33 protein-coding genes and 4 pseudogenes are annotated in these 56,462 nt (G+C 64.7%); 7 read left to right on the top strand and 30 right to left on the bottom strand.

Annotation, left to right across the window (positions count from 1 at the left end):
- Positions 1-149: 149 nt before the first annotated feature.
- From RJ1_RS49375 to ccrA, 4 genes and pseudogenes are all read right to left on the bottom strand, one after another.
- A pseudogene (locus RJ1_RS49375) lies at positions 150-417 on the bottom strand (MFS transporter); the annotation flags it as partial.
- A gap of 364 nt (positions 418-781) precedes the next feature.
- Positions 782-1,324, bottom strand: a complete 543-nt coding sequence (locus RJ1_RS46175; protein WP_073366430.1) for a MarR family winged helix-turn-helix transcriptional regulator — start codon at positions 1,322-1,324, stop codon at positions 782-784.
- 295 nt (positions 1,325-1,619) lie between these two features.
- Positions 1,620-2,609, bottom strand: a complete 990-nt coding sequence (locus RJ1_RS31525) for an NADPH:quinone oxidoreductase family protein (protein WP_073366429.1) — start codon at positions 2,607-2,609, stop codon at positions 1,620-1,622.
- Between the two features lie 41 nt (positions 2,610-2,650).
- Complete coding sequence (gene ccrA, locus RJ1_RS31520) at positions 2,651-3,874, bottom strand: crotonyl-CoA carboxylase/reductase (protein ID WP_240319626.1); 1,224 nt, start codon at positions 3,872-3,874, stop codon at positions 2,651-2,653.
- Between the two features lie 492 nt (positions 3,875-4,366).
- On the opposite strand from ccrA, the pseudogene RJ1_RS49370 reads away from it, so the two are divergent.
- A pseudogene (locus RJ1_RS49370) lies at positions 4,367-4,538 on the top strand (IS1634 family transposase); the annotation flags it as partial.
- Between the two features lie 925 nt (positions 4,539-5,463).
- Here RJ1_RS49370 and RJ1_RS31515 read toward each other — a convergent pair.
- The 7 genes from RJ1_RS31515 to RJ1_RS31485 form a co-directional block, all read right to left on the bottom strand.
- The gene (locus tag RJ1_RS31515) at positions 5,464-8,817 is read right to left on the bottom strand and encodes a protein kinase domain-containing protein (RefSeq protein WP_073366427.1); all 3,354 of its coding nucleotides are present in this window, start codon (positions 8,815-8,817) and stop codon (positions 5,464-5,466) included.
- A 482-nt stretch (positions 8,818-9,299) separates the two neighbouring features.
- Positions 9,300-10,199, bottom strand: a complete 900-nt coding sequence (locus tag RJ1_RS31510) for an ABC transporter ATP-binding protein (RefSeq protein WP_073366426.1) — start codon at positions 10,197-10,199, stop codon at positions 9,300-9,302.
- Positions 10,196-10,996: an ABC transporter ATP-binding protein gene (locus RJ1_RS31505; RefSeq protein ID WP_073366425.1), complete on the bottom strand. Its 801-nt coding sequence runs from the start codon at positions 10,994-10,996 to the stop codon at positions 10,196-10,198. Before RJ1_RS31505 ends, RJ1_RS31510 begins: the two co-directional genes overlap by 4 nt.
- Positions 10,997-10,999: 3 nt before the next feature.
- Complete coding sequence (locus RJ1_RS31500) at positions 11,000-11,857, bottom strand: ABC transporter permease (RefSeq protein WP_073366424.1); 858 nt, start codon at positions 11,855-11,857, stop codon at positions 11,000-11,002.
- Positions 11,854-12,804 carry an ABC transporter permease gene (locus RJ1_RS31495; protein WP_174695044.1) on the bottom strand — a complete coding sequence of 317 codons (951 nt, stop codon included), beginning with the start codon at positions 12,802-12,804 and terminating at the stop codon, positions 11,854-11,856. The genes RJ1_RS31500 and RJ1_RS31495 overlap by 4 nt, the downstream gene beginning before the upstream one ends.
- Positions 12,804-14,447, bottom strand: coding sequence for an ABC transporter substrate-binding protein (locus RJ1_RS31490; protein ID WP_073366423.1), 1,644 nt, complete (start codon positions 14,445-14,447; stop codon positions 12,804-12,806). The genes RJ1_RS31495 and RJ1_RS31490 overlap by 1 nt, the downstream gene beginning before the upstream one ends.
- Complete coding sequence (locus tag RJ1_RS31485) at positions 14,444-15,637, bottom strand: C45 family autoproteolytic acyltransferase/hydrolase (RefSeq protein WP_073366422.1); 1,194 nt, start codon at positions 15,635-15,637, stop codon at positions 14,444-14,446. The genes RJ1_RS31490 and RJ1_RS31485 overlap by 4 nt, the downstream gene beginning before the upstream one ends.
- A 159-nt stretch (positions 15,638-15,796) precedes the next feature.
- Here RJ1_RS31485 and RJ1_RS31480 point away from each other — a divergent pair, with 159 nt between their 5' ends.
- Positions 15,797-16,645 (top strand): MurR/RpiR family transcriptional regulator, encoded by an 849-nt coding sequence (locus RJ1_RS31480; protein WP_205415335.1) that lies wholly within the window; start codon positions 15,797-15,799, stop codon positions 16,643-16,645.
- A gap of 183 nt (positions 16,646-16,828) precedes the next feature.
- Here the strand turns inward: RJ1_RS31480 and RJ1_RS31475 are convergent, their stop codons facing one another.
- Together RJ1_RS31475 and RJ1_RS31470 are read right to left on the bottom strand one after the other, a co-directional pair.
- Positions 16,829-17,119 carry a DUF4193 domain-containing protein gene (locus RJ1_RS31475; RefSeq protein ID WP_073366420.1) on the bottom strand — a complete coding sequence of 97 codons (291 nt, stop codon included), beginning with the start codon at positions 17,117-17,119 and terminating at the stop codon, positions 16,829-16,831.
- 379 nt (positions 17,120-17,498) lie between these two features.
- Positions 17,499-17,762: a hypothetical protein gene (locus RJ1_RS31470; RefSeq protein WP_083400337.1), complete on the bottom strand. Its 264-nt coding sequence runs from the start codon at positions 17,760-17,762 to the stop codon at positions 17,499-17,501.
- 463 nt (positions 17,763-18,225) lie between these two features.
- On the opposite strand from RJ1_RS31470, the pseudogene RJ1_RS48020 reads away from it, so the two are divergent.
- A pseudogene (locus RJ1_RS48020) lies at positions 18,226-18,312 on the top strand (hypothetical protein); the annotation flags it as partial.
- A 232-nt stretch (positions 18,313-18,544) separates the two neighbouring features.
- Here the strand turns inward: RJ1_RS48020 and RJ1_RS31460 are convergent.
- The 9 genes from RJ1_RS31460 to RJ1_RS31420 all read right to left on the bottom strand — a co-directional run bounded on the left by RJ1_RS31460 (position 18,545) and on the right by RJ1_RS31420 (position 37,817).
- Positions 18,545-20,668, bottom strand: coding sequence for a DEAD/DEAH box helicase (locus tag RJ1_RS31460; RefSeq protein ID WP_073366418.1), 2,124 nt, complete (start codon positions 20,666-20,668; stop codon positions 18,545-18,547).
- Positions 20,665-21,957 (bottom strand): BREX system ATP-binding protein BrxD, encoded by a 1,293-nt coding sequence (gene brxD / locus RJ1_RS31455; RefSeq protein ID WP_073366417.1) that lies wholly within the window; start codon positions 21,955-21,957, stop codon positions 20,665-20,667. The genes RJ1_RS31460 and brxD overlap by 4 nt, the downstream gene beginning before the upstream one ends.
- On the bottom strand, positions 21,954-24,773 hold the full coding sequence (pglZ, locus tag RJ1_RS31450; protein ID WP_073366416.1) for a BREX-2 system phosphatase PglZ: 2,820 nt from the start codon (positions 24,771-24,773) through the stop codon (positions 21,954-21,956). Before pglZ ends, brxD begins: the two co-directional genes overlap by 4 nt.
- On the bottom strand, positions 24,770-28,606 hold the full coding sequence (locus RJ1_RS31445) for a DUF6079 family protein (RefSeq protein WP_073366415.1): 3,837 nt from the start codon (positions 28,604-28,606) through the stop codon (positions 24,770-24,772). Before RJ1_RS31445 ends, pglZ begins: the two co-directional genes overlap by 4 nt.
- Positions 28,606-32,202: a BREX-2 system adenine-specific DNA-methyltransferase PglX gene (gene pglX / locus RJ1_RS31440; protein WP_073366414.1), complete on the bottom strand. Its 3,597-nt coding sequence runs from the start codon at positions 32,200-32,202 to the stop codon at positions 28,606-28,608. The genes RJ1_RS31445 and pglX overlap by 1 nt, the downstream gene beginning before the upstream one ends.
- A complete protein-coding gene (locus RJ1_RS31435; RefSeq protein ID WP_073366413.1) occupies positions 32,202-36,317 on the bottom strand; it encodes a protein kinase domain-containing protein in 4,116 nt (1,371 codons plus the stop codon). The genes pglX and RJ1_RS31435 overlap by 1 nt, the downstream gene beginning before the upstream one ends.
- 71 nt (positions 36,318-36,388) lie before the next feature.
- Positions 36,389-36,826 carry a hypothetical protein gene (locus RJ1_RS31430; protein WP_073366412.1) on the bottom strand — a complete coding sequence of 146 codons (438 nt, stop codon included), beginning with the start codon at positions 36,824-36,826 and terminating at the stop codon, positions 36,389-36,391.
- A complete protein-coding gene (locus RJ1_RS31425) occupies positions 36,823-37,251 on the bottom strand; it encodes a helix-turn-helix domain-containing protein (protein ID WP_073366411.1) in 429 nt (142 codons plus the stop codon). The genes RJ1_RS31430 and RJ1_RS31425 overlap by 4 nt, the downstream gene beginning before the upstream one ends.
- Positions 37,252-37,499: 248 nt before the next feature.
- Positions 37,500-37,817 carry a hypothetical protein gene (locus tag RJ1_RS31420; RefSeq protein WP_073366410.1) on the bottom strand — a complete coding sequence of 106 codons (318 nt, stop codon included), beginning with the start codon at positions 37,815-37,817 and terminating at the stop codon, positions 37,500-37,502.
- Positions 37,818-38,628: 811 nt separating this feature from the next.
- Between RJ1_RS31420 and RJ1_RS31415 the strand changes: the two genes are divergently transcribed.
- Positions 38,629-39,576 (top strand): HamA C-terminal domain-containing protein, encoded by a 948-nt coding sequence (locus RJ1_RS31415; protein WP_073366409.1) that lies wholly within the window; start codon positions 38,629-38,631, stop codon positions 39,574-39,576.
- Positions 39,573-42,122 carry a DEAD/DEAH box helicase gene (locus RJ1_RS31410; RefSeq protein WP_073366408.1) on the top strand — a complete coding sequence of 850 codons (2,550 nt, stop codon included), beginning with the start codon at positions 39,573-39,575 and terminating at the stop codon, positions 42,120-42,122. Before RJ1_RS31415 ends, RJ1_RS31410 begins: the two co-directional genes overlap by 4 nt.
- A 346-nt stretch (positions 42,123-42,468) precedes the next feature.
- Here the strand turns inward: RJ1_RS31410 and RJ1_RS31405 are convergent, their stop codons facing one another.
- Positions 42,469-43,059: a uracil-DNA glycosylase family protein gene (locus RJ1_RS31405; RefSeq protein ID WP_338049548.1), complete on the bottom strand. Its 591-nt coding sequence runs from the start codon at positions 43,057-43,059 to the stop codon at positions 42,469-42,471.
- 566 nt (positions 43,060-43,625) lie between these two features.
- On the opposite strand from RJ1_RS31405, the gene RJ1_RS49490 reads away from it, so the two are divergent.
- Positions 43,626-43,799, top strand: coding sequence for a hypothetical protein (locus RJ1_RS49490; RefSeq protein WP_465270211.1), 174 nt, complete (start codon positions 43,626-43,628; stop codon positions 43,797-43,799).
- Positions 43,800-43,933: 134 nt separating this feature from the next.
- On the opposite strand, the gene RJ1_RS48015 is transcribed toward RJ1_RS49490, so the two are convergent.
- Positions 43,934-44,068: a hypothetical protein gene (locus RJ1_RS48015; protein WP_255284917.1), complete on the bottom strand. Its 135-nt coding sequence runs from the start codon at positions 44,066-44,068 to the stop codon at positions 43,934-43,936.
- Between the two features lie 311 nt (positions 44,069-44,379).
- Between RJ1_RS48015 and RJ1_RS31395 the strand changes: the two genes are divergently transcribed.
- A complete protein-coding gene (locus tag RJ1_RS31395) occupies positions 44,380-44,889 on the top strand; it encodes a DUF4352 domain-containing protein (protein ID WP_073366407.1) in 510 nt (169 codons plus the stop codon).
- Between the two features lie 1,066 nt (positions 44,890-45,955).
- On the opposite strand, the gene RJ1_RS48010 is transcribed toward RJ1_RS31395, so the two are convergent.
- The 6 genes and pseudogenes from RJ1_RS48010 to RJ1_RS31355 all read right to left on the bottom strand — a co-directional run.
- Positions 45,956-46,120 carry a helix-turn-helix domain-containing protein gene (locus RJ1_RS48010; protein ID WP_240319599.1) on the bottom strand — a complete coding sequence of 55 codons (165 nt, stop codon included), beginning with the start codon at positions 46,118-46,120 and terminating at the stop codon, positions 45,956-45,958.
- A 2,305-nt stretch (positions 46,121-48,425) separates the two neighbouring features.
- On the bottom strand, positions 48,426-50,837 hold the full coding sequence (locus RJ1_RS31375; RefSeq protein WP_073366405.1) for a hypothetical protein: 2,412 nt from the start codon (positions 50,835-50,837) through the stop codon (positions 48,426-48,428).
- Positions 50,838-51,931: 1,094 nt separating this feature from the next.
- A pseudogene (locus tag RJ1_RS31370) lies at positions 51,932-53,076 on the bottom strand (LLM class flavin-dependent oxidoreductase).
- Positions 53,073-53,294, bottom strand: a complete 222-nt coding sequence (locus RJ1_RS31365) for a hypothetical protein (RefSeq protein WP_073366404.1) — start codon at positions 53,292-53,294, stop codon at positions 53,073-53,075. The pseudogene RJ1_RS31370 and the gene RJ1_RS31365 overlap by 4 nt, the downstream one beginning before the upstream one ends.
- A 45-nt stretch (positions 53,295-53,339) precedes the next feature.
- Complete coding sequence (locus RJ1_RS31360) at positions 53,340-56,006, bottom strand: LuxR C-terminal-related transcriptional regulator (protein WP_073366403.1); 2,667 nt, start codon at positions 56,004-56,006, stop codon at positions 53,340-53,342.
- A 77-nt stretch (positions 56,007-56,083) separates the two neighbouring features.
- A partial coding sequence (locus tag RJ1_RS31355; RefSeq protein WP_143169574.1) for a response regulator transcription factor occupies positions 56,084-56,462 on the bottom strand: 379 nt, incomplete at its 5' end.

The raw sequence follows: 56,462 nt of genomic DNA, 5'->3' as shown, positions 1-56,462 counted from the left end.
CGAGAATCCACCCGAGCACCCCGATCCGGAACCCGCACCCAGATTCCGGACGCGCCCGGGATTCTCATTGATGTCGCGATCCCTGTGAACGACCCCTCGTACACCGAGACCGTAGTGGCCGAAGTCGATGGTGCTCGAGATTGCCTACGCACCATCGACACAGCAATACTCTCGAGCTGGACGAGCCAGAAGAACACCGGAGCCAACACGACCAGGATGATCGCGGGCCCGAGCAACGCGATCTTGCGGCCGACCGGGTCGGACCACGCCGCCGCCGATCATGCCGGTGAATTGACGGCCAGATGACGTCACCGCGATGGAAGCCGTGGTGGGTGGTCGCATAGGCGATCACGAAGATTGTGTAGACATAGAACGCGATGTTTTTTCGCCGAGGCGCTTGCCGAGACCGCAAAGGACCCACCACACGACGGCGTAACGCGTTCCCAGTGACGTTCTGCAGGATCATCGAACTTGGCCACCTGGAATCGTTGGACACAGGAAGCCGAGGAGATCGGTCACTCATCGAGATCGACGCATTGTCGGCAGGGCGGGGTGCGGCCCGCAGGGGTTTCAGGTAGTGGCGGAGGTCAAATCGCTGCCGTGTCGCGCATCGTTGTCCCGCGGGGGCTGGGCTGCACCGGTGCACCTGGTATTGAGGCGGTCGTGACGGTAGAGCTTGAACCTGTTCGAGCAGACTGGTCCGGGACCACACCTTGGTCCGCAGCTCGACCAGAAAAGTAAACCAACGTGGCCGCGATGGGCAAGGCTGCAATGCTGGGGGTTACGGCGAATTCTCCTCTTCGATGAGGTCACCGCCGCACTCGACTGTCTGACGAGTCGTCGCGCACGACATCCGTGCGGCCGGGTCATTGAAGAGACCGAGGCCCTGATCATGGTTCTCGGCCAGCGTCAAAGCTTGTACCAGTACTGGGTCCGGACCGAACTTGGGGTCCCCTGGTGACCGGTCTGCTGGGTATGGTGCGTCCACGCCTTCGGCGAGGGATCGCAATGCGCTAGTGGCTCGGGCATGCGCTGCGCGCCCGCCCTGGGTGACGTCGATCAGTACTTGGCGTCGGTTGGCAGGATTCGGTCGGCGTGCGGCCATGCCTTGATGTTCGAGTCTGTCCACGGTCGCGCTTGTTGTTGTCCAGTGGCGTCGAAGGTAATCGGAGAGGGGTACGAGGGTCACCGGCTCGTCAGAATCGACCAGAACGGCCAGTACCTCGTACTTGGCAAAGGTCAAACCATGCTTTCTGAGCGCGGTGTCGATCGACCGACTTAGTCTTCGATACGCGATTCTGAGTTGGGTGTTGAGTTCCAGCATCTGATTCAGCGGAAGACCGCGGTTACTAGATGGGAGACTCATCGGGGGTGTCCTTGGTATAAGAAAAAGTATGGATAGGGCTTGCCAATCGATCTATCGCGCACTGTGATGACCGCCTTCGAAGGATCGAGCTTGATGCACCTTGCCGCCGAGCCGGGTACGGTCCGACGCTCATGGTCGTTCCTGTGCTTGTCCTGTGTCAGTGGAGGTGTCCACGCACGAGCAGCTCGACATCACCGCGGCCGCTATGCGACAGCACGCTCGGCAATTTGTGTTTGAATCGCATCTGTTGTCTTCAATGTTGTGGTGTAACTACCATCTTCCCCTGGGTTCGACCGCGGGCGAGGTCTTCGAGTGCGTCGGGAAGGTCGTCGAGACCCACCTGTGCTGTGATCAGCGGCTCGATCTTGCCTTTAGAAGCCATCTCGAAGATCGCCGTTTGTGCATGTCGAACGAGTTCGGGTCGGTATCGCTGATACAGCGACCAGTGCAGCCCAGAGATGGTGTAGTTCTTGACGAAGGCGTGATTGAGGTGGGGTTGCGGTATCGACCCGCTGGCGAACCCGACCACGATGATGCGGCCTTCGAATGCGATGTACTTTGTGGCCAGTTCGTACGCTTGGCCACCGGCTGTGTCGAAGACAATGTCGGCTCCGTCCGGTGCTGCAGCACGAACACATTCGATCACGTCGGCGGTCGTGCGGTCGATGACTGTGTCGGCACCCATGCGGGCCGCTGCGTCGGCCTTGTCCGCTCCGGAGACGATTCCGATGACTCGTGCACCGGCGGCGCGGGCGATTTGAACAGCGGCTGAACCTACCCCTCCGGCGGCCGCTGTGACCACGACGGTGTCTCCCGCTCGCATTGCGGCTCTGCGGTGCAGTCCGAGGAAGGCCGTGAGGTAGGTCAAATGCAATGTGGCGGCCGTGCTGTCGTCGATGAGTCCAGGAACGCTGTACGTGTCGGCGGCGTTCATCAGAGCCGTCTCGGCGAAGCCCCCGTGGGGAAGTATCGGTTGTCCTACGATCCTGGTCCCGAGAAGGGTGGGGTCGACTCCTTCCCCGATGCCGTCAATGATCCCGCAGACCTCGAGGCCGGGGGTGAACGGGGGGACTGGCTTGTGCTGGTACTGACCTCGGCACAGCAGAACGTCGGCGAAGTTGCACGAGGTGGCGGCCACGCGCACGCGGACCTGTCCGTCTCCAGGGTTCAGGTCGGGGACGTTTCCGAGCGTGAGGACCGATCCGGGTTCTCCGTACTCGTGAACTTGCCATGCGCGTGTCATATTGTGCACCTTCGTCGTTGGTTCTGCTGTGCCGGGATGGGTCAGGACCGGCGGCCCTCTTCGGGTGTGGTGGCACCGATCAGGTGGACGGTGTTGCCGAAGACCTCTTCGCCGCGTCCCATCTGGGCGTGGGAGAGCGGAATATCGTCCATCGGAAGGACGCGCCCGACGCAGGGGTCGATCTTTCCGTCGACCACCAGTTGGTTGTAGGCGATGGCCTGCTCGTCATTGGTTCCGTGCGAGCCCTGCAGGCGCTTCTGGCGGGTCCAGTGGTAGCGCAGGTCGACCATGGCGTCGAAGCCTGTGGTGCCGGCGCAGATGGTGACCATGCCGCCGGGCTGACAGACGAAGATGCTGGTGGGGATGGTGGATGCACCGGGGTGCTCGAACACGATGGCCGGATCCTCCCGTTCACCGGCGATCTCCCAGATCTTCTTCCCGAATGCGCGTGCGCTCGCGGTCCACTTCTTCTGTCCCTCCGCGTCGTCGACCAGCGGCGGAATTCCCCAATGGTCGAAGTCGCGTCGGTTGATGTATCCGATGGCCCCGTACTTCATGGCGAATGCGCCACGCTCATCGTCGGAGACCACGGCGACTGCTCGTCCGCCGGCCTCTCGCACCAATTGGCAGGCCTGAGTGCCGAGGCCGCCAGAGCCGCCCCACACCAGCACCAGGTCGCCCTCGGTGACGGTGTTTCCCTTCCAGCCGTGCAGCATCCGGTACGCCGTGGTGCCCACCAGGGTGGGGGCGGCGGCTTCGGCCCAGCTCAGGTGAGGTGCCTTGGGGAGAACTTGGTGAGCCTGTACGCGGGCGAATTGCCCGAACGACCCGTAGTTGGTGTCGTAGCCCCAGATCTTCGCGCTCGGTGCGATCATCTGGTCCCGGCCTGCGGCAATCCAGGAGTCGTCCTCGTCCCACACTCCGGGGTGGATGACGACCTCGTCTCCGACCGCAATGTTGCTCACATTCGATCCGACGGCGTAGACGATGCCCGACGCGTCGGACCCGCCGATGTGGAAGCTCTCCTGCTCCCCGCGCCGCTGCCGGGTCGCGACCTGGTCGACTGGGTACCCGCGGGCGGCCCAGACATTGTTGTAGTTGACGCCGGCAGCCATCACTGCGATGAGCACTTCACCGGCACCGATTTCCGGCGTATCTACCACCTCATGAACGAAGGCGGTTGACGGATCTCCGTAGCGTTCCGGTCGAACGACCTGAGCGTGCATGCTCTTGGGCACAACACCCAGAGGCGGAAGGGCCCCCACATCAATAACTTCGACGGCCCGGTCAGCGACTGGCTGACGCTCCAACGATTCGATCACTTCCACTCCTTCATATTGATATTTAGAGGATTATCAAACTATTGAGCGCATTTGGCAACCGCTGACATCAAATTAACGCAGAGCTGCAGGTCGCCGACGATGCCAGGGTCTGGCCGCCCGAGAAGAGTTTCCGCGGCGATGCTCGATCCATTGCTGCGCCGGTCGGTGCTCAATCTCAACCCGATTCTTACCCGCTCTCCGATCACCCCGGCTCGGAAACACCAGCAAGGCCGCCTCGGAACCCGACAAACCGCCACGGTGAACACTGCTCGCCGGTGGGGAAGTTCGGGCCACCGAGGGCGGATGGCACGATGTCGACGCTCGGACTCTTGCAGTCAGCCGCCGCGCCCGCCTGCACCTTCGCGCCGCTCGCGGCCGACGACCTCAACGTGCTAGAGGCGGCTATGCATGCGATTGCGTTCATCCTCGGCGAAGGAATGTCTACGGGAGCTGATAGACGGCTCCGACAGCTGGGCACCGCAGCCGCATACGAACTGGTCGGCTCGCTCAAAGCCAAGCCCGGACTGCGCCGCTACTGCGACGCACCCACACCGGGCTGCTGCGCATCGAAGCCGCCGCGGTCAAGGCCGAGGCCGGTCTGGACGGCAATTGACGACTGCGCACCTCTAGGGCGACGATCATGCGGTTGCGGACAGGTTCCTGGAGCGACGGTCCATCCGCTCTGTCCGCCCCTGCCGGTCGGTGGGGATCGAGACTCAACGCACCTCGGTGTCCTCGCAGCGCAACCATACGACCGGGCAGCCGACGCCGAACCGCGCGGATGAGGCTTCAAGGCCGAGCGGCACCGCTCCACGATCTCAAGACTCGATGTCCTATTACCCATGAGGACTGCGCGTGAGTGAAAGTGTGCTGTTCAGAGGCGAGCGGGAGCTTGCCACTGCGGTTACCCGATCACTCTTCACCGCCGTCGCCGAACAGGCGCGTGTCATCGTTGACAGACATCGGTCCCGGCAAACCGAAGCCCGGACCTGACCGGGCTCGCAACCGAAGTCGCTTACCTGCGCACCGTCGTCAGCTAGCCGGCAGCCTCACCAGACATGAAGATAACTGTGACGGCTTCGACGCCCACTGACGATGAACCATAACTTTTCCTCCAACTCAATTGTGCCCGTCAAGCCACCTCCTGAAGGTCTGCGGTCGACACCGTGGAGTAATGATCATTCCCGCGGCCAGATTCCACGGAATTCTCGAAAGGGTTAAAACGTCAGATTTGCGGACGCGCAAACCTGGACCTGCTCCGCAAGCACGTCGTCAACACCGTATAGCTAAGCCACACAACAGAATCACGGAAGTGCGATTGTGATGAGACTCGTCTCCCGTAGTTGTCGGAGAAAGGGACGCAGTCGCACCTCGTTCACTTCATGCGGGTCTTCAACTCTCAAATTCGCCCGGCTGGTTCAAGTGCGGGGATGAGTGCCAAAATAATTGGTACGCTTTATATGCGGTACGACTGATGGTTGCGACCGCCGTTGCGTCCTCTCGAACTCGACTCGAGGACACGATCAGGCACGTCAAGACCTCTGATCCTGTTCCACGACCCAGGCGGCGATCTGCGCGCGCGAGGTGAAACCGAGTTTGGCGAGAATGTGCTCGACGTGTCCCTGTGCGGTGCGCACTGATATCACCAGGTTGGCGGCGATCGCCTTGTTCGTCATTCCTTGGGAGACTAGGTCTGCCACCTGCCGTTCGCGCTTGGTCAGGCTCGTCGTATCGGAGGCCGGCTTCGCGGCCCGGGATTCTTCACCGAGCGCGTACGCGATTGCATCGTCAAATCCCAAGCTCCGGCCGTGACTGCGGGCGGTGTCGAAGGCCCGCTCGCCAAGCGCGCGGCGAGTTTGCTGTGCGCACCTCTCGTGATCGGCGCGCAGGTTGAGGACGTTGACCATAGGGTTTCCTACGGTTAGCCGCAACGCTTCCGCGGCGCCGAGGAGCCTGCCGGCGCGTTCGGCATGCTTGTTGGCGGCTGCAATCCAGGCCAGTCCTTCTATGCACCAGGCGGTGCCGAGTGGGTCGTCTACTTGGCGGGTGAGGTGCAGGCCCCGTTCGAACAGGCTGGCCGCTCGACCGAGATCTCCCTGCCGCCACACTACGATTGCCATAGCCCACTGCGAGTAGGACCGATAAACCAACTCGCCGTGCATTTCTGTGATCGCGATCGCCTCCTCGTAGGCGGCGATCGCCCGCCGAGAGTCTCCGTGCAGGGCATGTGCCAGCGCGAGGACCTGTTGGGTTCCAACCTGGAGAAGTAGATTTCCCTCTGCGTGGAACTGTTCGAGCGCACTCGCCAAGTCCGCGAGCGCCTCGGTGGTATAGCCACCGAAGAGCGCCAGTAGCCCTCGGGCATAGGTGATGAGGGCATGCGTGTGGGTGTCACCCAACTGTTCGACTATCTCGTTGCCTTCGTCGATCAGTGCCGTGCCAGAATTGAGGTCGCCCTGTCTTCCTGCGAGCATGCTTGCGGTGCACAAGGCTTTGACTCGATCGGTCGTGGGCCTTTGATTCGCACCCTTCAGTGCACGATCGAGTGATCGTCTGCCTTCGCTGAGCAGGCCCTGGGAGAACCAGAACGGGTATAAAGCGGCGGCGATTCGCAGACCGGCCTCGGACTCTCCGGGCTCGGTCGCACAGAAATCGAGTGCCTCAGACAGGTTCAGATGCTCCCGCCTCAGGCGGGCGATCCATTCGAGTTGCCGGTTGCTGATCCATTCGGTCTCAGCTTGCAGCACCAATTGTTGGTACCAGTCGCGGTGCTTGCGGCGCATCGCTCCGTATTCACCAGATTCTCGCAGGTTCTCGCGGCCATAGTCGCGTAGAGTCTCGAGCAGTCGATACCGCACTGTGGTGCCCGGCTCTTCCCGGATCAGGATCGACTTGTCAACCAAAGAGGCAACGACATCGAGCAGGTCCTCTGCCTTCAATTCCCCGGCGTAGATGCCGACCGCTGCGTCCAGTTCGAAACCACCCGCGAACACAGATAACCGCGCCCAGGCCTGTTGTTCGCGCGGGGTGCACAGCCCGTGGCTCCAGTCCATGCACAATTGGAGAGTCTGCTGCCGCGGCGGTACACCCCTCGCGCCCAAGGACAGCAGCCGGTACCGGTCGGCCAAGTGCTCGAGGATCTGCGCGGCAGACATCGCCCGCAACCGTGCCGCGGCCAATTCTATCGCTAGCGGGATGCCGTCCAGTTGATGGCAGATCCGCGTGATTGTTACCCGGTTGTCCTCGGTAAGTGCAAACGTCGGCACGGCGGCGGTGGCCCGTTCCACAAATAACGTAACTGCATCGTACCGGGCCAAACCTTGTAGGGGCGGTGGGTGGTCCGGGCTAGGGGAGGTCAGCGGTGGAACCCGAAGTGCTGCTTCGCCGCCGATTGCAAGGGTCTCGCGGCTTGTCGCCAGTATCCGAAGTTCGGGACAGCTCCTTAGCAAGGCTTCGGTCAAAGCGGCGGTCGCATCCACTATCTGCTCACAGTTGTCCAGCAAGAGCAGCACGTGACGTGGCCCGAGATACTCGAGTACTAAGTCTTGGGCCGGACGAGCGGATTGATTTCGCAATCCCAGAGCGGCTGCCACCACGTCCGGCAGTAGCTGCCCGTCGCCCAGCTCACCCAGCTCGATGAGCCACACGCCGTCGGCGAAAGCACGGCGCATATCTGAGGCTGCCCGTAGCGCGAGACGTGTTTTGCCAACGCCTCCAGTTCCGGTCAAAGTCACCAGGCGTGAGACCGACAGCATCTTCTTTGTATCGGTCAGCTCTCCGCGGCGACCGACGAAACTGGTCAACTCGAGGGGCAGGTTCCCTATCCTGCCTTGAAGTGCGGGAGGAGCCACACGATCACTGTCGGGTGCAGGACTTTGCAAAGAATGTTCCGCGGCGAACGAGGATTGGAAACCCCCCGTCGGGGGCTCGACGCTTCCTGAACTATTTCTGGAGTAGTTCCAGCCTGTTGGTGATTCCTGAGGGTCGGTACGTATCGCCATCTCGTCGACGGGGTAACCCTTGCGGTGTTGGACTCGCCGCAGTTCCTCTCCGAACTCGGCCGCTGAGGCGTGGCGATCGTGGGGATCTGCGGACATAGACCGTTCGATAGCCGCGGACACGTCGTCGGAGATTCCCTGCTCCCGGAGGTCGGGAACAGAGTGCGTAGCGATTCGCAGGAACTGTGCGACGATTTGCTCACCACTGTGGCGTTCGAAAGCGGCGTGACCGGTGATGGCGCAGAACAAAGTGGCTCCGAGGCTGTAGATGTCCGAGGAGGGGCTCGGTGGCTCACCCCTAAGTACCTCAGGGGCGGTGAACGCCGGGGAACCGGTGAGCGAGCCGACGGCGGTCTCGAATCCGCCGACGATGTGGGCGATACCTAGGTCGGTCAATGCCGGATCGCCGTATTCGGTGATCAGAATGTTCCCGGGTTTCACATCTCGATGAAGGATCCCGAGGCGATGGGCGGTCTCCAGAGCGCCGGCAATCTTCACACCGAGCCGAAGCGCGTGTTCCAACCCGAGCGGACCCTGGCCGCGGATCCAGACATCCAACGAATCCTGAGGATAATAGGGCATCACGATATAGGGGCGACCACTGTTAGTTGCGCCGACCTGAAGAATTGTGACGATGTTCGGGTGCCCGGTCAACCGGCCCATCGCACGCTGCTCGCGGACGAAGCGTGCCTGGTTCTCCTCGTCGAGGTGGGCAGTGAGGACCTTTACTGCCACGATGCGGTCTAACGCGGTTTGGACACAGCGGTAGACGACACCGAACCCGCCATGACCGATCTCGTGTGCGTCCGCGAATCCGGCCGCGTTCAACTCTGCCGTGACTGCGGAAACGACGGCGCGGTGCGTCTCGAGCGGATCGTCTGCGGCCATCGGCTGTCAGTCCCCCGTTGGAGTACGAGGCTTGGCTCCGTGTCCGACGTAATTCATGGGCAATTCCCGCTCGCTGATATCCAGATCGGACCGAAAGGCCGGGGAGGGGTTATAGCCATGGCTCACCTCACAGTGCTTTGTCCTTAGGATATCGCTGCTGTGGGCTGGCATGCTTGACGCAACAGGCGAGGCCGGCGGCGCCCACAAGATCGCGAGGTCGAGTCGTTCGGCAACTGTTTGGTGCGGCGGGCTCATCGAGCGAATCATTCCTAATGAGTGGGTGTGACATGACAGCGGTGGGTAAGCATCGGGCGGTGAGTCGGATGTGTGCTCACCGCGAGGGGAAGATGGGAAGGCGAAGGGCGGGAGATGCCCTGCCCGGGCGCGTTCGTTGGAGGCACTTGGGCGTGCAGACGATGGACATGGGGTGTGGTGGGCGGGTGGTTGCTTCTCGTGTGGAGGGATCCACTGGGTGGAGGCGGTCAGGCGAGGGCGATTGTGCGCGCTGAGGATGCGCCCGAGCGGGTGGTGTTGTGTTGTTCGGCGTTGAAGTGGCGGCGTTGTTCGACGATGTCGGCAGGGTCCCAGCCCTCGCGGGGGGTCGAGGACACCAGCAGCCGGGTGTACGGATGCTGGGGTGCCTGCAGCACTCCGGCTGTGACCCCTTCCTCGACGATGACGCCCTTGTAGAGAACGAGGACGCGTTGGGTGACTTCGGAGACCACGGCGAGATCGTGGCTGACGAAGAGCAACCCGACTCCGGACTGCTCCCGGATCTCGTCGAGCAGGGCGAGGATCTGGGCCTGGACGGAGACGTCGAGGGCGGAGACGGCCTCGTCGAGGATGACCACGCTCGGCAGGACTGCCAGCGCCCGCGCAATCGCCACTCGTTGACGTTGCCCACCGCTGAGCTGGTGGGGCTTCGATGCGGCGTGTGTGTCGGCGAGCCGCACCTGGTCGAGTAGTTCCCGCACGCGGGACTGCTTTTCGGCGCCGGAGAGCCTGCCGCTGTGCAGTGTTATCGCGTGTTCGAGGCATTGCTGCACGGTCAGCCGACGGTCGAGGGAGCCGTAGGGGTCCTGGAAGACCATTTGTACTTCCCGCGCCCTGCGCAACCGGTGGGCCTTGCCGTGGGCTGTGGACAGGCGGTCGTGGCCGTCGACGAACAGGGTGCCCGAGTCCGGGCGTTCGAGGCCGGCGACGATGCGGGCGATGGTGGACTTGCCCGACCCGGACTCGCCGACCAACCCCAGGGATTCCCCGTGGCCGATCGTGAACGACACGTTGTCCACGGCGGTGATCGCGGGCTGGTGCCTGCCGACGCGGAAGGTCTTATGGAGGTTGGTGGCGATCAGGGTGGAGGCGGTGGGCGGATTGCTCATCGTGTCGGTTCCTTCGGTCGCGGAAGGGTGGGCGCAGCGTCGAGAAGTGTCCGGGTGTAGTCGTGTTCCGCTCCGGCGAACAGGTCTTCTCCGCGCCGTTCTTCGAGCACCTGGCCGCGGTACATGACATACACGCGGTCGCAGAACGCGGCGGCGAGGTGCAGATCGTGGGTGATGAACAGCATCCCGAGAGGGCGCTCGTCCTGGACTGCGCGCAGGATGGCGAGAACTTCGGCCTGAGTGGTGACATCTAATGCGCTGGTGGCTTCGTCGGCGACGAGCAGCCGTGGTCGGGCGCTGAGTGCGGCGGCGATCACCACCCGCTGGAGCATCCCACCGGAGAGCTCGTGCGGGAACTGCTTCATGCGCTGTTCGGGTCGGTTGATGCCGACGGCGTCGAGTAGTTCCAGTCCGGTGCTGCGGGCCTGTTGCCTGCTCACGCCGTGGACGTGGACGAGTCGCTCGGTCAGCGAGTCCCCGATGCGGCGGACCGGGTTGAGGGAGGCGCGGGGGTCTTGGTGGATGATTCCCACCTGGTGTGAGCGGACCGTGCGCAGCGTTTTCGGGTCGGCGGCGGTGATGTTGGTGCCGTCGATGCGAATGGTTCCGGTGATGCGGGCGTTGGCGTCGAGGAGGCGCAGCCCGGCGCGGGCGGTGCTGGACTTGCCGGAGCCGGATTCGCCTACCAAGCCGACTGTTTCGCCCTGATCTACGTGCAGGCTGACCTCGGTGAGGATCCGTGTCCGCCCGGTGGGGGATTCGTAGTCCAGGGTCAGGTTCTCGATATCGAGCAGCATCGTCTACCTCCGGGAGTCGAGTCGGTCGGCGATGCGGACGCCGATGATGTTGACGGCGACGACGACAGCTGCGATCGCGATGCCGGGTACGGCGGTGGGCCAGAAGAAGCCGAGCAGTATGCCGTCCTGGCCTTCTTGGACCATCAGGCCCCATTCGGAACTTGGCGGTTGGGAGCCGAAGCCGAGGTAGCTGAGCGTGGCCAGTCCCATCAGCCCCTCACCGAAGAGCACCACCAGGTATCCCAGGAGTGCGGGTGCGAGGTTGGGGATGACGTAGCGCACGCACACGGTGACCGCTCCGACGCCTTGGACGCGATAGACGTCGATATACGGGCGGGACAATTCCGAGAGGGCGATGCTGCGGGTGAACTTGGCGATCACCGGAGCGAACGCCAAGCCGAGTGCGATGACTGCCGTGAACGGGCCCTTGCCGAAGACCGCGATCATCAACACGACGAACAGCAGTCCGGGGAACGCGAACATCACGTCGGTTATGCGGGCGAGCAGGGTGTCGACCCAGCCGCCCTTCCACGCCGCGACGGTGCCGATCGCTACACCCAGCGCGGTGGCGATGATCAACAGTACGAGCGGGCCGAGCAGGCTTGCCCGGGATCCGAAGATGATGCGGGAGAGTAGGTCTCGGCCGAGTTGGTCGGTGCCGAGCAGGTGCGCGGCGCTGGGACCTTCCCAGATGGCGTCGAAGTCGATGACGTCCGGGGGGTAAGGCGCGACCCAGGGTGCCGCGAGGGCAACGAGTACCACCACTGCCAGGAAGGTTATCGCGGCCCAGTAGCCGGGGTGCAGCTTGCGGGCGGGTTTGGTGTGCGTGGTGACGACGACCGGGGCGAGTGTGGTGCTCATGACGAACTCACCTTGCTGTTGATTCGTGGGTCGAGGAGAGGCAGAAGGAGATCGACGAGGGTGGTGACGATCATGTAGCCGATCACCATGTACAGCAGGACTGCTTGCACGACCGCGAAGTCGTGGGCGTTGATGGCGTCGACGAGCAGTGCTCCGACGCCGCTGATGCCGAAGACGCTTTCGATGACGACGGTGCCGGCGAGCAGGCTGGCCACCACCAGCGCGACCATGGTGATGATCGGCCCCCAGGAGTTGCGTAGCACGTGCCGGGTGACGATCTTGCGCTCTGCCAGACCGAAGCTGCGTGCCGCGCTCACGTGGTCGGCGTCGAGTTGCTCGACCATGGTTTGCCGGGTAACCCGGCTGACGATTGCCAGAGCGCCAATTGCCAGCGACAGCGCGGGCAGGGTCAGATGGTGGATCTTGTCCAGGACGCCTTCTCCTGCTCCCATGACCGGGAACCAGCCGAGCCGCACCGAGAACTGGGAGATCAGGAAGATTCCGATCACGAAGGTGGGCACCGAGGCGGCGAGGGTGGTCGCCGCGACGACGATCGAGTCGGCAGCCCGGCCGCGGCGCAGGGCCGCGATCACGCCGAGCCCGATACCGAACACCGCGAACAACACCGTGGCGTAGGCGACCAGCGCCAGCGAATTGGGGATGCGGCTGGCCATCAGGTCAGCCACCGGCTGACGGTACTGTGCCGATTCTCCGAGGTTGCCGGTGAGAGCGTTGGTGGCCCAGTGCCAGTACTGGGCGAGCATCGAGTCGTCGAGGTGGTACTGGGCGCGCACCGCCGCGACCCGCTCGGGGGTCATGTTCTCCGGGTTGCCGATCAGCACGGTGACCGGATCACCGGGGGCGGCGTACATCGCGGCGAAGATGACGAATGAGCTCACGACGAGGGTGATGAGCATGCCGGCGGCCCGGCGCAGTGGAGTAAGCATCAGTTCTTCTCCGAGCTTCCGAGGGCGGCGGCCCACGGGTAGTACAGGTACGCCGCGGATGCCGGTGCACCGGTGATGTGGGTGGACAGGGCGAGCGTGGAGGGGGCCTGAACGACGGGGATCCATACGGCGGACGCCGCCCACAATTGCTGCAGGGTGTTCACCAGGGCGGCGCGCTCGGCGTCGTCGAGGGTGCGTTGGGCGGTCTTGACGGTGGTGTCGTAGTCCGGGTTCGTGTATCCCGCGAAGTTCACGCGGGCGGTGGAGGCGCCGTTCTTGTAGAAGCCGATCGGATCGTTCTTGGAGATGTAGTACTCGTCGATCCAGAAGTCGGCCTGGTTGCGCAGGGTCTCGTCGGTGTAGAAGTCGCCGTACTGCTGGTTCGGGACGGTGACGATCTCGGCGTCGAGCCCGATCTTGCGTGCGGCGTCGACGAGGGCGCTGGCGATCACCCCGCGGGTGGACTGCCCGTCACTGGCCACCACGATCGGGGCTTCCGACGTATCAGCCTCGGCGACCAGTGCTTTCGCGGCGGACAGGTCGGCGTCGGATGGTTCGGCGGGTGCGCCGGGCAACTGGTCGTAGGCTGCTTCGAACGCCTCCCGCTGGTAACCCCACGCGCCGGGGCCGACCGGGGTCTTCGACGGTTGCGCCAGCCCACCGAAGGCGGCTTTCGAGATGCCGGTGCGGTTCAGGGCAAGGGACAGTGCCTTGCGGATCCGCTCGTCGGTGGCGCCGCCGCGGTCGGTGGGAAGTAGCGACCAGGCGTTCGTGGCGGGCCCCTGGGTGAGGGACACATTGTCGGCGCCGCGTAACGCTACCGCGGCCGCCGGGCCGTCCAGGTAGGCGCCGTCGATGTCGGAGCTGGTCAGCGAGTTCACCACGGCGGACTGGTCTGCCCAGGTGAAGCGCACTTCCTCTGCGAGAACCGGTCGGCTCCTGTCCCAGTACGTCGGAGACTTGCTGATGGTGACACTGCTCCCGGGCGACCAGTCGGTGAGTTGGTATGGGCCAGAGCAGGCGTCCGGGCTCGACGGCGTGCCGAAGTTCTCGCCCTGGGCCTGCACGACGCGTGGATTCCAGATCACCCCACCGTTTCCGGCCATCGCTTGGATGAACGTCGCATCCGGCTGCTTCATGATCACGGTGATTTCGGCGGGACCTGTCTTGGCGATCGATTCCACGTTCGCGTACTCGTCGGATTCGTCCGCGTCCTCGCGGGCGTGGCGCTGCATGCTCCACAGCACGTCGTCGGCGGTGACCGGGCTGCCGTCGTGGAAGACCGCGTCGGTTCGTAGGGCGAACACCACATGGGTGTCGTCGACCCAGCGCACGGTCTCAGCGAGGCGGGGGGAGGTGGTGAGATCGGGTTGGACCTCCATCAGCCGCTCGCACACGTTCGCGAGAATCGTGTTCTCCGAGGCGCCGCTGTCGATGTCGGTGTCGAAGGTGGCCGGCTCATCCGGCAGCATCCAGGAGACTGTCGACGTGGGACCGGCGGCGGCTGCCGTGTCGGCTGCGAACGGCAACGCGGCTGCCGTGGTGCCCGACGGCGTAGCGGTGCATCCGCTGAGCAGCACGGCCGCGGCAGGAAGAGCCAGGTAGCACCCGATTCGGGTGCGGGACGAGGCATGTCGAATCATCGGATGGCCTTCACGGGTGAAACGTGTGGGTGGCGGGAGGAAGGACCGTCGAATGCGTTCCACGGCAGCTGCTCGTACTCGTGATCGCACGGGGTCCCGTTGGTCACGAAGTAGTCGCCGGTGGTGAGGTCGACGCAACTCGAAAGCACTGTCGCCCACTGCCGCACCCTCGGACGCCGCTCGTCGGGGTGCGTGCACACCGATTCGGGGTAGCCGAGATGATCCGACATGGCGGCCCGCACCAGCGCGAGCGCCTCCGAGCGGTCTTCGGCGTACCGCACGGCGGCCAGGCCTTTGGTCGCCTGGGGTACGCGGAACAGGGAATCCACCGAGACCGGCCGGTACCGACCGGCCAGCTGGGGCGGGATCCTCCCTTGGAAATGGTTGCCGTGGACCAGAAGTCCGTCATCGGGGTAGATCCAGTCGATGCCGTGGGGGGTGATCTCGAGGTCCACGGAGAAGCCGGAACTGTGCGAGAGGACGGCGTTGCCGGCGATGTGCGGGATGGTGCGGGCGAGCACGTTGAGCGCGTCGGGAAGCTCGCTCTGATTGAGCACCATCCGACGGATGAAGGTCTGCGGCAGTCCGATCGCAGAATCGAACCGCCCGCCGAGGCCATTCGCGTTGAGGGCGATTCCGGCCGAGTTCACCCCGTGCCTGCCGATTTGCCCGGCCTCCACCTGCATGATGACGGTCGGCAACGGATCCTGGACAACCCTCAGGGCGACAAGGGTTTTTTGGGTCGCGGCGCGCCAGTCCCAGTTCTGGCCGACGTACATGTGGCCGTCGCCGGAGGCGCCGTCGGTGAGGACGAACGAGGTGCATCCGTCCGCGCTCTCCCGCTCGTCGTTCTCGGTCGCGGGGTTGGGGGATGCCGGACTGCTGCCGGCGTCGTAGATGATCTCGCCGCGGGCGTTGAGCGCCATCAGGTCGAGCACGTCGCGGGAGGCGCCGTCGGCCACCCCGCGCAGTTCGGTGACCAGTTCCGGGGCGTGCTGTTCGCACAACCGCAGCCAATGCGCGGCCTGATCTTTGACATCGTTCCAGGTCATGCCGGTCTGGACGTGGAAGGCGTCCTGGTAGTAGGCGACGGCGTCGTTGATCAGGTCGCCGGTCGCGGAGCCGTAGGCATGTCCCCGTTCGTAGGCGTTTCCGGTGACTTCGACGGTCCGGATGGATACATCGTTCATTGTTTGTGGGATTCCTTCGATCGCGGATCGTCCTGGTCAGGCGGTGGCGCTGGGGCTCAGGGGTCCGGGTTGGTTCGATCTGTGATGCACACTACAATCGCTGAAATGGACGATACACGCAACAGGTCAGCCGTAACAAGTGTTACCGACAATCCTGGAGTGACCGAATTGCGGGCCCGGGTGCGCGGCCAATGGGACACCATGTCCCGGGCGGAGCGGGCAGTCTCCGACTTCCTGGCGAACTGCAGTGCCGAACGACTGCTCTATGCCAGCGCCGCCGATCTCGGCGCGGAGAGCCGCACCAGCAACGCAACCGTCGTCCGCACAGTGCAAAAGCTGGGGTACACCGGCCTGTCCGAACTCAAACAGCAGGTGGCAGCCCCCTTCAGCTCCACGGTGGCCCCCGAGGTGCGGCTGCAGCAACGCATCGCTCACCTCGGATCCGGATACGAGGACGTCAGTCGCAGCGTGTGGGCGGAGGCGCGAGAACGCATCGAGCTCGCCGAGAACCTCCTCAGTGCGGACGCCGTGTCCCAGGCCATCGAGCTGATCCTGCACGCGCGGCAGGCTCACACGTACGGGGTGGGTTCCTCGGGTATCGCCGCCGCCCACCTCGCACTCCGGCTCAACCGGGTGGGGTGCCCGGCCCGGCACATCGACAGTGATGGTTTCGCCCTCGCCGACGAGTTGCTCCACATCCGGCATTCGGACGTCGTCGTCGTCTTCGCCCCCGGCCGCGTCATCACCGAGGTCGACGTCATCTTGAGCCGAGCTCGGGATGTCGGTGCCAACGTAATACTCGTCAGTGACGAACTGACCGAATCCCTGTCGGATCGGGTGGCCGTCGCGCTGATGGCGCCGCATACACCGACCGGTCTCAGCGCGGAGGCGCTCACGTCCATCCTCGTAGGCGACGTCCTGGTCCAGTCGATCGCGGCGATCCATCCCGACCTCGCCGTGGAGACCTCACATTCGCTGACTTCGCTGCGCACCAAACTCGGCTACTGAACCCGAGTCCTACGAGTCCACGCCGTCGATCGATCCGGCGATGCTCGATTCAGTCAGCGGTTCGGTGTACATCCCGCGCGGTGCACTGTCCACATCTCGAAATCACACACCAATCCTATTGAGGTGGACTCGAAATCGGCTCGGTGCCCGCAGGCGCCGGGGTGCTCGGAGGTATCGATGTCCTCAGGCGCAGTCGCGGCAGATCAGCTGCTGATTATCGGCAAGGCGGCTGCGGTGGTGGACCAGGAAGCAACTGGTGCAGGTGAATTCGTCCGACTGCTTCGGGATAACGCGGACGGTGAATTCTTCACCGGACAGGTCGGCGCCGGGCAGCTCGAAGGACTCTGCGGTGTCGGTGTCCTCGACGTCGACAACGGGGGACTGGGTGTCTTTCCGGCTCGCGGTCAGCTGTTCGAGGGACGTGTCCGTCTCGTCGGATTCGGTGACTCTCGGCGCGTCGTAGTCGGTGGCCATGGTTGTTTTACCTCATACTCTGGGTGTTCGGATCCGCCAGATTAGAGGGTCCGTCGCCGCGACACACACCCGGGGTTGTGGGGTGTCATGGTCGCTCGCCGTCACGCTCACCGTCGTAAGACCCGACGACCGTTGGTGGGGGAGAACGATGTCAGTCGCGGCGTCGGACGGACCGATGAGGCCGCCACACCGGCCTCACCCGGTTTCACCGGTGCGACGAGGCGATCGGCGGGTGCTGTCATTCGACTCCGCGTCGACAGGAAAGGTCACGTCCATCGCCCAGGGGGGTTGGTCCGGTCACCGAATCCGCCCCCGGAGGGCTGTCAGCCTGAGTTCGCGTTCGCCCACGGTTCGATGCTGCCGTCGGATGCCTCTGTGCCTATAACCTGCGGCACTGCTTCTCGTTGTGTGGTGGGGTGTCGTTCCATGCGCGGAGGAGGTCGTTGCAGAGGGTGGTCTTGAGGTTGCGTAGATGCCCCAGGTCTGATGGTCGCGGGATCATCGCGGCCTGGAGTAGGTGGAGGAACCTGTTCCGTTGTGCGCCGAATTTGATGAACAGGTCCTCGGTGTCGGCGCCGCCGTAGGGCGCCCATTCGATGGCGAAGGCAACGAGCGCCCGGTCCGAGGGGCTGATGGAGTGCACGCTGGCGAGGAGATCGCAGGCACGTAGGGATTGTCGTAGCCAGTTGAGCTCGGGAGAGTCAGTGGGAACGCCAATGCGGGCGGCGCGCCGTCTCCGGGCTGGGCGGTTGCCGATCCGGGTGCGCTCGGGGTGAGCCCGGCACGGGACGCCGGCTCCTGCAGCGGAGGGGTCGAGCGTTGCCGGTGACGTCCTCGGCGGTGGTGCGGGATTTTCGAGCATGGATGCCTCTAGCGGGTGAAGAACTGATCGGGCACTTCCATAGTTCGCGATCACCGACGTATCCGGACCGGCCATCCGGCGGGGTGGGGTGCCTGTTTAGGTACCCGCACGCATGTCGGGTCGAGGGTGGTCAAGTCCCGGGGCGTGGTGTACGAGTTCGTCGCGTGACTCCTCGTGGGGTTATGCGGTTCCGCGGGTGTCACCTCCTGATCGGGTTCGGTCGTGGTGGTGTTGTCACCACGAGAACCGCACCGCGTTGATCCGCCTCGTCGGAGCCGTCCTCGCCGAGCAACACGATGAGTGGATCGAGGGGCGCCGCTATCTCGGTATCACCTGTACCAGGACTGTTTTCATCTCAAGGGCTGGATTAAGACGTCCTCGGCTACGGCACGCTTCGGAAAGTCGCTGGACGCTGTTCGATGCCCGGACTGGTTCGCCCGCTCTCGCTGCCTGTGGTGATATCGCCAACGGCACCAAGCACCTTCATTTAACCGGTAAGTCAAAGGTGACGGGGATCAAGGCTGGTCACGCGGCCAGCGCCAACGCGCCTGAGGATGTACCGGTCACTTCGTCCCCGAAATCCTCGCCACCTCGCCGAGTGCGATCTGAGCCCCGCCCTCATTGACCAGCCGCGCGGCCAGGGTCCGCCGGGCAAGGTCCTCGGGGAGTGCGGCGGAGAATTTCAGTCCGCGTAGCGCACCGTTGTCGACGGCAGGCAGCGGGCGACTGGAGGTCGCCGCGCGCGCCGCGGCCAATCCTTGTCGGATCTCAGCCACGGACAGGTCCCGGTGGAGACGAAGAGAATCGGCTCGGGACATCTGCCGCGGGACCACCAGCGACGGGATCCAGGCACCGAGGGTTCGGTTCGCTTTCGCGCCGGCCCAGGTCCACCACCTCCAGTCGTCCCGTTCGTCGCGGGCGATGATGAATGCTCCGTCGGCAACGGTCTCGGCACGAATATCTCGAATGCTGTCCAGCGATGCCACCGCGCGCCGGGTGAGGGTGACACCGGTCGGTATCGCGCCGAGGAGGACGTCCCGGATTCCCCGGGTGATCTCGAACGAGGCGCCGTCCGGGATCGAGCTCCACTTCGCCTTCCCGGTGATGGTGCTGGCCTCGACGTAGCAGAGGCGCCGCTTCCAGTCGATGTGCGTGACCTGCCAGGACCGGCCGCCGAGCAGCAGCACGCGCGGGCCTTCGACCTGTTCGGTGAGCAGTGAGGTCTCGATGGAGCCGATCTCGTTGCGGCCGGCGAGGACGGTGAATTCCGGTGCCGCGGTGAACACTGCCAGCAGTTCCATGAAATGGCGGCGGCCGAAGTGCTTCTCGGCCTCGAGTCCGATGAACGCGCTCCCCGCGTCCTGCTCGAGGAACCCCTCGGCCAGCATGTGCTCCATGATTTGTGGTGCGGTCTGATCGAAGAGCGGCAGCGATCCCCAGCCGTGTTGCCAGTCCGCCAGCGGCACCCGGCGGGTCTGCAACGCTGCGGCAAGGATCTGTTGCGCCGCGATGTGCCGCGGCTCGGGCGTCGCGACGACGGGCTCGACCCATCCGGTCGACCAGCATTGCAACATCCCGAGGGCGTCGAGTACCGCGTCCTCGGTGATGCACAGGAACAGGCAGTTGCGGCTGGTCCCGGGGCGGCGTCCGGTGCGGCCGAGGCGCTGCAGAAACGATGAGACGGTGCGGGGTGCGTTGATTTGGATGACGCGGTCGAGGTCGCCGACGTCGATGCCGAGTTCGAGGGTGGAGGTGGCGACGATGACGCAGTCGCGGGCCTCGGCGAATGCCTGCTCGGATTCGCGCCGCTCGGCGGCGGACAGCGACGAATGGGAGACGAAGGTGGTGATCCCACGTTCGCGCAGGGCGCCGCCGAGCTCTTCGGCGCCCCTGCGGGAGTCGACGAAGACGAGGCGTTTCTCGCCCGCGTGGAGGGTGGCGATGACTTTCGCGGCGTTCTCGACGCTGCCCACCGAGTCGACGGTGATGTCGGGGACGATCGCAGCATTGTCTCCGACGCTGGGGGCGATCACGCGGCCCGACTTCGTGCCGCCGCCTTGCAGCCAGCCGAGTAGCTCGTCGGGGTTGCCGACGGTGGCGGACATGCCGATGCGCTGCAGCCGGCGCCCGAGCAGGTTTTCGATGCGCGCCAGGACGGCGAGCAGATGCCAACCGCGGTCGTCTCCGGCGAAGGCGTGGACCTCGTCGACCACGACAGCTTGGAGGCCGTCGAGCAACATTGCGGCGTCGACGCTTTCGGATACCAGCATCGACTCGAGCGACTCAGGGGTGGTGAGCAGGATATCGGGGCGTTCACTCTTGACGCGGCCGCGAGCGGACGAGCTCACGTCCCCATGCCAGGTGGCGGTCTGTCGCCCCAGCCAGTCCGAGTAGCCGGCGATCCGTGGTTGCAGGTTGTTCAGGAGGGCTTTGAGTGGGCAGATGTAGAGCACGGAGATTCCGGTCCAGCGCTGCGATTCCATCCGGCTCAGCAGCGGGAACATCGCCGCCTCGGTTTTGCCGCCGGCCGTGGGGGCCAGCAGGATCGCGTCGGAGCCGGCGGCGATGGGTGCCACCGCCTCGTCCTGGAGCGGTCGAAGCCCGTGCCAGCCGAGTGAGTTGACGACGTGGTGTTGGATGATCGGACTGAGCAGGTCGAACCCGCCGGTGGGTTCCGCCGGTGTCACAGTTCCACCTCGTCGGCGGTGACGGCCTGACGCTCGGTGTCGGTCATCTCCTCGGAGCTCAGGGTGAGTGCGTAGTGCTGGCGGGGGTCGAAGTCGGGGAACTGCTCGACCCGGTCGAGGACGTCGAGCACCAACTTTTTGAGGAACAGTCTCGGCGAAATCCCGACCTTGCCGCCGAGCTTGCCGGCGACCGCATGGGCCAGCGACGCAAGATACGCGTCGTCGACGACGGTGCGGATGCGAGCGCCCGCCTCGGAGCCGTCGGCGAACACGTCGCGGACCCGCACCCCCACTTCGACGAGGCGATCGAAGTCGAAACCCACCAACCGAATCTGCGGGGCGCGGGGGTTGTCGAATCGGGCGTCGGTGGTGAAGTCGGTGTGCAGGCGCTGCGCGAGCGGCGGCAATGATTGGACACCGAGGCGGCCGTCGAAGAACGCCGGGGTTCCGGTGATCAGCAGGTACAAGCCGGGGTAGCGGCCCGAGTCGAGTTCGTCGATCCACTGACGCAACGCATTGAGCGCCTTCGCGCGGCTGTCGGATCGCATCCGCTGCAGGGTTTCGACCTCGTCGATCACCAGCAGCAGCCCGGGGTGGCGGGCGCCTTTGAGGACTGCGAGGAGCCCCTGCAGAAAGCCCATGGCCAGGAAGTGGTCGACGTCCTGGCGTACCCCCGCGGCGCGTTTGGCGGCGGCGCCGACGTGGGGTTGCCCGCCCAGCCAGGCGACCAGGGCGTCGGCGGTGGCGGCGTCGCCCTGCTCGAGGGCGGCGCGGTAGGCGCGCAGCACCATCGGGTACACGGGGGTGGCGGTGGCCACGCCGGCGAGCCGGGACTCGAGTAACGCTTCGACTTGTTCGGCGGTGGCCTCGGAGGTGCCGGCCGCGGCGGCCGCGTCCTCTTCGACGCCGTACAGCCAGGCGTCGAGGACGCTGCGGAACGCCGACGGCGCGAACGCGGAGGTGCGCAGCGATTCGGTGGTGCGGCGGTAGACGGTTTCGAGTTTGTGCAGGGGTGTTTCGAGCTCGCTGACCTGTACCTCGGCGACGGCGAGGCCGCGGCGCATCGCCTGCTGCGCCGCCCACCGGGCGAAGAACGTTTTACCGGAGCCGTATTCGCCGCGGACCGCTTTGAACAACGCCCCGCCCGCGGCGACGGCGTCGAGGTCCTCGGTCACGGTGGGGGCGAATTTGTCGATCCCGACCGCGAGGACGTCGAGGTTGCCGGAGGGGACGGTGCCTTGCCGCAGCGCCTGCAGAATTTCGCGCCGCCGGACGGGGGACAGGCTCACGGTTTCACCTCGTACTGTTCGAACATCAGCGGCGCCTCCAGCTCCACTTCGGTGCCGTTCTCGCTCAGCGCCACCACCCCGTCGGCGTTGATGACCTGGCTCAGCGCGGCCACGGTCTGCCGTGCGCGGAACGCCTTGACGCCAAGGATCTCCGCGGCCCGGGGCAGCGGGATGCGCCCGTTGCCGTCGATCAGGGCTTGGAGCAGCTGGCCGATCACCGATTTGTCGATCCGGGGACGGAAGGTGTTGTACTGCTGGATGAACAGCGGACTGGCCAGCAGCTCCTCGACCCGATTGCGCCCACCGGTGGCCGCGGTGGCGGTGGCGGGTCCGGGGGTGGCGGTGCCCATGTCGAAGAGGGTGTCGGACTGGACGGCGGGCTTGGGTGCCGGCTTCTTCCGCGGCGCGGACACAGCCGGCTTGGCACCGGCTGTGGGCGGGGCGGCGACGGGCCGGGACTCCGGTGGTGCCACGCGTTCGGGCTCCCACCACGCGGGCACCGACATGGGACGTGCCTCGAGACCCAGATGCTGGGGGACCGCACCGTTGACGAGGATCGCGATCGGGATCACGGCCTCGGCGAGGGTGGCGCCGCCGTGGTATCCGGCCTTGAGGCCGGTGTAGCGCAGCTGTTCGTCCACCGCGAGCACCGCCTGATGGGTGTCGGTGAGCACGCGCGGCCCGGTCACGAGCACCTCGTCGGCCGGCAGCGTCGCCGGATCCACCCCGGCCGCGGACCGGTAGCGCGCCGAGATCTGCTGCCCACGTTGCGCACTGGGCTGCTCGCGCCGTTCCACCACGTGCCCGTGGTCGCTGACCAGCACCACGGTGCGGCCGACGTTCGCGGCGGCGGACAACAGTGCATCGAGGTGTTTGAAGCTGGCGGTGGTCCAGGAGGTGCCGATGGGATCGGAGCGGTCCAGCGCGTCATCGATGTCATTGAGCACGCAGGCGATCACGGGTCGGGTTTTGGTGTCCTCGACCGCGACCCGGACGTCCACGGCGAGGGCATGACCTTTGGAGACGGCGTCCATGTCGGCCTTGTGGAAGAGCACCTGCCCGCTGCCGCGCAGCGCATGCCCCTGCAACCACGAGGCGAAGCCGGTGCGCTCGCGGTCCTGCCGGCCGGCGGCGAGCGCCCCGGTGAGCAGGGAGCAGCGGGAGAACTCGGTGACCGTCGGCAGGGCGGCGAGGGCCGCATGCAGCCCCTGGGCGTCGGTGAACTGGCATTCCTGCCACTGCGGGCGGTGCCGGCGCAGGGCGTCGGCGACCACCTCGTTGGCGGCGGCGGCGCTCATCCCGTCGGCCACGACAATCAGGACCGGGGAGGCGGTGGGGGTGGTGATCGACGCCCCGGTGGCCCCGGGCCGCGGCACCGTCAGGGGCCGCACCACCTTGTCGAGCACGTCCTCGATCAGCAGCGGCGCCTGCGGCCCGCTGCTGCGGTTGACCCCGGAAGTGGCGAGGAGTCGGGCGAACTGCCGATCGGAGGTGGCCCGGCGGTCGCGCACGGCGGAGACGATGCGGTGGGCAACTGCGGCCAGGGTCGGGTCGTCGGCGCCGACGAACGCCCCGTTGACGGCCGCGTCCACCCACGACAATTCAGTGCGGTAGTCGTCCAACCACCCGACCAGGCTGCTGGGTGTGTCGTGCTGGCGGCGTTGCCAACGCAGCAGCCGCAGCGCCGCGGCCCCGACCCGCACATCACGGGGCGCGTCGGGACTGTCGACGCGGGCGCTGCGGTGCGCCAGCACATCCGCCCACGCGTTCTCGGCGGCGGCGAGGTCACCGGACTCGACCGCGGCGGTGAGCGCCGCGGCGAAGTGCGCAACCCGCGGCGCCAAGGCGGAGGGCAGCACGTCCGACCGCACCACCAGCGGTTCGGCCTGGAGCCGGCGCACCAGGTCCTCGGCATGCCGCAGGACGTGCCCGGGCACGTCCGCGCCGGCGACTGCCAGGGTGGCGGTGTTCCCCCACGCCGCGAGCTGGCCCTCGGTGAGGGTGCGTCCGCCGAGTTCCACCTCGAGCAGGGTGCGGACCTTGACGGTGGTGTCCCGGGAGACCGGGAACGCCGCCGAGGCGGCGTTGCCGTCGCCGAGGAGGGCGGCGACCAACCCCAACGGGATCAGCTGGGCGGGACCGCTGCTGCGCCACACGGTGGTGAACGCGGGACCGAGCGGGCCGAGGCGCCCTTCGATCCACGCATAGAACTGCGCCAGCAGCACCGGGTCGGTGCGGTCCTGCCAGGCCTGGAACCGGGCCGTAGATGCCGGGTCCATCGACCACAGTGCCACGTGGTGCGGGGTGTATTCCGCTGGCGCCAAACCGAAATGCGCCTTGGCGAGGGCGGCGAACAGGTGGTCGTTGGTGAGCACCCCACCAGGTGCGGGCGCGGCGGTGTCGTCGAGATCCCTGAGTGCGGCGCGGGCGGCCTCGTTACTGAGTGCGAGCAGGTTGAATTCTTGCCGGGAGGCGTTGAACAGCTCCCGCAGGGCCGGCCAGGGATCGAGGTTCGACAGCCGTCCGGTCGCCAAGTGCTCGAGGATCCCGGCGGGCAGTTCGGCGGCGCTGCGATCGGTGAGGATCACCACCCAGTCGACCTGGGTGCGGTCGGTGAGGGCATCGCGCACGGCGAGGACACTCGGGGCGGTGCGCACCCGCACCGACTGCCCGCCCAGCTCGAACTCGTGATCGCCGGCCCACACCGGGGCGACGGCCAGGGCGATCACCCCGTGGCTGTGGCCCTTGCCGCGCAGTTGTCCGATGAGGCTGCGGATGCCGGCGAGGTCCGCCTCCGGAAGGACGGCGGTGGTCACGGCTGATCCCGGGTGATGGTGACCGTGTAGGTGGCGCCGGGATTCTCGTCCACGATCTGCCGCAGCCGCGTCTCGACGGCGGCGATGCCGTCCCGGCCGTGCACCGTCAAGCGCACCGGCTGACCGCCCCCAGTGTCGCCGTCGACGGTCTCACCGGAGCTGCCACCGGTCGTGGTTCCGCCGGAACCGCCACCGGTCGTGGCTCCGCCGGTGGTGCCACCTGATGTTCCGCCGGTCGTAGTCCCGCCGCCGGTGCCACCGGCGTTGCCGCCGCCGGTGGGCTGAATGATCCCAGCCTCGAGCCACTTATCGCGCGCCTCCCCAGCAACCCGCAACGCCTCCGCGAGCGGGCGGGTCAGCTCATGCGCCTCGAACGCCTCGATGACCCCGTCGACGATGAGAGCAGCCTGCCGCCCACGGTCATCATTGATCTCGGCGGCGGTGCGCAACACGGTGAGCTTGTCGAGGGAGAACCGGTTCACCGCCTCGGCGACCGCACCCGCGGTGGCCAGGGACTTGCCCGCCTCCTGAGCGGTGGCGCCCAGCTTGGTTGCCGCGATCGCCTCGACGAGGGCGAGGTTGTCGAGGTGGTTCAGGTGCGTGTCGAACATTTCGTGGGTGCGGACCGCCACGTCGCGCCGTTCACCGGTCTCGATGCCGAGGAATTGGTATGCGCGGGTGAGGATGTCGACCAGCTGGGACCGGTCGGCGCGGCCTGCGGCCGCGTAGTCCCGGACCTGCTGCGCGAACGAGGCGAGGTTGGTGGCGGTGAGGTAGTCGTTGATGTTCACCCCCGTCAACGCCTTCCACCGGGTGCAGGCGTCGAGCCAGCTTTGCCGGTCGGGTAGCGGCTCGAGTCGCAGTGTGGTGCCGCGCCGGAAGTCACCGATTTGTGGTTCGGGGATGGGCGAGGAGTGCAGGAACCAGGACCGTTTGCTTTGCGCCGCCCAGGCGCCGGCGACGAGATCGATCATCTCGTCCGTGAGCCCCCGCTTGGGCCCGCTGGCGGCGATGGCGGTGCGTAGCTCCTCGATGGCGACGTCTCCGGAATCATCGATCGCCATCCGGGACAATTCCTGTGTGATGCGGCTGCGCCAGGCGGTGAAGTGTTCGCTGCCGAACATCAAATGGGTTTCGTTGGTCTTGGCCAGGCTGAGCGGTTCGACGACGCGGCGGGTGAGATCGCGCTCTGCGCGGTCGAGCGGAATCCGGCCGTCCACCTGCGATTGCGCCTCCCGCAATCGGGTGAGCACGAGGTTCACCTCGCGCCGAGTGATCAGCTTGTCCGGCGGGGTGAAGTCCGGGTGGTCCGGATACAGGGCGTCGAAGGCATCGACGATCAGCCGCTCGACGGCCTCCCCGAGGGTGTTGCCGATCGGCGGCTGCACCGCGTACCCCGCGTGCAGGGACCGCAGCGGCGGCCGCCCCTCGGCGAAGCGGGCGCCGGCGGCGACGCCGTAGGCGACCTGGATGGCATTGTTCAATTGCCCCCGGACCTGCGTTTGCTGCTGCTGCAGAATCGACCGCGCCGCGGCGCGGTCGGCCTCGGACAGCTCGTTCGCGTACGACGCCCACCGATCCCCGGCGAGCACGTAGTTGAGGATCACCAACCGGCCGAGTTGTCGGGTGACCTTGTCGGGGAAGAAGTTCGGCAGCCACGCCACGGTGAACCGGTCCTGCCCGGTGCGCAGCAACTGCTCGACACGGTCGTGGTCCTCGGCGGTGGTGTGCCCGGCGTCGTCGAACGGCAGGTCCACGATCAGCCGCAGCGCCCCGTCGAGGGAGGGGCGGAACGCCTCGTCCGGGAGGTAGCCGTGGTCGCGGACGTTCCCGAAGATCACCTCCACCCGGCGTTCGGTGCCCCGCCAGATCTTGGTGCGCAGGAACGCATTGTCGACGGTGTGCTCGGCACCGATCACCGCGAAGTGCTCGGCGAGCAGGGTCCGCATCAGTTCCCGGCGTCGGCCGTCGGTGTCCTCACCCTGGGCGCGGGTGACGATGCGCTCGTAGTCGACGGATTCGAGGGTGACGGAGATGATCGGGTTGGCGTCGGCGGTGACGGACAGCTCCGGGATCTCCGCGGCCCACTGCTTGACCTTGTTGGTGATCTGGCCGACCTGATCGCCCGGGATGAGGCTGATGACGCTGCCGTGGTTGAGCGAGGCCAGCCGTGAGGCATCGATCTGGGCGAGCGCGGGCACGTTCGGTGCCACCGCGGACATCAGCAACGTTTTGGCGATGCGGATGTCGGCCCGCAACCCGGCCGGAACGTCCTTGTCGGCGGTTTCTTCGGGGACTCCGGCGTTGCGGAACAATACCGGCCGCAGCTTCTCGGTCCACAGGCTGCGGGCGGTCTTGAAGGTTTGCGCGGCAGCGTCATTGATCGGGGTGGCGTGGGCGCTGTCGATGATGTAGTTGAACGCCTCCCCGACCGGGATGACGTTGTCGATGGTCAGCCGGTCGGCGTTGTCCTCGAGCATCTGCTGCATGACCTTCAGCGCGGTGCGTTCGCGCTGCATCTGCCCCGACAGCGCCCGCAGGGTGGCGATCAGGGCCGGGGAGAACGGGTAGGTCAGCTTGAACGCGTCGGCATCGGAGCCGCGGTGCGCATCGTCGGTGTTAATGCCGTCGAGCAGCACATCCCACACCTTGGGGTTGCGGTCCAGGCGCGTGAACGCGGTCTCCAGCGCGGCCGCGGCGTCAGTACTGCACGGCTGCAGCAGCCGTTTGTGGGCGATGTAGGGAAGGTTCTCATCGCCCAGCCGGACACTGCCGAACCGGCCCGCCTGATGAACGAAGGCCTGCTCGAGGGCCTGCTGGGTGGCACCGGCCTCCGGGCCGGTGGTGACCCACCGGCTCAGATCGTGCTGGCGGGCGATGAACGACGCGATGGGCACCGCGAGCCGTCCGCGGCTGGTCTCGACCAGCTTGGTGATCTTCTGCACCTCACTGTTGAACCGCTCGCGTTCGGTGATGAGGAATGTCAGCCACAGCACCAACTCGTCGAGCAGCAGCACCACGGCGTCGTAGCCGAGGGACTTGGCGTGGTCGGCGATGACGGCGAGGCCGTCCTCGAGGTTCAGCCAATCGGTGTTGCGGGAGTAGCTGGTGAAGTAGGTGGTGATCAGCACCTGCTGCAGTCGTGCCCGCTCGGCCGCGGTGGCGTCCGGGGCGACCGCTGCGGCGTAGCTGTCCGAATTCCAGGTACCGGTGCTCTGGCCGAGCGCCGCCCAGTTCACCGTGCCGCCCTGTTGTCCGGCGGCGCCGTTGAGCGCGGCGAAGAACTTCTCGTCCCCGACCTCGCGGCGGCGGTTGTCGGCGTCCGCGAACAGTCCGCCGGCCGAATGCAGGACCGGCGGCAAAGTGTCGGGATGCAAATGCGTGATTTGCCGCAGGTACTGGTCGAACAGCGCCGATTCGATGCTGTCGGCGTCCAGGAAATGGAAGGTCAGCCGCAGAATCGTCGCCTGCTCGAGCGCGGTGTGCTTCGTGATCACCGGCTGGAGCTCCGGCACCGACAGGGCCTTCGCGGAGTGCCCGAGGATGCCGTGCAGCACCGCCATGAAGTGCGATTTACCGGAACCGAAGGAACCCTCGAGGTAGGCGGCCTTGTTCTCCCCGGAGCGCAGCGCCTCCTCCACCACCGACAATCCCCGCTCGAATGCCTCCGCGAGGGAGGGGGTGACGACGTAGGAGTCGATGGTGGCAGCGAGCCGATCCTCCGCGACCGAGTCGGACAGCCGCAGCACGTAGTCGTTGGTGCCGTGCGATTCGGGAATCGCGAAGGTCTCCCGCAGTGTGCGCGCGGAGGTGGTGGAGGCGCCGGGAAACATTACTGTGCTGCCTTTCGGGTGGCGGCTGTGCGGCCGCGGGTTGTTTTCGCGGGCCGCCACTTATTCAGGTCGTCGACGGGAACACCGACCGCGGCGGACTTTTCGGCGAGCTGACCGGTGAGGTACTCCGCGAGGTCAACGCCGAGGTTCGAGTCCACCCCGGAATGCCATTGCTTGACCCACGGCAGCACCTCGGCGATCCCGGCAACCACCGGCACCAACTCGGAAAGGGCGGTGCCCTCGGACTCGCGATAGGCGTAGATCGTCGCCAACGCGAGCCCTTGCTGGGCGTGGTCCCAGCCGGCCCACCCGAGCAACGGAGTGGGGTCGGTGGCCCGGCCCGCACCGGGGTAGGCAATGAACCGCTCCTTGGGCACGTCCAGTTTGCCGCGATGCGACCAGTAAGTCTTGAGGAAGTCCGCGCTGGTGTACTTCGGCGGAACGGGAATGTCGCTGGCGTTGATCAGCCCGGCGTCTTCGTCGCGTTGCAAATCCCAGACACGTTCCCACTCGGCACGTTTACGCAGCCCCGAGTCCTTGTAGCGGATCGCGGAAAGGTAGGGGACGGCCTCATCGGCCAGCAGTTTGACCAGCGTTGCGGTGACGGGGGCATCCTTCTTCCCTGCCCACAGATCTAGAGCCTCAACAAACTCGGGGTCCTTCTCGACTTGCCCGGCAAGTTCACCGACAGAGCGCGGCTGCGGAGTGCCTTGCGGAGTGAACCACAGGGGCGGCCCTTCGAGCTTGTCGAGCAGCCAGCCCTTGAGAGCGTGTTGCAGTTTGGTGTCCCAACTATCACCGGCCCAGCGGCGTTTGTATTCGGGGCGTTCCAGCAAGCGGATGAATGGGTTGGATCCGATCACGGCGAGGCGCTTTTCAATGAGTTCCCGATAGTCGGCGGGCCAATGGGCGGGGATCTCAGTGATGGGAGTCGAGCCGTGACGAGCGAACCATTCGCTCTTTGCGTCGCCTGCCGCCACTTTGCGCGCGAGGGCGATCTCGAAGGCGCGCTCACCCAACGCAATACTCGGTACCTGACCGACAGTGAGCGATAGGTCGTCGTTGATAAGGCCGTAGTCGCGGTAGACCTCCCAGTCGAGTTCGTCCTGCTCGGCGATCATCAATGCCCGAATACGGGCGTGCTCCGCGCGGGCGGTGGCAATGATGGATTGGGTCGCGCCGCTCATCTCGATCGCCGTGGCTGGTTCCTGCGCGGCGAGTTGCTGCGAGAGCGTGTCTAGGCGGCGGGCTCGTTCGAGTGGAGCCGCGGCGGTGAGTGGGAAGTCCTTGAGGGTGGTGCCGGTGAACTCGAAAAAGTTCTCCCACTCAGATAGCGTTGTACGCGCGCCTTTAGTGTCGACGGTGCTGCCTTTGTTGTGGCTGTTCTGCTTGAGCCAGAAGCACGCGGTTGAGCTGTTGAGGGTACCGAGCAATCTCAGATGATCGTCCTCGGTCGCCGCCTCTGGCAGCTTGATCACCGGCGCGGAATGTATGAAGACTGCAGGATCGGATTTCCGGGCGAGTGAGAAATGCGAATGAGTCGCCACAAGAGGAAAGATCAGCAGGAATTCACCAGCCACACGCCTGGCATTCAGCTGTGAATACTCCCACCATTCGCGTCCCTGCTCAAGCTGTGTTCCAGACAGAGCTTTGCGTATCAGCAGGTGTTGCTTCATGGGCCAGAGCATTCGAAGTGTCGCGGCGTCGGACAGGGCTTCGCCCCGGTCATTGTATGTGAATAGGCAGTCGATCTCCGACTCGATCTGCCAGTCCCGGATCCCGGTGCCGTCGACCAGTGGGCGAATTAGGTTAGGGCTGGTGCCTTGCTGGCGTAGTCGTGGTCTGCCAACCACATACGCAGAGTTCTCACGCGTAACGGCAAATAGTCCAACGCTTTCGGATTCCGAACCGATTGATTTCGAGGCGACGGATTCGATAGCGGACACCAACTCAAGTGCCCCGCCGCCGCTGAGACTCCATGGGTGCCGGCATAGCGTGTCATGGGGCAAGTCGGTGATCGAAACCCAATTGTCCTCGAATCCGGGCTGGTCAATGTGCTCGACGATCGATGTCCAGACTCTTCCTTTGGCGGGGATGTCGGGCGATCCCGCTTCGCCTTGGATTCCGAGGACTGCACGGACGGTGTCGTGAATCTTGCCCTGATTCCGTCCGATGATGATCACAGTGGGGGTTCCGTGTCCGGGTATGTAGGCGCCGGAGGTGTCGGCGACGAGGCGTAGGTCCTTTTTGGCGAGATAGTCCTCGATCAATGAGGCACCGAAGAGGCGTTTCATAAATGAGTTGGACGTTATCTGTCCGACCCAGCCGGAGCGGTCACCGGTTATGGCGAGGTTGAAGAACCGTTCCATAAACGGCACCGTCAACGCGTATTGACCCTTGCAATGATGGTAAATCTCGCGGTACCGGGCGTTCAGTGCCCTGTCGCTGACCTGTATATACGGGGGGTTTCCTACGACGGCGTCGTACTGCGCGGGTGCGAGGATCCTGCGTAGTACGGTGGCGTCTTCGGTGCTGTAGGTGAATCCAGCCGTGACGGCATCTTTGTCGAAGGTATTGTCGCCGTAATCGAAAGCTTGTGCACCGCCCTGCTCAGGGCCGTGGAGGAGCGAGTCTCCGGCGGCGAGGTTGAGGGTGAACTTGGGAGCGTTGACTAGCGACTTCTCGCCGCACGCCTGTAGTGCGGCGACTATGAGCCGGAACTTGGCGATGGCCACGGCGAACGGGTTGAGATCGACACCATAAACGGAGGCGAGGGCATTATCGACGCGGGTGCGCAACTCCATGCTGGGGGAGTGGTGGTGCCAGCGCTCGACCAACCTTGCGAAGGCGCCCAGCAGGAAGTGCCCGGACCCGCAGGTGGGATCGATGATCTTGAATCCCTCGAGGGGCCGGTCCTTAAGGGCAGGTTCAAGGGTGCGGTCGAGGATGAATTCTTCGACGAACTCCGGAGTTTGGAGCAGTGCGTACTTCTTCTTCGCAAAGTCGGACAGGTCCTGGTAGAGGTCGCCCAGGAACCGGGTGCCCAGGGACTCGTCTTTGAACGACCAGATGAGTTCGCCGTTGTCGTCGGTCTGCCGCCAGAACGCCAATAGGTAGTTCACTGCGTCGGAGGACGGTTCGTAGATGTTGAGGGCGGCGTGTCCGTCGACCAGGGCTTCGGTGGCGGGATGGCTGCGTAGTGCGTCGAAGGACTGTGCGAGCCATTCGCGGTAGGAGAGGTCCTGGTGGTCGCGGTAGAAGGCGTTCTCGGCGTCGACGGCACGCTGGCGCAGCATCGAGTCGGGTCCGGCGATCCACACCGCGGTGTCGCCTAGAAGGAGGTTGTCTTCGCAGAATCGAACGAACACGCTGGTGAGGAGCCAGCCGACGGCGGCCTGGGTGAGTTGCTCTTCGAGGTAATCGGTCCAGGAGCCGGCGGTTCGCTGCTCGCGCACGGCTTCGCGATGGTTGGTACGCCAGCGTTCGAGCTCATTCGTGTCGGCTTCGAGGCGGGCGCGCATGTCGTCGACCAGCATGACCAGCTGCGGCTTCAATGCGGCCGTCAATTGGGCTCCGGCGTTGGTGGCCAATGCCATCAGACGTGCTCCTTCGTATTTTCATCTGAACCGTCGGTGGACTGAGCGGCGGCCAGGAGGGCGGTCACCTCGATCTCGTCCACCTGCACGAACTGTTCCGGACTGTTGAGCGGCAGCGCGGTGCCGTCCACCCGCGCACCCGGTCGGCCACCCGACTCCTCCGGCTGCGGCACCAGCGCCCACACCGCGTGCGGCGGCGGTGACGTCAGATCCGCCCACTCGCGCACGACGTGCAGGTGCCCGTACGCGGCCAGCGTCGAAAGGTCCGTCAACACCACCGGCCCGCCCGCCGCATTCACTGCGTCGACCAGTGCCGGAATGGCCTGTGAAACAAAGCCCTTCAGTCCTTCGCGATCGGTCGCGGCACCTGCGTCCGCGGCGAGGATCACCTCCCACGGAATGCCCGCCGTCTCGGCGCGTCGGTGCAACTCCCCGAGCAGCAGCTCGGTCACGTCGAGGTGGCGTGCTCCGAACCGGGCTGCCAGCGCCGCGGCCACCGCGTCGGAGCTTCCCATCGGCACCCCCAGCGCCCGGAAGGTGTGCTCCCGCACGCTCGACGCCAACACGAACTCGGTGTCGGTGGTGCCGCGGCTGCGCTGTGGCATCGGTGCGGTGCGGGTGTGCCGCGTCGGCACATACGAAGCCGGGGATTCGACATTGTCGAACTGGTAGCGGATCGCGGCCTCGTTCCAGCGGATGTCCGGAACTATCGATTGCACCACCGCGTCCAGTTCCGGGCGCCGCGGCAACGACTTCGTCAACGCCGGGAACCGCGCCGCGACGCGTGTTTCCAGCTCAGCGCGGTTGAACGAGTCGGACGTCGACAACCCGCGCAGCAGCATCTTCAACGCCTCGCCGATCGGCAGGGCGCCGGCATGCAGCTCGTCCCGCGCCGACAGGGCGACCTCGGTCGATGCGGTCGAGGCGATCCGCAGCAGCGCGTGCCCGGGGATCTCCACCTCCGCGGGTGCCACATCGAGCACTGCCGCGGCCGCCGCGCGCAGCGGCAGCTCCGACTGGGCGGGCGTCACTAGCAGCGAACCCTGCGCGAGGGCCTCGTCGACCAGCTTCTCCGCGCCCGCCGCCAACGCAGCGGGGAGCTTGCGCGGCACCGCCGCGGTCGAGATCATCGCGACCGTGCCCGACCCGTGCCGGCGCACGAGGTGCAGCGTTGTGTCGGTGCCCGGTTCGGTATCGGCGGCTGTCGCCGGTGCGGACGCGAGCAGCAACCGCACCACACCGAGGGAGATGCGTTGGGGATCGGCCACACCGTCGGTGGCCAGTACGCTGGCGAGCTCGCGGGCCAGCAGGTCCGGGGTCGTGGCGCCGCCGGAGGATTCGAGCAGTGCCTGACCACGCCCGTACAGCTCTCGCACCGTTGCGGACAACTGCGGGTTCTTCGCCCACAGGTCGGTGAACTCGCCGAAAATCTGTGCGATCCGCCCCGATGACACCCCGGCCAGCGGCGCCAGCACCTGGTAGGTGACGAACGGATCGTCCGGGCTCTGCGCGTGCGTGCCGAGGACCAGCTCGACCACCTGCCGGCGCACCGCAGTCGGTTTGCTGCCTGCAGCCCGGGCGAACTCGGCTGCCAGCGCCCCAAGGGAGGTGTATGTCTCGGCGATCGGCGGCGCCGGTGTGGGTTCCGGTTTCGGCGGCTTTGCCTCGGTGGTCGGTTCGGTGGCCTGGGCCTTGAATACCTCCGCCCACGCCTGCCGCATCGCGGCGGCGGTGTCGAACCGATCCTTGACGTTGCGCGCGAGAGCGGTGCGGAAGAACCCGGAAAGGGCCTCGGCGCGGGTGCGCGACAGCCCGCCCGCGGTGAAATCCTCCGGCGTGACCGACACGTCGTCGTCGAGCACCCGCGGATCGCTCATTCCGTCCCCGTAGGTGGGGGTGGTGGCCGTGGCCATCTCGTACAGCACCACTGCCGCCGAATAGCGTTCCGCTGCCGAATCGTAGGCGGTACGAATCCCCGTTCCCAGGAACGGATCCCGGTACGGCGGGGTGCCGGCGTCGAGCTGCTCCACCGGGGCACGCGAGAGTGAGAAGTCGAACAGCGCCAACCGTGCCTTCGCCGACCGGGACTTGCCCTCCTGACGGGACAGCCCGAGATTTGATGGCTTGATGTCGCGGTGCGTGATGCCAGCCGAATCCAACGCCACCACCGCGTCGAGCAGCTCGAGACCCCAGGTGCGCAGCTGCGCCTCCCCGAGCGGGGTGTAGCGCACCACGTCGGCGAGGGTCTGCTCGCCGCAGTTGCTCAGCAGCAGCGCGGTGCGCCGCGCTGCCAGCTGCAGGGGACCTTCTATCAGTTCGACCACACCCGAGACCGGCGGGGATTGGGCCGCCAGCTGCGTGAGTACCTGCGCCTCGTCTCGGAGCCGGGCGGTGGCGCTCTCGTCCAGGCCTACCTTGAGGACTCGCAACTTGTCGTCGTGGTCGCGGTCGGTGACCAGTACCCCGCGGGCGGTGGAGCCGGCGCCGAGGACCCGGACCACCTCGAACCGGCCGCTGAGCAGGCCCCCGGGGGCCGGATTGAGCGGATCGGGTTCCGGTGTCTGCGGGGTCAGCTGCCGGTCGTGCCCGTATTCAGCCAACGCTGTGGCCAACTGGTGTGCCCCGAATCCGGGGCGGCCCGTCTTCTTGTCCGCCTCCACCCGCTTGGACACCGAGGGCTGCGTCGCATGCAACACCAGGGCGCGCAGTCGCTCGTCGACGAACCGGCCCTCCGCGGCCGCCAGGTCCAGGCCCTGTTCCTGCCGCAGCCGTTCGAGCAGCGCCGCACGATCACGGGCCGGGGCCTGACCACCCGAGAGCAGGAAGTAGGCCAGCGCACCGAGGGAGAACACGTCCAACGCCAACCGGTCGGCGTCCGCGGCCCACCGATCCTCCGGCGCCTGATACACCTCGTCCGCCGGGGCGCCGCCCGGTGCGACGGAGGTCCCCAGCATCGTCGCCGAACGGGTGTCGCCGGTGTGCACGCGGCCCGCCCACGACCAGTCGGTGAGGCGGACCCTGACGGTGTCGACGTCGAGGGCGTCGGTGTCGATCAGGACGGTGCTGGGCCCGAGTCCGCGATGCGCGACGTGGTTTCGGTGCGCGTAGGCCAGCGCCTCGGCGATCTGCGTCAGGATCAGCAGCTGCTGCTCCGCGGTGAGTGTGCGCGTCGCCAATGCCAGATCCAGCGGCTCGAACCCGGGCGTTTCCGGATAGACCAGGACGGTGTTGCCGTCGTCGTCCTGCACCAGATCCCGCGGCACCACGATCGACTCGTGCCGCAGCGAGCTGAGCAGGGAGTACTCACGCTGCATCCGCCGGTGCGCCGCGGCCCGCGCATGGGACGGGGTGCCGCGGCGGAACGAGACGATCCGGGCCCGGCCGTGCTCGTCGGTGCCCTTGTGGGTGGCCGCCCACTCCTGCCAGTCCTCACCGGTGGCCAGCGGTGTGCCGGTGATCGTCCACGACCCGGCATCACGTTCGGTGCGCCGCGCGATGCCGAGGTTCTTGAGCGCCAACGCGATGATGACGCTGAGGTCCTCGTCGACCTGCCGGGTGCCGGTCGGGGGCTCGAGCACGCGCGTGGAAATGCCGGGCAGACCCGTCTCACCCTCGGCGCCGTCGGGGCCGAACAGGCTCGATTTCGCGAGCTCCGGAAGATCGGTGCGGAACGGCGAACCATGCAGGAAGACCGACTCCTGCACGAACGGCAGCGCTCGACGGACCTTTTCTTCGTTGAGGTCGTACTCCCGCGCAACCTTGCGGGCCTCCTCCTCGATCCGCGTCGCCAATCGCTGCGCCTTGCGGCGGGTGATCAGCAGGGGCGACCGCTGGGTGCGGGTCTTGCCGGACAGGGTGGTGCGCACCCAGCTCGTCTCCGTGCCCCGCAGCAGGCCCGTGAAGTGTTTGAGCTCGACCAGATGCAGACGCCGCCGGCCCAAGACCAGGGCATCGACCTCATGCCACTGGCCGTGGTTGTCCATGAACTCGAAGTTGGTCCACGCCCGGTATGGGGAGGCACTCGGCATCAGGCCCCGAAGCATCTCGAGCCCTGCGGTTTCGTGCGCAAAGGCCGACTTCGAGACCTCGATCCAACGATCGTCCTGCGTCGCCACGTCACCGCCTACTTCTCGGGTCTAAGTCGCGGCCGGGCATGGGGTCGCGGAAAGTTGTGTGGGACATGCGGTCAGCTATTCAGTGACGGGGTCGGCTGGAGTGAGATACCCGGAATTCCGCTGAAGCGACCCGACAGAATCTGCAGTTCAGCGCGCAACATCGGGTAGAGATCGATCAGGGCCTGCTCGATGAACGCCGACTTCTCATCGTCGGTGGCCTCGTCGAGTGTCGAGGAGTCCACGTCTCCTTGATGGCCTTGCGCCGCCTGCTCGTCGTTCGCGTAGAGGCCGGTCACCGCCACCCCGACGTACATGAGGTCGGGGCGATGGAACCGTGTTTCCAGCGTCGCGAGAACGCTTCCGTTGGTCCATCCACGCACTGTCGCCGAACCTTCGGACATTCCCTCATACCAGGAAGGCGGCGCATCGTTCTGCGGGTAGTCACGTTCGAGTAGGAGCTTCGCGGGATCGACGTGGCGCAGTGTGAGCGCTGTGAGCTGAGCGGTCATGCGGACTTAGTCGCAGGCGGGAAAGCATGCGGCGAGAACTCGCGGTGCAGCACGGTGGCCGACGGAACAGGCAGTTTCGTCGCCGCACTCATCGCTGGGTCCTCTACCTCGCCAGCAGACCAGGTCGCCATGAGCGCGTCGGTCCGTGCGCCCACCGTCTTCGTTCGATGCTCCTCCCGCGAGCAGACCTCATAGGTCACCATCGCCTCGACCGCTTTCGCGTAACGCCGGATAGTGGCGAAGGTCGCGTTGGTTCCGCCCCGTTCGAATCTCGACACCACGCTAGGGTCGACATCCATGCGTTCGGCAACCTGTGATGCGGAGAGCCCGAGTTCGACTCGCCGTTCCCGTAGTCGCCGGACCAGTTGGTTCTGGGCGCGTGCGAGGTCGACGCCAAGAAGGTCCGTCGCATCGGTGTTCTCCATCCCCGGAATCATCGCTACGCACCTCCCTCTGCATTGGCCTGACCTGCTGCTTTGACTTATAACGCAAGAATAGCAGGAGTGGGTCCCTCGTTCGCCGATACCGCGGCGGTTCCTGCTCCTCGCACGAGTGGATGTCCCGCCACATCGTGGTCGGCGTTTCGAGAAAGACAGGCGGAAATCTCGCTGCTTTCCTCCTCGGGTGCCTTCCGCCTTTGGCTCTCCCGCCGACCGCCTGACTCAATGCGTGCTTAACGCTTGACCACGATGTCGCCACCCGCTTCCATTACGCGGGATTCGGTTTTGCACTGGTAGCACTCGAATTTCGGCTCGTCCCTGGTGACGTTTTGGTCGGTGTTGCAACGAGGGCAGGTGACCGCAACAAATCCTTCGGGTGCAGGCGCGCGCCCTTGTGCAACAACGGCCGAGACGAGGACGCCGATCGGACCGAAGAGGAATCCGATGACGAGGAAGCCCAGCGTGTCCCGGTTCTTCTTGTTGGCGATCGCTGCGGAAATCCCGGCGCAGACAACAGCGACGACAACGTAGAAGCTCAGCACGACCGTCATTTGGAGCACTCCTCGAATCAGGTGAGACGAAGAGGAGAGCCTCTTCGTGGCGTATCAAATCAGACGTAGGGGACAGGTCCTGCGGCGCTCTCGCTATCCGGCCGTAGGCGTCATTTGCGTGAATGACGCGCACTGTCATCTGAGTGAATGACGCACTCGCGGTGTGTGTTGCGCGATCGGAGCTGTGAAATAGCGGGAGGGTTCATGACGGCGGTCTGAGTGCACCTGATTTGGCGTCGGCGACGCCGGGAGCAGTTGCGGCGCGGCGGGACTGGATACCGTGCTTCGTTGGCGCGCTAGGAGGCAACCATGGTGGCCTCCGGTTAGCCCGCCGTCGCGCTAGCTAGCGGCTCCCAATAGGCTGCTCGGGACCGAACCGCTCGATGGCCTTGAACTGGGAGAGGACCACATGGCAGACGGCACCAACGTCCTTGACCAGCTGATCAACAAGATTCAAAAAGTGTCCCTGCGGAGTCGCCTCGCTCGTGAGGTTGATTTGTTGCGCGGGGCTCGGCGATGAGTTCGGCCGGTATCGACGACGACAAGTTCCTTTCGGGATCGGGACGTCCGGCCGGCCTCTATGAGATTGCGGGCTTCTCGTGCGCCGCTGACGGAGGACCGTCGTGAGGTTCTTGGAGGGGGCATAGCGCGCTCGACACGATCCCGGCCACCGCGCTCGACGTCACGCAATACGTCGCTGCTCACAGAACAGACTGCCCAACGCAGGACATTGGGCGATCAGCCGCCGGGGCCGGGGCGACTCAGCCTGAGTTCGCCCGTCTTCATTAAACGCAGCGATCGGAAGGTATCAATGAGTGACACTGAAGTTGCCGAACACCTATTCGCAGGCATCCTCGGCGGCCTCGTACGAGGAGACCCGAACGAGTTTCTTCATCTACTGGTCGCGTACGACGTCCCGATGCCCCTCGAAGGAACAACCGCGACGGTACGCACTCACTTCCTCGCCGCCGATGCGAATGGCAACCCAGCGGTCGAACTGCTAGGTACCGCCATGGCGCGCGCCGCGATGGACTTCTGCATCCCGCGATCGCGTATCGAACAAGCGCTCAAGCATCTCCGAGAGACTGGATCTACCAGCCATTTCTCCAGGCTTGAGCAGCAAGCGAGGGAACTCTTCGTCGACGGAGATGGTACCGGCGAAGGAGGTGAGCTGCTTCTCTTTCTCCTCATGGAACAAGTCCTTGAACTCCCGCAACTCTTGGCTAAGATGTCACTGAAGACCAACAGTAACGTCCACGTTCACGGCTCCGACGGGGTCCACGCCAAACTTGGCGATGATGGCGTGCTCGACCTCTACTGGGGCGAATCGAAGCTCTACAAGTCAAGTTCGGATGCCTTTACGGACTGCTTCGAGAGTATTGGGCCATTTCTCGGTGCTGATGGTGAAGCGCGTCGCCGCGATCTCCTGCTAGTGCGCGATAACCTAAACATCGAACAGAGCGACCTCGCTGTGCATCTATTGCAGTACTTCGACGAAACAAACCCCAAGGCCCTCCAGGTGCGCTGGAACGGTGTCTGTCTTATCGGATTCGACCACTCAATCTACCCGGACATGAAGAAGATTGCTGATGTGCAATCAGCTGAGATCGCGAAGGCAGTCAAGAGATGGCATAAGGCAATCCTGGACAGGATCAAATTGAATTCCCTTCTCAAAGTGAACATCGATGTTTTCTGTATTCCATTTCCGGACGTCGATACCTTGCGGAAAATGGTCAGGAAGAAGCTGGGTGTGTCGTGACAGATCTTTCGCAGATTGTATTTGAATCCCAGAAATTCCGTGACATCATCTGGTCGATCCGACTGCGGACACTCCACGTCGAGTTCCCTATGATCGCGATGGACGACGAGCCCGCTGCGCTCGATTGGAACTATGCACTTTTGTGTGCGAGCGCCCTATCATCTGTCCCCACGGAGCGCGCGCAGAATACCGTGCTCCGAGTCGCCGCCGCCTGTCTCTCCCTCGACGATTCTGATGAGGCCCACAAGAGTGCTGCCACAGCCCTCCTCGACCGGGTCGGCAATCACCGGTCGGTGGAGCTTGCCGAATCGCGCAATCTTGTCCAGAAGGGTCTCTGGAAACAACTCCCTCCATTGCTTCGGCTAGAGACGATCGGGAAACGGCTCCAGCTATCGATTCCGCTATCGACAGGTGAGAACCTCGCGGTGAACTCTTTCCAAAGTGATTTCTGGAAAGGGGCGGAGGACTATGACTGGGTGAGTGTCTCCGCACCTACGTCCGCTGGAAAATCGAGGATCGTGCGTGAGTGGTTTCTGGAGCAGATTCGACAGCACGACCGATACACTGCCGTCTATCTCGCACCCACTCGCGCGCTCGTAGAAGAGGTATCGGCCGATTTTCGTGAAGCGGTGCCCGCCTCAACCGGCGTTTTTGTGATGCCATGGGACCCGGACCTGGATAGAGTGCGACGGCGCGTCCTTGTCCTTACGCAAGAGCGGCTACACCTAATACAGCAGTCGCGCCATCCGTTCGAGATTGATCTTCTGTTCGTTGACGAAGCCCAAGGGCTCGGTAGCGCAGAGAGAGGCGTGTTGCTCCAACAAGTTCTGGATCGCGCTGTCGAAGACAGACCGGCACTGCAGGTGATCTTCGCCAGCCCGCTCAGTGCAAACCCAGCGATTCTCCTGAGTGACAAGCCAGCCACAGTCCGATCGCAGGCAACGACATCCGAAGCCGTGACGGTTAACCAGAACCTCCTCCGTGTCGAGGGGGTGCACCGGGCACCAGCTAACAGGGTGGTATCCCTGGTGGATGAGGGCCAGGCACACCAAGTCGCTAGTTTCAAGTTGCAGCAGCGTGCCACCCGGGTTCCGATGAGAATTGCATACGTTGCGCACGCACTCGGTGGTAACGGTGGCGGCAACATCGTTTACGTCAATGGCGCGGACGATGCTGAGAAAGTAGCCAAGAACATCGCCGACCTTCGTCTCGAGGTAGCGGAAGATGAGGAGATCGAGAACCTTCAAGAGCTGGTGCGGACCGCTGTCCACCCGAAGTACAGCCTGGCTGATGCTCTAGCCAAGCGTATCGCGTTCCACTACGGCAATATGCCTCTCACCATCAGATCAGAAATCGAGCGACTCTTCGGTGAAGGAAAAATCGAGTTCCTCGTCTGCACCTCCACGCTTCTAGAAGGTGTTAATCTTCCATGCCGCACGATCTTTATGCGCAACCCGCAGAAGGGGCGCGGCAAGCCCCTATCTGAAGCTGACTTTTGGAACCTCGCAGGCCGCGCAGGTCGGTGGGGCAAGGAGTTCCAGGGCAACATCGTGTGCGTCGACACGGACGATGAGAGCCTTTGGCCCAACCTGCCAACGGTGAGGCGCCGCTCCGACCTAAAGCTCGCGACGCATCATGGCCTTAGAGATGCGGCTCCACTTATCGCATACGCCCGCAGTGACTTTGCCGTCGGATCAGATCCGGCCTCCGAGATCCTCTTCGCCTATCTGGCAGCTCAGTACTCTTCCGGTCGGGACATCACGCACCATTTGGAACGAATGACGGTTCAGTCTGAGCGACTCGAACTCCAACGCGCCCTCGTGCGCTCTGTTGATGACGCCCAGTTCCCACACGACCTCATCCCACGGCATGCTGGCATTTCACCGATTGCGATGCAACGCCTTCTTGAGCGCTTCAGGGAGACCGAACATGACCCCCACGAACTTGCGCTACCACTGCCGGAGGAGCAAGACTCCAGACAGCGTTACCAGGACGCTCTTGTGTTAATCGGCCAGACTATGACAACGGCATTCGGGCGGCCTCCAAAGCCTGGCAAGCCAGACAGACGTAAATGGCAGCTTGCGAACCTGGTCGTCAACTGGATGCAGGGCATGCCGCTCGCCCGCTTGATAGAACAGCGCGCCACCGGGAATACTCCGATCGCCAGGGCAATCAGGGACGTATTGTCAGACATCGAGACAGTTGCCCGGTTCCAAGCGCCAAAGTACTTATCCTGCTACTCGGACGTGCTCGCTGTCTATGCTGCAGAACGAGGCGTTCACGATGTCGGGCATGGTCAAGACATCACGATGCTTCTCGAACTCGGCGTTTCGCGATCGAGCGAAGTGGTTCTGATGTCTCTAGGTATGTCCCGCACGGCAACGATCGCCCTTTCGCAATACGTCACTGCCGACAACTGGACGTCATCTGAAAGTCTTGACTGGCTAAGGCATCAGAACATCGAAGGCATGGATATCCCGGTCCTGATTCAGAAGGAGATCCTCGACCTCATTGCTGCCCAGTCAGCGTTCCCGGATAAGGCGTGAGTCGGGAGGCTTTGGGTGGCAGGCTCGGCACTACGCAAGTGCGAACGCGCCAGAGGGTGTCGACGGAACGTGAAGACTAATGGCGGTGTGAGCGGCGGTCTGATGCCTACGTGAAAACCGGAGTCGAACTCCTCAGTTCAGATCGATGTGGTGGTTGCGTACGAGGCGGTGGTGGCATCGCGTCGTCAATCGTCGCGGGCGAGTCGGTGCGGCGTACCCGGCGCGCCATCACCGTTCGTGACCGTTCGCCGGGTGACGATTCTGACGTGAGCCAGCGGCAGGAAGCTACCTCTGATCATCGACGCGCGGCCTATGCCACTCGAATCCGCCGACGAACGAAAACTGATCACCCTCCAACAAGCCCTTTTTCAGTATTCTGCAGGCGCCCGGCGAGCTCGTCGACCGCGCCATAGAACCGTTGCTTGGCGTCAGCCGTGGCGAGGCCTTGTCCCGAGCAGTGAGGGATATCGCGATCTTGACCGATCACGATGAGGTTGCCGGGGTATCCGGAGCGGCGCCATCCGTCGCGTGCGGGCCCACCTAGCAGCAGCACAAACTCAAGCTTTGTACAGAGGGTGACGAGATCGCGTGTCCAGCGGGCGGCGCGTGCTCGCTCCGAGTCGAGAGATCCGGATTTCTTGCTTGCGGTGGGAAATGGACATGCGTTCCAGTGGACGACAGACCTCCGGTCGACACCAGCCGCTTCGTATGCAAGCCGGCAGGTCCATGCAGTGCGGTCGTCGTTGTCCAGGCTCAGCAGACCCGATCCGCTGCCGGCCTTGGCCTTCCGGCTCGGATTGTCTAGTAGAACCAACGCCCGTGCAAGTATCCCGCCCGAGTCTGGATCGACGTAGGGGACGTGACCACGTGGGATGCCTTCCGCATCGGCGATCTGGTCGGCCAGGTGATTGATCGGCGCGACGTGCGGCTCCCACACTCGGGCTCGTTTCGCAGACAGGTGCTCAGGGAGGCGATTGTCACCGTAGTTGGGCATAACGGACACGATGGCATAGGAGGTCGACAGTGTGGTCAGAAGGCGCAATTCTCGGTCGGCAGTCTGGCGTTGCACCCGAATTGGTCATATCAGCGTTGAACTGTGGCGCGCAGTGACACCCGGCGAGTGTTCAAGGTGTTCTCCGACAACGCGGCACTGACTCGTCCGGCACGTCCAGACTGAGGCGGGTATCCCACGTCGCGAAACCGAACTCGGTGCGTGGCATCGCCGGTCTGCTGTCGGGGTTGTTCTGCTACCTGCCGACGGTGATGCTGTGGCAGCAATTCGACGAGGTTGTGCAGCCGCGGGGGGCATCCGCACCGTTGTTTCACTTCGTTCGGGTCTGATCCGCCGCCGGAGGGGTATTGAGTGAGTTGGGCGGTCCCAGCGGTTGTAGTGGTGGCGTGCGGGCTGATGACGGTTCCGTGGTGGCGTGGATCTTCATGTCGATGGAGGTGTTTTCATCCCGGACTGAACCCTGTTATTCGGGTTGTTCGAGGGCGCCGGTGATGCGGTCGTGGAGCCAGGTTTCGACGTTCTGGCCGGCGGTCTGGGCGCGGGTGTATTCGTCGTTGCTGAGCCGGATGTGCGAGGTCGGTGAGGATTTGGGCGCCGGTGGAGGCGGGGTCGTGGAGCAGGGCCAGGAGGAGATGGTCGGTGCCGATTTCTTCGTGCCCGAGTAGGACGGTCTGGCGAAGGCTGCCCCTCTATAACCTTTCGTCTTTGGGGGTGAATGGGCTGTGCTCCGCGGCCGGGCGGATCCCGCCGGTGAGCTGACGCCCCCGAGCTTGCTCTCGAGTACCGGCGCGGTGATACCTCATGAGGTCAGTGCTGCCGCTCCGGGGCCGCCGGCGTCGAAGATCCCGACCAGCATGGTGGGTGCGGGCGGCGCCGCCGGCGGCGAGGAGCGACCACCTGAACGGGCTTGATCGGAGAATCTCTCGAACACCATGACACACTTCCTCCCGGGCGTCACCGTGAGCGATGCGATCCGCTGCTGAATTTCCTGCTGTTCATCTGGGGCTGTCCGTCTCGGCGTGATCCCTTCGGGGCGTTCTGAAGGTGATCAAGGGAAGGTCTAGGTGAACGAGCCCGTACCGCGGTACTGGGTCTGGGTGTGTCCCTTTGGTAGTCCGTGATCGACCGAGTGCGTGCACACCGCGGCGTCTCGACCCTGCGGTCGTCCCTCAATTCTGGCTAGCCCGAAACGCCTGGTCCACGGCAACGATACATGCATGGAAGGGCTCATTCTGTGGAGGACTCATGCGCCGCTCAACTGCTGTCGTCGGCACCATCCTTGCTGTATTCCTCGTGATCGGTGGCTGTTCAGGGGATCAGCAGCCGAGGGGCGAACAATCCGCCGGTGAGAGCGGCAACGCATCACCGACGGTGACGATCCCCGCCGACACGACGCCCACGACAACCTTCGGCCAGACGCTCCAGATCGTCAGAAAGGGATTCGCCAGGGGCTCAGCGATTACACGATCGGCGAACCTCGTGGAGCCCTCCGGCAGGGTGCTGGTCGAGGTCACTATCGCCACCAAACAGGGCACATGCATCCCCGGGTCCTTCTTCGCGCTTACGGACGGTGGCACGAAAGTGGAGAACTTGGACCTATCGGAACCAGGGATTCTCGACGAATCCGGACAACTCATCGCGGGGGAACGGCGCCAGGGCGACATTGCCTTTGACGTTCCGCCCGGCGCGACTGTTACCAAGATCGTGCTTTACCACGGCACGATCAACCCGCCTAAGGCCTACTGGACGGCGTGAACCCGGCTCCGACTGGCCGATGACGGCGTCCTACAACGTCGTCGCGGAGCTGGATGCGACGTTCGGCGAGGAAAACGCCGACGCCCTGCTTGGCCCGATCGCCGAGTACAGCGGCGGGGCCGCGCGCTCGGAACTCGGTCACGCCGAGGTTGTGTTCACCATTCCCGCGGAATCGGTGCGCCAGGCCACCTCGACGGCGCTAGCGGTCCTGGGGACCTACCCGTGGCCGTTGCGGTCGCTGCGAGTGCTCACCACCGCCGATTTCGACCGCCTCACCGACGCGATGGACCTCCCGCCGCTGGTGTCGGTGCAGGAGGCCGCCGACGGGCTGAGGATGACCCGTCAGGGTGTGCTGAAGGCCATCAAGGGCAAGGTGCTGCTGGCTACCCGTCGGGGGGGTACCTGGGTGCTCCAGCATTCTCTCAACGAGCAAAGGTGGCCGCTTTCAGTGGGATCGCGGTACGCCGGTCAGGCAGAGATGGAGTCACGGTGTTTCTGGGATCGTCGTCGACGGACACTGTCGGCCTGCAAGACAGCCGCGGCTGAACCTCGGATCAATCTGCGCGGGCCGTCATCACTCATTCGTCGGCGCGGAAAGTGCCGATACCGAGTTTCGATCCACACCTCTAGCCGTGGAAACCCACTGCTTTCGATTGCGAATGTATTTGATGACTTTAGACGTCCGCGAGTTCACGCTCTTCGCGGGCGAGGTAGGCGGGAGAATGCGCGGTTGGCCGCGGAGCAGATTTCCAGCCGAGTGGTTGCGACCGGTACTCCCTTGATCGCGGCAAGTGTCGCAGGGACGATGCATCGCCTGGCGGCCCTTGCTGTTCGCCGTCCGTCGGCTGGGACCGCGTCGAACCGATTCGATCCACTGCCTGTACCGCAGGCCCGGTCAGCGTGCACTGCCATGCCCGATGACCGGTGTAATGTGTCTGGACCGGGCAACCCTGACTGTCAGCGAAAACGTCGGACACCGTGCCTTTGGATTGTCCCTGGTGTCTGCCGGACGAGCAGTTTCGCGGGCCCGGATTCTGATGCCGTCATGCAACTACATCATTTCGAATCAGGTTAGCGAGTTGGGTACGGGAACCGACGCCGAGTTTGCGATAGCCCGCCCGAGGTGCATTTCAATGGTCTTGACACTGAGAAATAGTTGGGCGGCGATGTCCCGGTTGCTGCCGCCGCCAGCGGCGAGCCGGGCGACCTGCTGTTCCTTGGCGGTGAGCAAGTCGATGAAGCTGTGAGTGGAGGGATGGGCTGGTCGGTCAGCGGGCGACCTGGTTTCGTTTCCGGAGGCATGCATAATGGTTCTCTTTCAAATAGTGTCGGTTGCCCCCGGCTCTGGGGGAATCTCAAGGGCGGACCCGCCGCCCGTGCGCTATGCGGTTGTCGGTTTCGCAGTCGTTGTTGTGGAAATCGTGTTCGGTTCGAATCGAACACAATCGGCGTCCAATGATGTTGTAGCACTGTCAGTCTGGAGCTCTCTCGGGCTACCGCTCTCTTGTGGCGGGGGTGAAGAGTTGATGAGGGTGGCTAGCCCGCAACGGTCGGGCCGGCGAGTGCGACGACTGTCCTGGACGAATCGGATCGAATGTGGTTAATCGAGATTCGGAGGATCGCCCTGATCCGTGATGTTCACGGAGTCGTTGGTGTCCACAGCAATCGGGTTCGGTAGCGGTACTCGCGCCTGACCGAGAGGGCCCGAATGGATCGTCGGCATGGGCAAAGTCGGTGCGTGATGTATTGGCGTCGACTGGGTCGAGGGTGTCAGTTAGCCAGTTGGTTTCGCGGGTGAGTTCGGTGGGGGAAGTTGTTCCGAGGGGATGATGGTGGAGCCATGTGGCCCATTCGTGTGGGGTAAGCGTGTCCGCGGCGAGGGAGGCGTGGCGCTCTTCGCGGTCGAGTTGGGGTAGCAGCACGGTGCACAGTCGTTCGATGGCGCCGCGCAGGTCGTCGCGCGCTGCCAGGGTACCGATGTGTCGGTAGGTGCTCGCGGTGCGTTCGACGGCGTTGGCTGCCCGGTGGACGCGAGCATGATTGGTAGTCAGATCGTCGAGCTGCGGCGCTGAGGAGGGAGCGTGCCGGGGACGAAAGGCCAGAGGTTCTCGTATCCGCTGGTGTGGTGGTGTCGGAGGAAGGCGAGGGTCCAGGTGAGGTGATCTGCAAGGACGGTGCGTCGGCGGGGGTCGATCGGGGTGCGGGTGGACAGAGCGTCCAAGGTGCGCCCGAGGTCTCGGCGCAGTGCGTCGTGGATGATGCCTATCAGTTGTGGTTCGGCAGGTGGGTCGGGGATGGGCGGTCATGGCTGTGCTCCTGGTGCGGGTTGCGTCGCGCGGGCGTTGTTCTGCTTTGGCTACACAAGAAGCTTGTGGGTCGGGGCGGGCCCTGTCTGGAGTAGTTGAGTACTTCAACTCGGATTGGATGTCCCGTGCCTGCACTCCTCGACCCGCCATCTACGTCTATTGGCGTGCCACGCCGAGGTGGTCGATCTGAGGGTGGGGAGCGCGAGCCGGAACGATGATCCGCTCGCCGATCGAATGTCGTATTCGTTGGTTCGAGTGATGCAACTCAGCCTGGATTGATAGTGGGATCGACGACGAGGGCGCGGCAGTGGTGGATGCCGAGGACAAACTGGCGGCGATCGTGCGGGCTACGGGGCGATCTGGTGGCCGTTCTGCATTTGTCTTGGGACTTCCACAATCGGCAGCCGCTCTACTGAGATGCGACAGATACCAGGGTTTCCCCGGTCGCGCGACGGCATACAGATTCGTAATACTTTTCCGTGAGTCCTGAACGGTCTCAACGAAGTAGTGATCCGCATACAAAGGAGACGATCATGCCTGTTCAAATTCCGGAAGCTGCCAATACGACACAGAACAATTGGCGGTTCTGTGTAAGGTGCCTGTCGCTGTTCTGGAACGGCCGCCGCGACAATGGGCACTGTCCTCACCCGGCTGGCGGAGCCCATCAGGCTATGAGCTGGGATTTTTACCTCCCAGCGGACCCTGAGGGATCCGTGAACCAAAGGCTGGGACAGTTTCCGACCGGCCCTTAGGTCGCGTGAGCGCGGATTTTCACGGTGTCGGTAAGTGCCGTGCTCGGGAACCCTTGCCCTGCTACGGCCCGAGACGCCGCCCGGCTGCGGCGTCTCGGGCCGACATGCCCACTTTCGTCGGTTGACAGAACGAGTGCGCAGGGCACTGATGATTGGCAGTGGAGCTGAATTCGACTGTGAGACCTACCCGGCACGCTGGGGTGCCTTCGGTGACCGCCTCATGATCGAGCCGTACGCATTGACACCGGCTTGAAACCGACCGCAGGGGCGAGATCGCTTGCATGGATGAAGCAGCCGCACAGAACGCCGGCGTGAAAGAAATCTTGGTTTCGCACCGTCATCAGCCTCTCGCGCGGCCAGCGGATTAGAGAACCGGACTCGCCCGCTTTGGGCTGGCCGGGCGTGGGATCTGGGAGCGCGGTCGCCGCGATGTGATCACACGGGTGCGAGCTCACCTGTAACTTCGCTGTTCCGCTACTCAGCCGGGCTGCAGTCGGGTACTACCGTCGATTGGGTGCGTGGTGCTGATGAGTTTTCCGTAACAGTGATCGCGGTCTAGGTCGTGCGATTGGCACCATCTGATGGCGGCGTCTGGGTCCGGGTATACGGTGCCGGCGACTGTGACCCAGAAGTCGGGGGCGCTGAAGGTACTCCAGTCACCGGACCATAGCAGCCGGACCCCGGGGTATTGTGCGCGCAGGCGCAGGTGTTCTCGGAGGGTGGCCTCGCTGTTCCAGGTGATGCCTTCGGCGACCAGGCCTGGGCGTTTCGAACTTAGCTGTGGGATCCACTTGTCGACGAGCAGGTCATGTACCGGTTCCCGGTCGGCGGCTGCGATCGCTTGGAGGGCTTCCAGACTGGCCGTTTCGGGGTCGCCGGTTGCCGGTGCGGCGGGTCCGGTTGCGTCGCTCGGGCCGCTGTCGTCGCCGGTCGTCGGGGAGGTGACTGGGTCGGTTCCGATGTTGTCGGAGGTGACGTCGATGCCGCTGGTGGGCATGGTGTCCGGGGTCCTCCAGAACGATCCGATGGGGAAGCGGAACGCATGCGTTGCCGCGGTCATGTCAGCGTCGTCCCTGGGTGGCACGGCGATGGGTGTTCCGGACAGGTCGAATAGGGCGGAGGCGATGTTCGTATCGCCGGCGCTGAGTGTGAGGCGGAGTGCATTGTTTGAGAGGACGTCACCGCCGGGGCAGGTTGTGGTGATTTGCATGGTGACCAGCAGGCCGGCGGCGTCCGTCTCGAATTTGGTGGGACTGAATGCGGGCGGTGTTGTACAGGTCGTGACGTCGGCGGCCGTGGCGGTGCGGGCGGAATCAGTGGATTCGGTCCGGCCGACGACAAGTGTCGTGGCGAGCGCGATGACCAGGGCTGCAGCAACTAGCAGGGAGGCGATCACGACTGTGCGTCGGCGAGAAGCCCTCATGGAGGGCGGCGCCACAGTGGGTGAACTGGCACGCCGATTTTCGGGTGTGCGTGTTGACTGATTCGGTTTGTGTCGTCGTTCGTCGAGTTTCCGGATCGCCTCGTACCGGCCCATTTCCTTCGCATCGACGGTGAGACGGACCTGACTGCCGAGTTCATGCCGGTCGGAGCTCATCGGGACATGAGTGTTCGTCGATGTGGTTGCGGCTGTGTTCGGTTCGGCATCTGGGTGGGTGACCGCATCGGCGTAGTCCGCCAACTGAAATGCTTTCTGGCAGGTGTCTTCCGGTGAGAACTCGGAGGTTTCAGGCAGGGGCTGCACCAACATGACGTCGTTTTCCCGCACAACGAGCTCGTAGCGGCCGGCGACACGGTCGCGAATCGCCGGGGGTATCGCGCCGCCGACAGGGGCCCCGACCGGGGAAAGGAGGGCGAAGAAATTGTCCCAGGGTCGAAGGATAACGAGTTGGGCTCGCGATGGAGCGACCACAACTTGCAGCCCAATCCTGAGACCGTCGAACTCTTGCCATCGTTGAATACGTTCGGGGTAACTGTTGAGGACCGGACCGAACATCGGTGACAGCGTCGGAGACGGCTGCTCAGCCGTCTCCTCAGCCGGCGTAAGGTGCTCGAGTCCGGGAAGTGTCCACAGTTGAACCGCTGTTGCGGCTGTGAACATCTTGGCGAACTCGGTCGGTACCCTGGCCTCGAGCGAGCCGACCCCCCACTGCCACTGGCCACCGAGATTGGGTAGCTTTTCAGCGATCTCGGCCCACCAGAAATCCTGATCGCTATCGGGCCCGACGCATACCGCAACGCCAGATCCCTCCGGTCCTTCGAACGCCATCCAGTAGACGTCCGACTGGCCCGAAAACTGTCCGACCCAACCTGAACTGGTGCGGGTGGACAAGAATGTCGTAGCAACGTTGGCGATAGCGCGGAAGCAATCGGAAAGACGGCCAGGTCCCCATACGAGAAAGCTGAGCCCGACCGACTTAAGTATCTCGTAGGCGCACTGGTCCGGGGCAATATCGGGCAGTCGCGGGTTGGGTAGAACAGTCTGTTCCTCACCGCCGGGGACTTTTGGCGTTCCGTCTGGATGATCGTCCTGCGCGCCGCTGGTCGGATCGCTGGCGTGATCGACGGGACCGGCCATTCGGACCAGATCTTCCATGAAGTTGCGGGCTGCCTGTCGATGGTCCGCAAAGAGGAAGTTCCCGGTGCTCTTGAAATAGTGAAGTTCGACGGCTTGGAACTTGCTTTCCACAAGCGACCGATTTTTTCGGAGTGTCTTCTCGATATCGCCTCCTGCAGCTCGGTACCGGCTGGAGGCGAATCGAAGGACCGAGGTGGCGGCCTCGCGAAAGTCCGGGTCGTCCAACTGGCCTTTCGCGGCCAGCCAGCTGCAGTCGTTCACCGCAGCGAGAAATTCCTTCTTTGCCTCTCTTAGTTCCTTCGGCTCGAACATGATTCCATCCTCTAACGAGCCATTTCCGCAGAAGCGACATCCTCAGGTCACTGCTCATGGTTGCGCTAGATGCTCGACGCATCCACTCGTTGAGTAATCGCCGAAGAGACCAGACTCGAGCGTATAGGGTTTTCCGGGTGTGGTATCAGAGTTCGGTAGATGCATGAAAACGTTTGCGGCCCAACGTAGATCGGAAACCCCGTCATCACTGGTCGCGTCGTAGCGCCCTGATGCTCAATATTACCTCCGCTTCGATCAGCTCTCCGGTCTGTGATGCGACGTCAGTTCAGGAGCCTCCTCATCGAGAACGTCGCGGCCCTATCGCGGCGGGGCTGTTTCATCCCGGAATTTGTGGTGGGTGAGAAAGTACCCTGCAAGCTAGCGGCCCTTGATCGCTTCACGGGCTAAGTTTCCCAACGATCCCGCCTGGCGTGCGAAGTCGTTGACGACATTCCAGTCCTCTTTGCTTGCGTGCGCCGGGGAGTTCTTCACCCTGGCGATTGCATTTCGGACTTCTTGTTCTGACTGTGCCATTATCGTTCCCTATCAATGGAATTGAAAAATGCCGAGGACTTCCCAGCCTCGGCGACGGTGGCAGCGCCGAGATTGTGGCTGCAGAATCCTCGGTCGTGGATGGTGATGGGTGCTGGTTCCCAGAGGCTGGACGCAGGTTTACGAAGGGGATGATGCTAAGCGGGGTGTCGGTGCCAGAACTGGTAGTCACCCCCTAGAAGAGACTGGTTGGTCTAGTACGATCGTCCTCCGTCCCGTTGACATTGTCACTAGTGCTTTGCACGTCGAACCAGTCCGTGACGACATTCGCAGTACTGCTCGCTCGGTGGCCGAGAATGTCGACCCGAGGAGTGAGCTGCGAACAGTCGGCGCTACTCATGGACGGTAATCGCGTCGAAGGACGGGACGGCGGTAACGAATTCGACCAGCGCGCACCTCACTCACCCCATCATCGAAGCCGGGCGCGTGCGGGGGACTGCCCCCGCACGAGCCACGTTTGCAAGGAGTCGACCGAGACGAAGTCGCCTTTGCGTCATGAACGTGTCCGGGATGATCGCTGCATATCCGACCGGTGACTGTCCTCAGAGCCTTTTCATACCACGGAGAATCTGGATCAGTGGCAACGATGAGGCGAGGCCGACGCTCAGTCGCGGGTGAAAGGAGCTGAGGTTTCCAACGACGATGTAGCGGGCACCGTTGTCCCGCCATTCGGCCAGTTGGTCGAGGATGTCGGCGGGGGTGCCGGTCAGGAGCGTTTCGCGGACGAGTGAGGGTGGGACGCGGTCGGCGTAGTCGAGGGCGGTGGGTTCGTCGATGGTGTGGGGGAGCAGGTCCTGGGCGCCGGTGAAGTCGGGCCCGAGGGGTGTTCGACACCGTGGCGGGCCCAGACGTAGGCGGGAGCGCAGAGGGCGAAGATTCGGGCGGGTGTCGAGTTGATCATCTCGTCGACGTGGGTGTCGGTGCGGGCGGTGAGGACGAAGAAGAAGGCAGCGGGCAGGACGGTCTGGGGGTCGCGGCCGGCAGTGTCCGCGGCGGCCCGGATGACGGCGAGTTTCTCGGCGTACTCCTTCGGGGTTTGCGCGTAGCTGGGGAACCAGGCGTCGGCGTAGCGGCCGGTGATGCGCAGCATCCGCGGCCCGTGCGCGGCGACCCAGATCGGTGGCCGGGTCCCGTTGTGGGGTGGGATGTCGAAGATGGCGTCGCGCAGCGGGAAGAACGTCGAGTCCCGGGTGACGGGTGTGCCGCCGGAGTTCCACAGGGCGCGGATGGTGGCGAGGGCTTCCTCGAAGCGACCGACCGGCTGGGACCAGTCGACGCCGTAGGGCTCGTTGCCTTCGCGCTCACCGGGCCCGAAGCCGAGGATGGCGCGGCCACGGCTGAGCAGGTGGAGGGTGGCGGCGGCTTGCGCGGTGACGGCAGGGTTGCGCCGGCCGGCGTCGGTGACACCGACACCAAGTCGCAGGCGGGCGAGCCTGTTGCGGGCGGCGAGGTAGCCAAGGGTGGTCCAGGGCTCGTAGAACGCATCCGCCCTCGGGATGAACTTGGCTATACCGGTGTAGGCGGGTTTCCAGATCGAGGCGGGGAGAAGGCTGTTGAGGTGGTCGGGTAGCCACATCGAATCGGCGCCGCCGGCGACCGCGTGCGCTCGGGTGTTGCGCAGCAGCAGGTCCGGGGCGAATCGGGGATTGACGCCGGGTTCCATCAGTCCGGTTTTGAAGCCGTTCATGGTTGTGCCTCCGGTTCGGTTTCTGGGGTGGTGCGGAGTGCGGCGGTGAGTTTGGCGTCGGCGAGCTCGAGGAGCGGCGGGAGGGCGTGGGTGTCGATGTCGAGGTAGGTGCACATCTGGTCGTCGGCGACGCCCGCGTCGCGCAGCCGTAGCGCGAGGGAGTAGGGGTGAGGCAGTCGCCGTAGCGCCTGTTCGCGGGGTGTGAGTGGAGGAGTCATGATTTCAGGGTGCGTTCGGTGTGCATGGTGGGGTGGCGTAGTCGGCTACTCCAGTTGGTGACCACGATCGGGAGGGGGCTGATCGCCGGTGACTATGGCGCCGAGGTTGTCGCGGCCGGAGACACCGGTTTTGAGGGCAGCGCGGTGGAGGTGGCCTTCGACGGTGCGGACGGACAGGGTCATTTTTTCGGCGATTTGCTTGTTCGACAGTCCCTGGGCGACGAGGGTGATGACCTCGCGTTGCCGGGCGGTCAGCGGTGACGGCTGTTGGGCTTCGCGCAGGGCAGGTGTATCGGCGCCGTCGCAGGCGTCAGCGAGACGCTGGGCGCGGTCGGCGGCAGTGAGGGCGGATCCGTTGCGGCCGTGATGACGGAAGGTGGTGGCGGCGTGTGCTGCGGCATCCATGGCGGACAGCGGGTCTCCTATTTTCTCGAACTGCTGGGAGGCCTCGAGGAGACCGTCCGCGTCACCGGCGGCAAGGGCGGCCGCGTGCAGGGCGGCTGCTGGAGCGCGGGGACCGTCCATCTGTTTTGCGAGTTCGTGCAACCGGTGGGCTGTGGTGGTGTCGCCGAGGCGGGTGGCGGTGTGTAGGCACATCACCTCGTGGGCGTGTTGGTGATGTTCGGCCGCGCAGAGGGCGCCGTGGTGTGCGAGGGCGATGGCCTCGGTGACGGCACCGGCGGCGGCGGAGACCCAGGCCTTGGTGAGGAGATACTCCGGCTTCAGATACGGGATGGTGGTGCTGCCCCAGGCGTCGAGGGCATGCAGGGTTTGCGCCGCGTTCGTGGCGTCTCCGGACATCGCTTGCGCCTGGGCGAGCGCGCAATACCAGATTGTGGGGATGTAGCCGACGGGGATTCCAGTTGTGAAGCGTTGTTCCAACCATTTCCGCGCCGCGTCCAGGTTGCCTGCTGGGAGTTCGGCTAGTCCCGTGAGGATGGCGGAGAATCCCTGCGCCCAGCCGGGGACATCGGCGACCTCGGCGCAGATCCGCGTTGTGACGTCGGCGGCTTCCTGGACGTAGCCGGCCATCCGCAACCCTCGAGTGTGGAACTCGCTGAAGTGGAGCCGAACGACCGAGACCCGTGTGGAGCGGCTCAAGAGGTCGTAGACGCGGGCCGCGATGGGTGCAATTTCCGATGCCCGTCCCATATCCCCCAGGGCGATCAGTAGTGCGCCCAGCGCCCACATCCCGGATAGTTCCGGCAGGTCCGGCGCCCGCAGCGCCGACCGTGCGGCCTCGACCGCATCGAGTGGGCGCGCGTGGTAGGCGTGGATGATTGCCTGTCCGGCGGTCAGCGCACCGTGTACTCGCGGTGCCGTCGCTTCTCTCGCACCGAGGAGAGCGGACTCGGCTTCCTCTGGACGATTGAGTATCCAGAGCAGATTCCCGATCCGAAGGTCCGTCACGTCCACGATCTGCTCGTCGCTGAGAGGCTGGGCGAGCAGCTGGGTGAGGACCTGCTCGACCTCCTCGCCCCGGCTGAGCTGCATCAGTGCTACCGACAGAATGACGTGGACGTCGTAACCGGCGCCGTTCGAGATTGCCGCCTTGCACAGGCGGACCGCGAGTTCGACGTCGAACAACGACAGTGCTGCCGTCGCAGCCTCCGCGAGGAAGCCGGGGGCGGCCGGAAGCCCGGATTCGAGGATCAACACGGCGCGACGCACGAGGTCGCGGACCTCGACATCGTCTACGTGGCCAAGGGCTTCAGCAACTTCGGCCTGTAACCGCCGCAGCCGTAGAGGTGTCACCCGGGCACGGCGGGCTTCGCCGTAGAGCGGGTGCGCTAATCGCACTGGGTGGCGGCCACACCGGTCGACGGTGATCAACCCGAGTGCGTGCGCATCCTCGACGGCATCGGAATCGGCGAGTTCGGCCAGCATCTGTACGGGAAGCGGCTCGCCGACGGCGAGAACGTCGAGGACGGCGCCAACCGCGGGGGGAAGTGCGTCGAGTTGTGCGCTGATGAGATCTGCTAGTCCCGGCGAGGCGGTGGGTGGACCATCCCATACCCACGCGCCGGCACTGAGTCCTGGTGCCTCGCGTCTCGGAGCGAGTCGTTCGCTGGCGAGTTCCTGCTCGACCAGATGGCGCAGGTACAGGGTATTACCGCGGGTGACGTTCCATAGCCGGCGGACGGCATAGGGGTCGAGCTGGCCGCCGACGACCGCGGTGACGAGTTCGCCGGTTTCTTCTTCGGAGAGTGGTTGGAGTTCGATGCGCTGGAGGTGACCGTCCTTCCAGAGGGTGGTGACCGCATCGGGAACGGGTTCGCCGGTGCGGATGGTCACCACGACCGGGGCGAGTTGCCGCTGGACGAGTTGGAGCACGACGAACGCCGACAGGTCGTCGAGTAGGTGTGCGTCATCGACCCCGACGACAACCTTCCCTCCTGGTGGGCAGGTGGCGACGTGATCGATGACGCCGCGGACAACAGACATTGTGTCTGCAGTGCCGCCGTCGATCCATTCGGCGAACGCCCCCAATGGCAGCACGCGGGCGGATGCGGTGGCGCGTGCCCACCGCGGTACCCATCGGCCGGGTCGGACGCCGGTGATCGCTTCTCGGGCGAGTCGGCTCTTGCCCACCCCGGCGGGGCCGGCAATGAGGATCCCACCGTGCCTGCCGGTGCCGGTGATCGTGGCATTGATCAGGTGCAGTTCCTCCTCGCGCCCGACCAGTGGCCACCGATCCGCTGTAGAGAACATGTGCCTCACCCTTCGACCGGCGAATCGGAGAAACGCCCGAACAGGGGTCGCGAGTCATCTGGTACGGCCATTGCGATTCACTCTCCGGTGATGGTGGCGCCGAGGTCGCCGCGACCGGAGACACCGGTTTTGAGGGCAGCGCGGTGGAGGTGGCCTTCGATGGTGCGGACGGACAGGGTCATTTTTTCGGCGATTTGCTTGTTCGACAGTCCCTGCGCGGCGAGGGTGATGACCTCGCGTTGCCGGGCGGTCAGCGGTGACGGCTGTTGGGCTTCGCGCAGGGCAGGTGTATCGGCGCCGCCGCAGGTGTCGGCGAGACGCTGGGCGCGGGCGGCGGCGGTGAGGGCGGAGCCGTTGCGACCGCGGCTCCGGTAGGTGGTGGCGGCGTGCGCGGCGGCGTCCATGGCGGACAGAAGATCACCCATTTCCTCGAACTGGGCGGAGGCGTTGCGGAGG

It is taken from the genome of Rhodococcus jostii NBRC 16295 (assembly GCF_001894825.1).
Classification (GTDB): domain Bacteria; phylum Actinomycetota; class Actinomycetes; order Mycobacteriales; family Mycobacteriaceae; genus Rhodococcus_F; species Rhodococcus_F jostii.
The sequence above is the reverse complement of the archived record's forward strand: the minus strand, read 5'-3'. Positions and strand labels throughout refer to the sequence as shown.

What these genes read in the sequence shown, in the direction of transcription:
- RJ1_RS46175 (WP_073366430.1), bottom strand. Translation starts at nt 1,324, where the DNA reads ATGCTGGAACTCAACACCCAACTCAGAATCGCGTATCGAAGACTAAGT.
- RJ1_RS31525 (WP_073366429.1), bottom strand. Translation starts at nt 2,609, where the DNA reads ATGACACGCGCATGGCAAGTTCACGAGTACGGAGAACCCGGATCGGTC.
- RJ1_RS31515 (WP_073366427.1), bottom strand. Translation starts at nt 8,817, where the DNA reads ATGGCCGCAGACGATCCGCTCGAGACGCACCGCGCCGTCGTTTCCGCA.
- RJ1_RS31510 (WP_073366426.1), bottom strand. Translation starts at nt 10,199, where the DNA reads ATGAGCAATCCGCCCACCGCCTCCACCCTGATCGCCACCAACCTCCAT.
- RJ1_RS31505 (WP_073366425.1), bottom strand. Translation starts at nt 10,996, where the DNA reads ATGCTGCTCGATATCGAGAACCTGACCCTGGACTACGAATCCCCCACC.
- RJ1_RS31500 (WP_073366424.1), bottom strand. Translation starts at nt 11,857, where the DNA reads ATGAGCACCACACTCGCCCCGGTCGTCGTCACCACGCACACCAAACCC.
- RJ1_RS31495 (WP_174695044.1), bottom strand. Translation starts at nt 12,804, where the DNA reads ATGCTTACTCCACTGCGCCGGGCCGCCGGCATGCTCATCACCCTCGTC.
- RJ1_RS31490 (WP_073366423.1), bottom strand. Translation starts at nt 14,447, where the DNA reads ATGATTCGACATGCCTCGTCCCGCACCCGAATCGGGTGCTACCTGGCT.
- RJ1_RS31485 (WP_073366422.1), bottom strand. Translation starts at nt 15,637, where the DNA reads ATGAACGATGTATCCATCCGGACCGTCGAAGTCACCGGAAACGCCTAC.
- RJ1_RS31475 (WP_073366420.1), bottom strand. Translation starts at nt 17,119, where the DNA reads ATGGCCACCGACTACGACGCGCCGAGAGTCACCGAATCCGACGAGACG.
- RJ1_RS31445 (WP_073366415.1), bottom strand. Translation starts at nt 28,606, where the DNA reads ATGTTTCCCGGCGCCTCCACCACCTCCGCGCGCACACTGCGGGAGACC.
- pglX (WP_073366414.1), bottom strand. Translation starts at nt 32,202, where the DNA reads ATGGCATTGGCCACCAACGCCGGAGCCCAATTGACGGCCGCATTGAAG.
- RJ1_RS31430 (WP_073366412.1), bottom strand. Translation starts at nt 36,826, where the DNA reads ATGACCGCTCAGCTCACAGCGCTCACACTGCGCCACGTCGATCCCGCG.
- RJ1_RS31425 (WP_073366411.1), bottom strand. Translation starts at nt 37,251, where the DNA reads ATGGAGAACACCGATGCGACGGACCTTCTTGGCGTCGACCTCGCACGC.
- RJ1_RS31420 (WP_073366410.1), bottom strand. Translation starts at nt 37,817, where the DNA reads ATGACGGTCGTGCTGAGCTTCTACGTTGTCGTCGCTGTTGTCTGCGCC.
- RJ1_RS31415 (WP_073366409.1), top strand. Translation starts at nt 38,629, where the DNA reads ATGAGTGACACTGAAGTTGCCGAACACCTATTCGCAGGCATCCTCGGC.
- RJ1_RS49490 (WP_465270211.1), top strand. Translation starts at nt 43,626, where the DNA reads ATGCGGTCGTGGAGCCAGGTTTCGACGTTCTGGCCGGCGGTCTGGGCG.
- RJ1_RS48015 (WP_255284917.1), bottom strand. Translation starts at nt 44,068, where the DNA reads ATGGTGTTCGAGAGATTCTCCGATCAAGCCCGTTCAGGTGGTCGCTCC.
- RJ1_RS31395 (WP_073366407.1), top strand. Translation starts at nt 44,380, where the DNA reads ATGCGCCGCTCAACTGCTGTCGTCGGCACCATCCTTGCTGTATTCCTC.
- RJ1_RS31375 (WP_073366405.1), bottom strand. Translation starts at nt 50,837, where the DNA reads ATGTTCGAGCCGAAGGAACTAAGAGAGGCAAAGAAGGAATTTCTCGCT.
- RJ1_RS31365 (WP_073366404.1), bottom strand. Translation starts at nt 53,294, where the DNA reads ATGACTCCTCCACTCACACCCCGCGAACAGGCGCTACGGCGACTGCCT.
- RJ1_RS31360 (WP_073366403.1), bottom strand. Translation starts at nt 56,006, where the DNA reads ATGTTCTCTACAGCGGATCGGTGGCCACTGGTCGGGCGCGAGGAGGAA.